Raw genomic sequence first — 57,671 nt, 5'->3', positions numbered from 1 at the left:
CACAATCCGCCGGACGACGGCGGGTTCAAGTACAACCCGACCCACGGCGGTCCGGCGGACTCGGACGTGACCCGGTGGATCCAGGACCGCGCGAACGCGATCCTCGCCGCCGGGCTCAAGGAGGTGCGGCGCATCCCGTACGCGCGGGCCCGCGCCGTCGACACCACCGGCACGTACGACTTCCTCGGCGCGTACGTGGACGACCTGCCGGCGGTGATCGACGTGGACGCGATCCGCGACGCCGGGGTGCGCATCGGTGCCGATCCGCTCGGCGGGGCCAGTGTCGACTACTGGGGCGAGATCGCCCAGCGGCACCGGCTGGAGTTGACCGTGGTCAACCCGACGGTGGACCCGACCTGGCGGTTCATGACGCTGGACGGTGACGGCAAGATCCGGATGGACTGTTCGTCGCCGAACGCGATGGCCTCGCTGATCGCGATGCGCGCCGACTACCAGGTGGCCACCGGCAACGACGCGGACGCCGACCGGCACGGCATCGTCACGCCGGACGCCGGTCTGATGAACCCGAACCACTACCTGGCGGTGGCGATCGCCCACCTGTTCCGGACCCGGGAGCAGTGGGGTCCGGACGCCGCCGTCGGCAAGACGCTGGTCTCCTCCTCGATGATCGACCGGGTCGCCGCCGACCTCGGGCGTCCGCTGCTGGAGGTGCCGGTCGGCTTCAAGTGGTTCGTGCCCGGGCTGCTCGACGGCGCGGTGGGCTTCGGCGGTGAGGAGAGCGCGGGCGCCTCGTTCCTGCGCCGCGACGGCGGGACGTGGACCACCGACAAGGATGGTCTCCTGCTCTGTCTGCTCGCCGCCGAGATCATCGCGACCACCGGCCGGACGCCCAGCCAGCACTGGGCCGAGTTGGCCGACCGGTTCGGCGCGCCCGCGTACGCCCGGATCGACGCGCCGGCCACCCGGGAGCAGAAGGCCGTGCTCGGCAAGCTCTCCCCGGAGCAGGTCCGCGCCACCGAGTTGGCCGGCGAGCCGATCACCGCCACGCTCACCGCCGCGCCCGGTAACGGCGCGCCGATCGGTGGGCTCAAGGTGACGACGGCCTCCGGCTGGTTCGCCGCCCGCCCGTCGGGCACCGAGGACGTCTACAAGATCTACGCCGAGTCCTTCCAGGGGCCCGAGCACCTGGCCCGGGTCCAGCAGGAGGCGCAGGAACTGGTCACCGAGGTGCTGTCCGGCGCCTGACCGGCCCGGCTTCGGCCCGGCGTCGGACAGCGGCTGGCGCTTGACCGGTCCGGCGGCGTCGGACAGTCGTGGACGCGTACGCCCGCGTGCCGTCACCCGGTCCGGGTGACGGCACGACGGTGGCGTGTCAGCGGGCCAGTGGGATGCCGGGCTGGCGTTCCCGGGGCGTACCCGGCAGGACGCCGCAGAGCGCGGCGAGCTGGTCGACGATCAGGCCCGGGTCACCGAACGGGTCGAGGGCGCTGACCTCAAGCGGGTCCAGGGCCGGCACGCTCACGTGCGAGATCAGCGGGTGCAGCGGACGGTGGTCGGCCTCGCCGTGGCCGAGCAGGTCCTCGTGCAGCTTCTCGCCGGGGCGTAGTCCGGTGTAGACGATCTGCACCGGGCTGGCCGCCTGGCCGACCATCCGGCGGGCCAGGTCGTCGATGCGGACCGGCTCGCCCATGTCGAGCACCAGTGCCTCGCCGTCGCGCCCGATGCTGGCCGCCTGGAGGACCAGGTGCACCGCCTCCTGCACGGTCATCAGGTACCGCGTCACGTCGGGATGCGTGACGGTCAACGGCTGCCCGGCCTCGATCTGCCGCTGGAAGGCGGTCACCACCGAGCCTCGGCTGCTGAGCACGTTGCCGAACCGGACACTGAGGAAGGTGCCCGGGTGGGTCGCCGCGGCGTGGGCGGTGAGCATCTCGGTGAGGCGCTTGGAGTAGCCGAGCACGCTGATCGGGTTGGCGGCCTTGTCGGTGGAGATGTTGACGAAGCGGGCGACGTCCCGGCAGGCGTCCAGGACGGTGAGCGTGCCCCAGACGTTGGTCTTGATCGCCTCGCCGGGGTGCCGTTCCAGCAGGGTCAGGTGCTTGAGCGCGGCGGCGTGGAAGACGATCTCGGGGCGGCGGTCCCGCATGATCCGCCGGATTCCCTCGTCGTCGCGGAGGTCGGCGAGGATGAGTTCGGGGCCGTCGAGCAGGGCCCGCCCGGTGAGTGACATCTGGAGGCTGTGCAGTGCGGACTCGTCCCGGTCGAGCATCATCAGCTCGCCCGGGTTGGCGCGCATGATCTGCCGGCACAGTTCCGCGCCGATCGAGCCTCCGGCGCCGGTGACCAGGACCCGCCGACCGGCGAGGCCGTTGTCGTCGAGCGTCAGGTCGCCGACCACCTGGCGGCGGCCGAGCAGGTCGCTGATCTGGACGTCGCGGACGTCGCTGACCCTGATCCGGTGGTCCACCAGCTCCCGGACCGGCGGAATGATCTTGAAGGCGGCGCCGGTCCGGAGAGTGATCTCCCGGATCTCCCGGATCAGCGTGGCGTCGGCGTTCGCCACCGAGAAGATCAGTGTGGTCGCGCCGGTGCGGCGGACCGCCTCGGCGAGCTGCGCCCGGCCACCGAGCACCGGGACCCCGGCGATGCGCAGGTCGCGCCGGTCCGGGTCGTCGTCCAGCGCACCGACCGGCAGGTAGCGCCCCTTCGGGTCGCCGAGCATGGCCCGGACCAGCCCCTGACCGGCCTCGCCGAGGCCGAACAGGAGCACCGGGGTGGCGGATCGGGCGTCCGGACGCATGGCGCGGTCGCGGCGGTGCCGGTGCAGCAGACGGGAGCAGAGCATGAACAGCAGCGCCAGCGCGCCGCCGACCACCGGGGTGCTGGCCGGGATCGGGCGCTCGCCGAAGGCGAGCAGGGCGAGCAGCACCAGGGCGGCCGTGGTGGCGGTCGTACCGGCGAGCCCGCGAACCTCCTCGATGGTGCCCAGCGGCTGCCGGCCGGAGTAGATCCGCCGTAGCGCGCTGATCCCGACGTGCAGCACGGCGGTGGCGGCACCGAGCAGCATCACGTCGGCGGCCTGGTCTGCGGTGGGTACCTGTTCGTATCGGGCCCAACCGGCCACGGTGAAGCCGCCGACCCAGGCGAGGGCGTCGGCGGCCAGGAAGACGGCGGTACGGCGTCGGTTCACTCTAATCCGGTCCTGGGGCGTCGGCGTTATCTCGGGTGGCATGACGATCTCCCCTGTCCTGTCCGTGGCCGGTGGCGACCTCCATCAGGTCAGGGCCACGCACGTCCCCTAACTGCTTAGCGGAATTAAGGTCGTGCGATTCCCTCTTTCACGTTTCTCTGGCCGGTCGTTCATTTCCGGAAGTGCGAACAACTGTCGCGTGCAGGGGAACGGGAGACATTCTCCGAATGCGGAGACGGCGAATTCAGGCCGGTGGTGGTACCCGACGGTCGAACCGGTGACGCAGCTCCTCGGGGAGGAGTTCCCGCAGTTGCTCGGGCAGCAGCGGCAGGTCCAGCAGGCTCAGCTTGAGTTGGCTGCGCTCCTGGAAGCGGCCCGGGTCGAGGCGTACCACCAGGCCCGCGTCGTGCCGGTAGCGGATGTCGACCGCGCCGGAGGTCGACCCCTCGCGGATCAGCAGCCCGTCGACCTCCACCGCCACCGGCCCGGACCCGGGCCGCAGCTCCAGCCGGACGTTCTCGTCGGGGGAGAGCACCACGGCCCGGGAGATGCCGGACATCGGCGCGCTCGGGGTCACCACCACCGCCCGCGTGGCCGGGGAGATCAACGGTCCGCCCGCCGCATAGCTGTAGGCCGTCGACCCGGCCGGCGTGCTGACCACCACCGCGTCGCAGCGGTAGTAGCCGTAGCGGCGCCCGTCGACGGCCAGGGTGGCGGTGACGAAACCCTGACCGGGCGCGCGGATCAGCGCGATGTCGTTGAAGGCCACCACGTCGTCGCCGCACACGTCGCAGGCCAGGCAACTGTGTGCCGCCACGGTGTAGTCCCGGGTCAGCAGCCGGTCCAGCGCCGCCGGCACCTCCGGCGGCTCCACCTCGACCAGGAACCCGACCTTGCCCAGGTGTACGCCGAGCACCGGCTTGGGGTCGTTCACGGCCATCCGGAGCGCGCCCAGCATGGTGCCGTCCCCGCCGATGCTGATCAGCACGTCGGAGCGGGCGACGAGGTCCGCCGTCGGCATCGCCTGGACCGACTCGGGGACCCGGTGGCGGTCCTCGACGCGTACCGCCAGGGTGGCGTCGTGCCGGACGGCCCAGGCCGCGATGGTGTCCACCACGGGCGAGGTGTCCCGGGTGGGATGGAGTACCAGCCCGAGCCGGATTCGGTCCATGGGCAAAGCTCACCACAGTCCGGTCGGCCGCACCGGGCTACCCGTCGGGACCCTTCCGCAAATTGTCAATGCGACGGGAATTCACGAAAGCGGCTCGCGTGTTCCGCTTGTTCGATAATTGCCGCCCCCGATGCTAGTTTGATTTGTCCGCCAAGAGCCGAACGGATATCGCGGAGGCTTGTACATGAGGAATGCGTCGAGCCGGGTTCGCATTCGAGAAGCGTCCCGCTCGCCACTCGATCGGCGGCCGGCGGATCCTGGTCGTGCGTGGGGTGCCGCCATGGCGGACCCGCGCCGTCGTACCGGAGCGCCGCGCAGGTGACGGAGTCGACGTCGTACCGGACCGTCGAGGCGCGGGTTCCGGCGCCGGCCGGGCGGCCCACCACGCCGCACGCGGCCCGTGGTCGGCGGCGCAAGCTGCCCCGGCTGACCTGGCTGCTGCAACTGTTCCCGGTGACCACCGTGGTGCTGGCCCCGTACGCGGTGCTCATCGTGCCGATGGCGATGTTCAACGACAACCCGGACGTCGGCTTCATCGTCATGCTGCTGGCCCTGGCCCTGCCGGGCTGCCTGGCGGTGGAGTTCGCCTTCCTCAAGCGGGTGGGCCCACGGGGGGAGTGGCAACGCGGTCTGGCCGAGGCCAACAGCGGCTACCCCCACCTGTTCACGATCGCCCGCGCGGTCGTGCTGGTCAGCGTCACCGCCGACCTGGTCGCCGCCTGGGCCGGCCAGGGCACCATCTTCACCCAGGTCACCGGGGAGGTCGTCTCCTCACCGGCGGCCGTGGTCAGCTCGCTGTTCATGGGCTGGCGGTACCTCGCGTTCGCCCTGCTGGTCGCGAGTCTGCTCGGCGGGCGGGCCAGCCGGCTGGCCTGCCTGCGCTGGACGCTCTGCCTGCTCGGGACGCAACTCGTGGTCGCGGTGGCGACGGCGATGACCGAGCCGATGATGGCCTACCTGTTCTTCCTGATGGCGGTCGCGGCCATCTGCGGGCTGCTCTACAGCCGCTTCGTGGTCGTCGCCGTCCTGGCACTCTTCCTGCTCTGGCCGACGGTCTACGCTGCCCGCAACGACCTTCGGGCCGACGGTGGCGTCAGGATCGACGAGGCGGTGACCTCCGCCGACCGGCTGCGGCTCGACCTCCAGGTGACCCAGGCCAGCGAGTACGACACCCCGGTCGACATCGAGCGGCCCGGCCTACCCCAGGTCGTCCGGTACGGTCTGGTGCCCCGGATGCTCGACCCGGACCGGCCGGCCCTGTCCACCGGCGCGCGGATCAACGAGTACATGGGCGGCACGTCCACCTCCGCGTACTCCTTCCTCGCCCTCGGCACGATCTACTTCCTGGACGGTGCGTGGGGAGTGGTCCTGTACTTCACCGGCTGGGCGTTCGTCGGTGTCCTGCTGCTGCGGGCGGGCGGTGCTCCCGGCCCGGTCCGCCTGGCGGTCTTCAGTTTCGTGGTGGCGGCTCCGCTGATGTGGTCGAAGGTCTATCCGGAGTCGATGATCTCGTTCGTGCAGTTCACCGTCGCCGCGCTGCCGGTGCTGCTGCTGGTGTCCCTGAATCGATCGCGGTCACGGACCGCGCCGCAGCGCGTCCGGGCCGGCACGTGACGACCCGGGTCTCGCCCCGGCCCGGTCCGGCCGCCACGGGTGCTGCCACCGGCTCGGGCGGGCGACGTGCGTTCGCCCGCCGGGCGGTCGCGGCGTTGTCGGTGAACGGGCTGTCGAGCGTGGGCAACCTGATGGTCTCGGTCTCCGTCGCGCGCGGCGAGTCGCTGTCGGGGCTGGGCCAGTTCGCCCTGGCCTTCTCCGTCTACGTGCTGGTCATCGGTCTGGTCCGGACGGCGGTCACCGAGGCGGTGCTGGCCGCGCGGACGGCTCCGGGACGGCGCACGATCGGGCGTGGTGCTCGCCGGGCCGCCGCCGTCGCCGTGGTGTCCGGGGTGGTCACGGCGGCCACCGGGATGGTGCTCGGCTCGCCGTACCTCACGGTCGTCGGCCTGGCCCTGCCCGGCCTGGTGGTCTACGACTACGTCAAGGCGATCAGCATCGGCGTCGGCGGGACCCGGGTGGCCTGGACGCAGGAGTGCGCCTGGCTGGGCTGCACCGCGCTGTCCGTCGGGGCGGTGCTGGTCGCCGGTGCGCCGACGGTCATGATCTTCGTCGGTTGGGCCGCGTCCGGTGCTGTCCTCGGCGTCGTGGTCGCCCTCTGGCAGCGGTACGGCGTGCTGCCCGGCTGGGGACTCGACCGCCGGGAGACCCGGGTCGCCGCCTCGTTCGCCGCGCAGTTCCTGGTCACCACCGGCTCGGCCCAACTGGCCCTGAGCGCGCTGGCCGCCACGGCCGGGGTGGCCGTGGTGGGCGCCCTCGGCGCGGCCCGGACGGTCTTCGGGCCGGTGACCCTGCTGACGACGACGCTCTCCTCGCTGATCGTGCCCTATCTGGCGCAGTCCCGCGCCGACACGCCCCGGGCCCGGGTACGGGCCGCCGGTGCGGTCGTCGCCCTGTCCGTGGGCGTACTCCTGCCGCTGGTCCTCGCGGTGTGCCTGCTGCCCGACGAGGTGGGCCGGGCGGTGCTCGGGGACAACTGGCACGCGGCCCGTCCGCTGTTGCCGCTGCTGTCGGTCGAGGCGGTGCTGGCGCCGATCGCGCTGGTCGCGTTCGCCGGGCACCGGGTGCAGTCGGCCGGCGCCCGGGCGCTGGCCATCGGAGTGGCCCTCGGACCGCTGCGGATCGCGACGATCGTGGCCGGCGGCGTCCTGTTCGGAGCCGGCGGTGCGGCCGGCGCGCTGGCGGCGCTCGCCCTGCTCAGCGCCGCCTGCTGGTGGTTCAGCTACCTGCGGCTGGACGCGACGCCGGTCGACCCGCGCTGACCGGCGTCGCGTCCGTCCGGTCAGCCGGTGACGCCGGCCAGGGCGGCGCGGACCCGTTCCACCACGGTCTTCACGTCCGCCTCGCCCAGCTCCGCGTGGGTGGGCAGGTTGATGCCCCGGCGGCTGAGGTCGGTGGTCACCGGGCAGTCCGCCGCCTCGTCGCGGTGCGCGGGCAGCTCGGTGATCGGCACGAAGAAGGGCCGGGTCTCCACGCCGTGCCGGTCCAGTGCCCGGGCCAGCGCGTCCCGGGAGGTGACGTCTCCCTCGTCGCCGACCAGGAACGCGGCCATCCACGGCCCCCGGCGTACCCCGGGCAGCACGGGTTGGCGGGTCAGCCCCGGTTCGTCGGCCAACTGCTCCTCGTAGCCGGCGATCACCCGGTCGCGGTGCGCGATGATCTCGTCGGCCCGGTCGAGCTGGGCACAGAGCAGCGCCGCGCTCAGGTTGGTCATCCGGTAGTTGTAACCCAGCACCGGGAAGTAGTAGCGGCGGTGCGGGTCCATGCCCTGGTTGCGCAGCAGCCGCATCCGGTCGGCCAGGGCACTGTCGGAGGTGGTCACACAGCCACCCTCGCCCGAGGTGATCACCTTGTTGCCGAAGAACGAGAACGTGGTGGCGTCGGCCAGCGACCCGGTGGGGTGCCCGTGGAGCGTGGCGCCGAACGACTCGGCCGCGTCGGCGACCAGCAGCAGTCCGTGCCGGTGGCAGAGATCGCGCAGGGCGGGATAGTCGGCCGGGTGGCCGTACAGGTCGACGGCGATGACCGCCCGGGTACGCGGACCGATCGCCGCGCGTACGGCGGCCGGGTTGACGCACCAACTCTGCGGCAGCACGTCCACGCAGACCGCGCGGGCACCGCAGTACGCGACCGCGTTCGCCGTCGCCACGTAGGTCAGCGCCGGGACGATCACCTCGTCGCCCGGCCCGATGCCGGCGGCGGCCAGCACGAGGTGCAGGGCCACCGTGCCGTTGCCGGTGGACACCGCGGCGTCCACGGCGCAGCGGCGCGCGAAGCGGTCCTCGAACTCCCGCAGGTAGGGACCGTGCGACGAGATCCAGCCGCTTCGGATCGCGTCGACGACGTAGCGCTCCTCCAGGTCGGTGATGCTGGGCCGGGCGACGGAAAAACGCTCCGGCGGGCTCACGACACCACCTCCGGATCGAGCGTGGTGGCGAACGCCGACCGGGGCACCGGGCCGGGCTGCCCGTCCGCAGCCCAGCGCAGCACGTCCAGGTAGTCCCGTCCGGTGGCCGCCCAGGTGCGGGAGGCCAGCCGGCCGTCGGCACGGCGGGACGCGGCGGCGAAGTGCGCGCGGTCGCCGGACAGTCGCCGGACCGCGTCGGCCAGGGCGGACGGGTCGGTGGCCCGGAACACCGCCGCCTGCGCCCCGGTGAACTCCAGTTGGGCCAGCAGCGGCTCCGAGTCGGCGCAGGCCACCGGGAGCCCCCAACTGAACGCCTCCAACATCGTCCCGCTGGCCGCCTCCCAGAGCGAGGGGACCACCACCGCGTCGGCGCGGGCGTACAGGGCGTTCAGTTCGTCCAGGCTGACGAAGCCGGGGAAGGACACCCGGCCGCGCAGGTCCGGCTGGGCGGCCCGGGCGAGCAGGCGGCTCGCCTCGGGTTCGACGAGCGGCCCCGGGCAGACCAGGCGGTACTCCGGCAGCAGCGCCATCGCCTCCAGCAGCGTCGCGTGGTTCTTGTGCGTCGCGGTCGACGACGGATAGACGAGCAGGTCCGGCTCGGGGCGGGCGTCGGCCCGGTCCGGCGCGGGCTGGAAGGTGGGGGTCGGGATGAGCACGATGCGCTGCGCCGCCTCGGGGAACAGGCGTAGCGCCTGCCGGTACGGGTGCGGCCAGGTCACCACGATGGCAGCGGCCCTGGCCACGTTCTCGCGGACCACGGCCGCGTACCCGGGGGAGTGGAAGTCGGCGTGCAGGTGCCGCAGGTCGTGCAGGACCACCACCGACCGGCCGGAGCCGGTGGGCGCACAGTGGAACGGGTACAACGTCACGTCGGCGCCCGACGACGGCGGTCCGGAGCGTTGGCGCAGCAGGTTGACCGTCCGCCGGACGGCCACCGAGTCGCGGACCCGGGGCGGGGTCCAGCGCCGCAGCAGTTGCCCGGTGGGATTGTCCGACCGCAGCGGCTGGGCCACCTCGGTCCAGCCGATCCGATCGGTGGGCAGGTATCCGCGCCACTGGTCCAGTGTGCCGCGTAGGACGTTGACCCGCAGGTCGCAGGAGTCGTCGGCGGACATCCCGGCCAGCAGGCCGTATGCGAAAGCCTCGACACCGGCCGCGTGACCGGGACGGATCGGGGTGGCGTCGACGGCGACCCTCATCGGTCCACCCGCACCAGGCGTCCCATCCGCTCGTCCTCGAGCAGTTGACGGTCGGCGTCGACCATCACCCGCACCAGGTCCCCGAAGAGGGTCTTGGGCGCCCAGCCGAGACGACGTCGGGCCTTGCCGTAGTCGCCGATCAGCGCGTCGACCTCGGCCGGCCGGTAGTAGGCCGGGTCGATCTGGACGTACTGCTCCCAGTCCAGTCCCACCTGGTCGAAGGCCGCCTCGACGAACTCGCGGACGGTGTGCCCCTCGCCGGTGGCGACCACGTAGTCGTCCGGGGTGTCCTGTTGCAGGGCCAGCCACATCGCCTCGACGTACTCCGGGGCGTAGCCCCAGTCCCGTACCGCGTCGAGGTTGCCCAGGTAGAGCCGGTCCTGTAGGCCCGCCTCGATGCGGGCCACCGCCCGGGTGACCTTGCGGGTGACGAAGTTCTCGCCGCGCCGGGGGCTCTCGTGGTTGAACAGGATGCCGTTGACGCAGAACATGTCCCACGACTCGCGGTAGTTCACCGCCGACCAGTACGCGTAGACCTTGGCGCACGCGTACGGGCTGCGCGGGTGGAACGGCGTCTCCTCGCGCTGCGGGGGCGGCGTCGAGCCGAACATCTCCGAGGACGACGCCTGGTAGTAGCGGCAGCCGATGCCGGCGGCGCGGGCGGCCTCCAGCATGTGCAGGGCGCCGAGCGCGGTGACGTCGGCGGTGTAGCCGGGGATGTCGAAGGAGACCCGGACGTGGCTCTGCGCGCCGAGGTTGTAGATCTCGTCGGGCCGGACGTCCCGGATCAGCGAGGTCAGCGAGGCCGGGTCGGAGAGGTCGCCGTAGTGCAGGAACAACCGGGCGTCCGAGTTGCGCGGGTGCACGTCGATGCGGTCGAGCCGATCGGTGTTGAACGACGACGAGCGTCGTTTGATCCCGTGCACCGTGTATCCCTTGTCGAGCAGGAGTTCGGCCAGGTAGCTGCCGTCCTGCCCGGTGATACCGGATATGAGTGCCACTCGTGACATTAAGTCCCCTAGCGCTGTATCGACGGTGGGTGTCGCCTGGTTTTTATAGCGGTTTCCAGGGTCCCGGTTTCCGTCTTTGCGCATACTGTTCGGAAGGTGTCGCCTACCGCGTCCGGCAGTCACCGCAGAAGCGCTCGATCGTTGGGCCAATCAGTCCTGTGCTGCCGGCGAGGAGCGAAGATGGTCAACGACACCACCCCCGTGTCGCAATTTCGAGAGGGAATCTCGGAATATGACGAGAAGCAATTCCGCGTTCTCGTGACGGCGGGGTACTTCGTTCCCGGTTGGCGGGCGGGCGGCCCGGTCCGCTCGATCTCGGACGTGCTCGCGAAAGCCAGTGACGACATCGAGACGACGATGTTGACCCGCGACCACGACCTCGGTTCCCGCGATCCCTATCCCGGTCTCTCCGGCCGGTGGGCGCGATTCGGCCGGACCAACGTCTTCTATCTCGGGGTACGCCGTCCGGCGCACTGGCGGCAACTCTGGCGGGCGCTGCGCACGGTCCGATTCGACCTGCTCTACGTCAACAGCGTCTGGTCGACCTTCTCCATCCTGCCCATCGTCGCGGCACGGCTCGGCCTGCTGCGGGTGCGGCGCGTGCTGGTGGCGCCCCGGGGCGAGTTCGGATCGGCCGCGCTGCGCTTGCACGGCCTGCGCAAGCGGATCTTCCTGGCCGGCTGGCGGTGGATGCTCGCCCAGCCCCGGGTGCTGTGGCACGCCACCACCCCGGCCGAGGCCGCCGACATCCGGCGGGTGCTGCCCCGGGCCCGGATCGGGGTGGTCGCCGTCGCCACCGGCCCCGAACCGGAGCCGGAGCCGGTCGCGCTGCCGCCGACCGCGCAGGCGCGACTGGTCTTCATCGGACGGATCTCCCCGATGAAGAACCTCGACCTGGTGCTCCGCGCGCTCGCCCACGTTCCGGTGCCGGTCCGGCTGGACGTCTACGGCCCGGTGGAGGACCCGGGGTACTGGCGACGGTGCCAGGAGCTGATCGCGGCCCTGCCCCACTCGGCCGCCGTGGCCTATCGCGGCGAGCTGCACCCCGACCACGTCCGCGAGACCTTCTCCCGGTACGAGGCGTTCGTGCTGCCGACCCGGGGCGAGAACTTCGGCAACGCCATCGCGGAGAGCCTGTCGGCGTGCTGCCCGGTGCTCTGCTCCGACCGCACCCCCTGGACCGACGTGCTGCGCGACGGTGGCGGGCTGGTGCTGACCGAACTGACCCCGGCGGCCCTGGGCGCCCTGGTCACGCAGGTCGCCACGGCCGCGCCGGAGCAGCGGCACGCGGCGCGGGTGGCCGCCGGGGCGGCGTACCGGCGCTGGCAGGCGAGCCTGACCCGGGTCAGCGTGCTCGACCAGGCGCGGCACGTGATCCGCGACCCGGCGTACCGGGTGCCCCCGCAGGGGCGTACGTCCTGAATCGGTGGGCGGTGCCGTCCACCGGAAGACCGTGGTGAGGAGAATGCCCGTGACCCGGGTGATGACCGTCGTCGGGACCCGGCCGGAGATCATCCGGTTGGCCCGGGTGATCGACGCGCTGGACCGGACCGTGGAGCACACGTTGGTGCACACGGGACAGAACTGGGACCCCGCCCTGTCCGACATCTTCTTCACCGAGCTGGGGGTCCGCGCGCCGGACCGGTTCCTGCGCGCGGACACCAGCTCGCTGGGCAGCCTGCTCGGTGCCGTCCTGGTCGGCACCGAGACCGCGATCGCCGAGACGCGTCCGGACGCGCTGCTGGTGCTCGGTGACACCAACAGCGCGATCTCGGCCCTGATGGCCCGCCGGATGAAGGTGCCGGTCTACCACATGGAGGCCGGCAACCGCTGCTTCGACCTGAACGTGCCGGAGGAGACCAACCGGCGGATGGTCGACCACGTCGCCGACTTCAACCTGGTCTACTCCGAGCACGCCCGGCGTAACCTGCTCGCCGAGGGACTGCACCCCCGGCGGATCCTGCACACCGGCTCGCCCATGCGCGAGGTGCTGGACCACTACCGGCCGCAGATCGACGCCTCGACCGTGCTGGCGCGGCTCGACCTGGAGCCCGGCGGCTACGTCGTGGTCAGCGCCCACCGGGAGGAGAACGTCGACCACCCGGACCGGCTCCGCCGGCTGCTGGACTGTCTCTGCGCCGTACGCGACGAGTGGGGCCTGCCGCTGCTGGTCTCCACCCACCCGCGTACCCGCAAGCGGTTGGAGTCCCTGGCCGTGGACGGGACCCGCCTGGAGGCCATCGCCTTCCACGAGCCGTTCGGCTTCTTCGACTACGTCACCCTGCAACGGCACGCGCGGTGCACGCTCTCCGACAGCGGCACGGTCAGCGAGGAGTCGGCGATCCTCGGCTTTCCGGCGGTGACCCTGCGCGAGTCCATCGAGCGCCCGGAGGCGCTGGACACCGGGTCGATCGTGATGACCGGCCTGGACCCGGCCGGGGTGGTGGAGGCGGTCCGGGTGGTGGTGGCGCAGGCGGCCGAAGGTGTCGCCGGCTGTCCGCTGGACTACCAGGTCCCGGACACGTCACGCCGGGTGGTCGACTTCATCCTGTCGACCGTGCGCCGCCATCACGACTGGGCGGGCATCCGGCACTGAGGACGGCGTCGGCCGGGCCGGTACCCCGGTGACCACGACCCCGGCCGGGACGTCACGGGTCACGCAGGCCCCGGCGCCGACGACGGCGTCCCGGCCGACCGCCAGCCGGGGCAGCACGGCGGCGGTGGTGCCGACCATCACGCCCTCGTCGAGCCGACAGTGGCCGGAGACGGCGGCCAGCGGGTTGACCGACACGTAGTCGCCCAGCACCGCGTCGTGCCCCACCGTGCAGTTCTGGTTGAGGTGTACGTGGCGGCCGAGGACCACGTTGGTCGTCACCCGCGCGCCCCCGGCGGCGAACAGTCCCTCGCCGACCACGCAGTCCGCGCCGATCTCGGCGTCCGGGTGGATCACCGTGGCGGCGGGCAGCCCGTGGTGGGCGATGGCCTCGGCGGTCTCCCGGCGCAGCCGTGGTCGGCCGACGCCGAGCGCCACCCGCGTGCCGGGCGGCAGCCCGCCCAGCCGGTGGGTCGGGCCGAGGAACGGCACCCCGAGGCGGTGCACCAGCGCGACGTCGGGCTCGGTGGGGTAGTCGTCGACGAATCCGAGCACCCGCCACCGGGGTACGTCGGACACCGGCATGTTGAGTAGACAAATTACCCGATACACCTCACGGCCCATCCCACCGACTCCTACGATCACTACGTCGGTCGTCACCCGTGGCTCCCTCGTCTGCGGAGAACGGCGGTCGTTCTCCGCCATCTGAACCGTCCCGGAGCGTCGATGGTGACGGCCGCGTCGGTACGCCTCGCCGGCAACCGGTCCCGGGCGGCGACCCGGACCGGACGCTGCGGCTGCCGCCTGCGGTGACGCCACCCGCTTCCTGAAGGTGAGCCACAGAGTGAACGAGTTGGTGAGGGCCCGTCCGCCCGACACCGCCGGTGCACGCCGGCCGGCGTCGCGGTCCGCCGACTATCGGGTCGTCGCGACCGCGGGTGTGTTCGAGCCCGGCTTCCGGGGCGGCGGGCCGATCCGTTCGCTGCGCTACATCCTGGACACCCTGCCGGACGACCTCGACGTCACCCTGGTCACCCGGGATCGTGACCTGCACTCACCGGCGTCCTACCCGGGGCTGTCCGGGCGGTTGCTGCGCCGCGACGCCCGCTCCGCCGTGTTCTACCTCGATCCGTTCGCCCTCCGGCACTGGGCGCGGCTGCTGCGGCACGTCCGCTCCCGACCGGTCGACCTGCTCTACGTCAACAGCCTCTGGTCGCTGTTCTCGGTGGTGTCGATCCTCGCGGTCGCCTCGGGCGTGCTGCGCGCCGGGGCGATCCTGCTCGCGCCGCGCGGGGAACTGGCACCGGCCGCCCTGGACATCAGGTCGCGCAAGAAGCGGCTGTTCCTGTCGGTGTGGGCACCGCTGCTGCGTCGGCTCGACGTGCGCTGGCAGGCGTGCAGCCGGCGGGAGGAGGAGCAGATCCGGGCGGCCGTGCCGTGGGCCCGGGTGATGGTCAACGGCAACGAGTGCGCCGTGCCGGAGGATCCCGCCCCGCCCGCCGAGCCGCGCGAGGGGCCGCTGCGGCTGGTCTTCGTCGGTCGGATCTCGCCGATGAAGAACCTGGTCACGGCGCTGGAGGCGGTGGCCGGCGCGACCCGGCCGATCGAGTTCGACATCTTCGGGCCGGTGGAGGACGAAGCGTACTGGGCGCGGTGTCGCGGGATCGTCGAGTCGATGCCCGACCACGTCCGGGTCGCCTACCGGGGCGAACTCCCGGCGGCGCAGGTGCTTGCGACCTTCGGCCGGTACGACGCGTTCCTCTTCCCGACGCTGGGCGAGAACTACGGTCACGTGATCGTCGAGAGCCTGGCCGCCGGCTGTCCGGTGATCTGCTCCGACGAGACACCGTTCAGCGAACTGATCACGCAGGCCGGGGGAGCGGTGGTCCGCCCCGCCACGGCCGCCGCGTTCAGCGCGGTGCTCGACCGGCTCGCCGACCGCCCGGTCACCGAACGCGCCGAGGCGAAACGGGTCGCCGCCGGGCGGTACCGGATCTGGCGGCAGCAGAGCCGGGAACTGAACGTGCTGGAGCACGCCCGCCGGTTCTGCCGCTGACCGTCGACCCGCCGGGGGTCCGTCACCCGTACCCGGTGCGGATCGTTGCGGGAGGTGTCCGGCGGTGCGGGCACGCCGGCCCGTCGCCGCGTACTTCGTCGAGTGAGGACGTCAGGTGTCTCGTCGCGTTCGTACGATGGTCAGGCGGGTGCGCGACCATCTCGCCGCCACCCGCGACCCGGAGGCGTTCGCCCGCTCGCTCGGGGTGAACCTGACCGGCCGGGTCCGGTTCTATGGGATCAGCCGGGCGATGTTCGGTTCGGAGCCCTGGCTGATCACCCTCGGCGACAACGTCTTCATCACCTCGGAGGTCCAGTTCGTCACGCACGACGGCGGCACGCTGATCCTCCGCAAGGAACACCCGGACCTGGACTGGACCGCGCCGATCGTCGTCGGCGACGACGTCTACATCGGGATGCGGTCGATGATCCTGGCGGGCGTCACCATCGGCAACCGGTGCGTGATCGGGGCGGGCTCGATCGTCACCCGGGACATTCCCGACAACACCGTGGCCGCCGGGGTACCGGCGCGACCGCTGCGCACCACCGACGAGTACCTCGCGCGGTTGCAGGCCAAGTCGTTGGGGATCGGCCACCTGCCGGTGCCGGCCAAGCACGAGGCGATGAAGCGGATCTACGGGGTGACCACGGCCTGAGACCGTCAGGCCCGCCGGTAGGCCAGGCGTGGTGGCGGGAACCGGTGTACGCCGTCGACCGTGATCGCCCCCAGGGCACCGGTCACGCCGGTCACCTGGTAGCCGTACCGGTCGCCGGACATCGCCTCCCGGTCGGTGCCGAGGTTCAGCGCCGTCCCGCCCGCAGCCGCGGCCAGCAGCGTCGGCGCGGTGGTGCCGGTGCCCTGCCAGACCAGCGCGTACCAGTGCCAGCCGTCGGGCAGTGTCACCGGCGTGCTCAGCACCGACTCCTTGATCCCGGTGGTGGTCACCGCCAGCGTGCCGAAGTCGGTGATCGGGCCGAGGAGCGCGGGCCGCCCGGTGGTCGGGTCGTGGGCGTACACGCCGTGACGCAGCACGCCGGTGCCGGGCGCGGTCACCTCGACGCAGGCCCGGTCGACCGGGGTCGCCTCGGCCAGGTAGACCGGGTGCAGCAGGAGCCGCTGGAACGCGCCGGTGTACGTGCAGGTCCGGGTCGGCCCGGCCAGCGGCAGGAAGTAGCTGCCGACGCCGAGCGTGGCGCCGGGCACCTGCGGCGGAGCCGGCGGGGCGGGCTGGGCACGCCACATGCCGTAGCCGGGCGAGACCGGCACCGCGTACGGGATGCCGTCGACGGCGACCCGGTCCGGCACCGTGAGGTTGGTCGGACCGTCCGCGACCAGCCGCCGGTGGAACAGCCGGGGCGCTGCCATCCGGGTCTGCGCGACCGGGTCGACCCGCTCGATCACCACGACGTCGTGGGTGCCGGTGGAGACGACGATCTCGGTGGCGGTCGAGGGGGGTGCCAGATAGCGGCGGTACGCCGTGCCGGTCACCGAGTCGTTGGGCTCCAGGACACGTCCCCACACCAGTTGCGGGTAGTTCTTCTTGAGGCTGGAGCTGATGAACCAGCACTTCGTCGTGGTGTGCCGGGCCCGCGTCGCCGGCCGTCCGTCGTCGATCGGCAGCAGCCCGACCGCGATGCCCCACTTCTGCGCCCCACCGGAGTCCACCGCCCACTGGGTCATGCTGGCGGCCGGCGTCAGCGGGTCCCGCAACGTGGCCGGGGTGATGTCGGTGAGGACGGTCAAGGTGTCGAGCTTCGCCCAGGTCGACCAGTTCAGCGAGCCGGCGACCCCGACGTTCGGCATGAACTGCCGGCGGCTGCCGCCGGTCGGCACGGTCAGCGCGGAACACTGGGTGACCCCGGCGTTCAGGGCGAAGCGGTCCAGCGCGGTGACCGTCTGCGAGATCAGCAGCCCGTCCGCGCTCCAGCGGTACAGGTTGTCGATCCGGCACAGTGACGGGATGCGCGGCATGATCGTGGCGATCGGCGTACCGATGTTCGCCTGGGCGGTGTCGATCATCCCCTGGTAGGAGGGGATCAGGTACGACTCCCGGATCCGCAGCTCCTGGCCGGTACGCCGACCGTCCGGCACCGGCCGTCCGTCGAGTTCCACGCTCACCACGTGGGTGTGGGTGGCCGGACGGATCTGCACGTCCGGCGTGAGACCCGTGATCGGCACGGTGGTGCGGTTCGTTGCGCCGGACAGGTGGGTCAGCGGTGCTGCCGGCCGGAGCCGCGCGCCCTGGGCGATGCCGTCCACGACCACGTACGGGTTGCCGAAGAGCAGGCTGTTGGCGTTGGTGACGGCGAGCAGCGTGAACACCCGGGTGCCGTCGGTCCACCGGGAACCCACGTCGGCGGTGGTCTTGCCGTGGTCGGTCACGACGATCTGGTTGCCCACGTTGTACCCGTGGTTGCCGCCCACGTACGACCAGCCGGTGTTGATCGGGCAGTTGTCGTCGGAGGTGTCGTGGATCGGTGTGCCCACGGCCGACGGTGAGGGCCACACCTGGGCGTCGGTGGCCGTCGACGGCACGAGCGTGACCTGCGGCAGGCTGGAGTGCCACATGCCGACCATGCCCTGGGGATAGGCGATGTTCGCCGGCATCAGCACGTCCCGGGTGGCGTCGAAACGCGACCGGACGGTCATCAGGGCGTTGGAACGGTAGACGATCAGTTCTCCCATGGCCTCGAACTCCTCCCGGCGCACCCGGCTCCTGCGCCGTGACGCCTACCGATGACGTCACTGTGCGCCATGTCGCCTCCGGTCGGCGGCGCACGGTCGGTTCCCGGACAGCAGCGCGGAATTCCCCGAACGCCGGACGGTGACCCAGATGAGTCGATATACATACCTTCGACATTCATTCGGGGGTTTTATCCATGCGCATTCTGGTCACCGGCGGGGCCGGTTTCATCGGATCCAATCTGGCTCGCGCCGCGTTGGCGGATCCCGCCGTCAAAGAGGTGACCGTTCTCGACGACCTCTCCGTCGGGCTACCCGGCAACCTGGACGGACTCGGCGTCGACCTGGTCGAGGGCTCCATCCTGGACCCGGTCGCCCTGGACGCGGCGATGGCGGGCCGGGACGCGGTGGTCCACCTGGCCGCCCTGCCGAGCGTGCCCCGCTCGCTGCGGGACCCGGTGGCCTCTCACCACGCGAACGCGACCGGCACGCTGATGGTGCTGGAGGCGGCCCGCCGGCACCACGTCGCACACGTCGTCGTCGCTTCGTCGTCCTCGGTGTACGGCACGAACCCCGCGCTGCCCAAGACGGAACTGACCTGGACCCGTCCGATGAGCCCCTACGCGGCGAGCAAGCTCTCCGCCGAGGCGTACGCGTTGGCGTACCAGGCGTCGTTCGGCCTGCCCACGCTGGCCTTCCGGTTCTTCAACGTGTTCGGGCCGGGGCAGCGGCACGACCACGCGTACGCGGCGGTGATCCCGCGCTTCGCGCACGCCGCTCTGCACGGCGAGCCGGTCGTGGTGCACGGTGACGGCACCCAGTCCCGCGACTTCACCTACGTCGGCACGGTCTGCGAGGTCATCCTGGACGCGCTGCGCCGCCGGGTGCAGCACCCGCACCCGGTCAACCTCGCCTTCGGTGCGCGGGCCACCCTGCTGGAGGTCGTCGGCGAGTTGGAGGGGTTGCTCGGGCGGCCGATCGCCCGCGAGCACGCGGCCCCGCGCGCCGGCGACGTGCCGCACTCGCTGGCCGACGACACCCTGCTGCGGGAGCTGTTCCCGGACGTGACCCCGGTCGACCGTCTCGACGGCCTGCGCGCCACCGTCGAGTGGATGTCCGGGCGGCGCGACCTCGCACCCGCCGGGACCCGGTGAACCGGGCGGCGAGCCAGACCGGACCGGGGCGGTCGACCGCCCCGAGCCCTCCCGTCGACCCTGCACAGACCTCGACGCCGCCCACCGCCGAGATGCCGCAGGCCGTCGACGCGCCCTCCGCCGTCGAGACCCTGACGGCGGCACCGGCCACCGACACGACACCGGCCGCCGCCGCGCCGACGCCGTCCGAGGTGGCGGGGGACCGGGACCGACGCGTCACGGTCGGCATCGCGGCCGCGATGGCGGCGAAGGGGATCGGCCTGGCCGCCCCGCTCGTCGTCACCCCGGCCTGCTTCGGCTACCTGGGCGACCAGCGGTACGGCCTGTGGATGGCGGTCACCGCGCTGACCGGCATGGCCTGGTTCGCCGACCTGGGGCTGGGCAACGGGCTGCTGACCCGGTTGAGCCACCACGTCACCGACGTGCGGGCACAGGCACGGGAGATCTCCAGCGCCTTCGCCACCCTCGGCGCAGTCGCCGTGGTGCTGGTCGTCGCGCTGGTGGCGGTCGTACCCACGGTGGGATGGGCCGGGCTGTTCGGGGTGACCGACGCACGGGTCGCCGCGGACGCGTCCACGATGGTGCTGCTCTGCTTCGGGGCCTTCGCCGTCAACATCCCGTTCTCGCTGATCCAGCGGATCCAGTACGCCCGGGGCCAGGTGGTGCAGAGCAACGTCTGGCAGTCGGCCGGCGCGTTGGTGGCGATGGGCGCGGTGCTCGGCGCCATCGCCGCCGGGTGGAGTCCACTGGTGGTGATCGGCTGCGCGGTGCTGGCCGTGCCGCTGACCAACCTGCTCAACACGGTGGCGTACTTCTGGTTCCAGGAGCCCGCGCTGCGGCCCGGTCCGGCCCGGGTGGACCGGGCCACCGCCGTCGGCCTGCTCCGGCTCGGCCTCCGGTTCTTCGTGCTCACCACCATGTCGTCGATCGCGCTCAACATGGACAGCCCGCTGGTCGCGTACCTGCTCGGGCCCGCGGTGGCGGCCCACTACGCGGTGGTCGGGAAGCTGTTCGGCGTACTGTCGATCTTCGTCGGGCTGGTCGGCATGACGATCTGGCCGGTCAACGGCGCCGCCCTGGCCCGGGGCGAGGTGGCCTGGGTACGCCGCAACACCCGACGGATGGTGCTCCTCTACGGGCTGATCGTCGGGGTGGTCGGTGGTGCGCTGGTCGGCGTCGGCCCCCGGCTGGTCGAGCTGTGGGTGGGCGGCATCGACCGCGCCTCGGTGCCGGTCGCGCTCCTGGCCGGGCTGGCCGGCTGGTCCTTCCTGGTCGCCGTCACCTCCCCGTTGATCATGGTGCAGAACAGCGTCGGCCTGCTCCGGCCGCAGTTCGTCGGCTGGGCGTCGTTCCTGGTGCTGGCGGCCGGGCTCAAGGTCTGGGGGCTGCGGCAGTTCGGGCTCGTCGGCCTGCCGGTCGCGGCCTGTCTCGCGTACGTGCTGACCATGTGGCCGGCGGTGTTCGTGGGCTACCGGCGGGCGCTGCGCGGCGATCGGACCCGACCGACCGAACGAGCGAAGGAGCGCGCAGATGTCCTGGGATGACCCGGCGACGCCGGGCACGCACCGGCCCGACCGTCCGTGCCGGGTGCTGCGGATCGTCGGCGAGCTGAACTTCGGCGGCACCGAGATGCGGACCGCCGAGCTGCTGCCCCGGCTGGCCGCCGCCGGTGTCGAGGTGCACCTGGTGACGCTCAGCGACCGGATCGGCCCCGGCCCGCTGGCCCAGGTGGTCACCCGGCACGGTGGCACGGTCACCCCGATCGCGCTGGACACGCACTTCGCCCCGCGCCTGCTCGGGCTGCTGCGGCGGTTGCGTCCGGACGTGGTGCACGTCGACTGCGCCAACTTCTCCGGCGTACCGCTGGCACTGGCCCGGCTGTGCGGCGTACCCGTCCGGGTGGCGCACTTCCGGGGCGACGACAACCTGCACCGCGACCTGCGGCGGCGCGTCTACCGCAGGCTCTGCGGTCGGCTGCTGCGGCGCAGCGCCACCGACATCCTCGGCGTCTCGCCCAGCGCGCTCACCTTCGGCTACGACCCGCAGTGGCAGCGCGACCGGCGCTGCCGGGTGGTGCTCAACGGCCTCGACCTCGACCGGCTGCGGGCACCCGGCCGCGACGACCTGCGCACGCTGGTCGGTGCCGAACCGGGCGCCCTCGTCTGCGTCAGCGTCGGGCGGGCCTCGCCGGAGAAGCGGCGCTGGCTGCTGCCGCCGATCCTGGCCGAGCTGCGGTCGCAGGGGGTGCCGGCACACGCGGTGCTGGTCGGCCCCGGCGACGACGCGGACGACGACGCACGGGTCCGCGCCGCGGCGCACGCCGCCGGACTCGCCGACCGGGTGCACCTGCTCGGTCCCCGCGACGACGTGGGTCACCTGCTGCGGCAGGCCGACGTGGTGGTGCACCCCTCCTGCCTGGAAGGGCTGCCCGGGGGAGTGCTGGAACCCGTCGCGCTGGGCGTCGGCACCGTCGCCGCCGACCTGCCCGGGGTGCGGTTCATCGAGGCGCACCTGCCCGGCGTGACGGTCGTCGACACCGACGCGCCGGCAAGGGTCTGGGCCGAGGCGGTGCGGACCGCTGCCGCGTACACCGCGACGACGACGCCGCAGAGGGCCGCCGTGCGCTTCGCCGACAGCGTCTTCGCCATCGACGCGGCGGTCGCCACCCACCTCGCCATCTACCGCCCACAGGAACACCCGACAGCGCAGCGGAGCCGGCAGACCGCCGGCTCGGAACGGTGACCGAGATGAACGACAGGACCCTGGTACGCGGCCCGGAGCAACGCCGCCGCTCGGCCCGGGTACGCCCGGCCCGACCGCTGCTCGTCGGTGCCTACGCCTTCCCGTACGGCGACGCCACCTCCAACCGGCTGCGGCAGCTCGCCCGCAGCGCCGCGCCCGAGGGGGAGCGGACCCTGGTGGTCAACGACTGGCCCTGCGAGGTCCCCTTCCCCGGTGAGTTCGGCGACCTCGCCGGCATCGACCTGGTCACGCTGCGCGTGCGGGGCGGCAACCGGCTCACCCGGATGGCGGCCCGCCTGGCCCGACCGGTACGCGTGCTGCGCGCCCTGCGCCGCCGGGGCGTGGACCGCGACGAGATCGGCGTGGTGCTGCTGCCGATGGCGATGATGACGCTCGGCAACTGGGCGGTGCTGCGGCTCGCGCTGCGCGCGCCGGTGGTGGTGGACGCCAGCGAACGCCACGACCGGCACCAGTTCGCGCACGGCTGGCTCACCCCGTACTTCGTGCGGCACCGCTGGTCCACCTTCCTGACCACCCGCTTGGTGCACCGGGCCACGGCGGTGACCGGCGCGCTCGCCGACCACCTCGCCGCGTACGGCCTCGACGTGCTGGTGGTGCCGCCGCAGGTGGACTGCGCCGAGTTCGCACCGCCCCGGACACCCTCGCTCGCCGACGGGCTGCGGCTGCTCTACGCCGGCACTCCGGGCCGCAAGGACATGCTCGACGTGATCGTGCGCGGCATCAGCCGGCTCGCTCCGGCGGACCAGCGGCGGGTCAGCCTGACCATCGCGGGCGTCACCCGCGAGCAGGCCGCCACCGGGTCGGACCTGGACCCGGCGCTGCTGGACGAGGTCGCGGCCGAGGTGACCTTCCTCGGCCGGGTGCCCCGCGACACCGTGCTGACGCTGCTCGGCGGCGCGCACTTCTCGATGCTGGTCCGACCCACCGGCGGGTATGCCGCGCACGGCTTCCCGTCCAAGGTGCCGGAGAGCCTCGCCGCCGGGTGCCCGGTGCTGCTCAACCACACCAGCGACCTGGCCGCCTACGTGCACGACGGCGCCGAGGGCCTGGTGCTCGACGGCAACGGCCCGGACGACGTGCGTCGCGGGATCGAGCGGGCGCTGCGCCTGCGGGACGAGGACTGGACGGCGATGAGCCGGGCCGCCCTGTCCCGGGCCCGCGAGTCGTTCGACCACCGGGCCTGGCAGGCCCGGGTCACCGCGTTCCTGACCGCCGAGCGCCGTCGCTGATCAGTGCGGCAGCACGGCGTGCGCGCGCCGGCCCGGCCGGGTTCGGCCGCCCTCGGTGGCACCGGGCTCGCCGTCCGGGTCGGCGGTGGGCCGGTGCAGCAGGGCGGCGACCGCGAGCCAGAACACGTACGGGTAGGGCTGCCCGGTACCGAAGATGGCCGACTCGGTCAACTGCACCATCACCCCGCTGACCACGAGCCACACCAGGCCCGAGTTGGCCCCGCGCACCGGTGCGCGCAGCGCGCCACGCCCGGCGGCCAGCAGCAGCGCCACCAGCGGGACGACGGCGGTGAGCCCCAGTTCCAGCAGTAGTTGCAGGTAGCTGTTGTGCACCACGCTGACGCTCGCGCCGAAGAACTCGTCGTAGCTGGCGAGTTCGAACAGGTGGTTGCGGGACGCGTACCCGAAGCCCAGCGTGGGTCGGTTCTGCCACCACAGGTCGACGGTGGCCTGCCACATCTCGGTGCGGCCGTTGGACAGGTCGGCGCCCTCCGGGTCGGTGAAGCGCAGCACGATCCGCTGCATCCACGGCGCCGAGAAGATCACCGGCAGCAGGTTGAACAGGTGCGCCACCAGCAGCGTCGCGGCCACCGCTGTCGCGGCCCGGACCACTGGCCCGAACCCGTGCCGCAGCAGGACCCAGGCGGCACCGACCAGCACGGCGACGATGCCGGTACGCGACTGCGACAGCAGCAGACAGACGCCGGCCGGCAGCAGGCCGAGCAGCAGTACGGGCCGACGGAACTGCTGGTAGACCGCCCAGCCCAGCGGGATGGCCAGGGCGCACACGATGCCGAGCATGTTCGGGTTGTTGAAGATGCCCTGGAAACGCTGGCTGCTGGCCAGCCCGGCGGTCAGCCCGCCGCCGGTGCCCGCGTATCCGAGGCTGACCAGGGCGGACACGCTGAGGACCAGGTACACCGTGCGCAGGTCGGCTAGCATCACCCCGCGCTCGGACCACCGCCTGCGCACCAGCACGTGCACCAGGGCGGCCAACAGCACCAGTGCCACCCCACGCTGGAAGGTCTCCATCGGGACCACCGACCAGACGGTGCTGAGCGTGGCGAGCCCGGCGACCGACCAGAGCGCGGCGACGAGGACGCCGGTCCACGGGGCGAGCCGGACCGGGGCCCGGACCGGCCGGCACAGCCCCCACACCACCAGGCCGGCGACCGCGGCGTAGCGCGGATAGAAGCTCAGCTCGACCAGGGCGGGCAGGCCCGACGAGGCACAGACCAGAAGTGCCGTGGTCAGCCCCAGCAACCACCGCCAGCCGTCCACCCGGCGGACCAGGGCGACCAGCAGGAGCAGCAGGGTCAGTCCGATCGCGACCAGCGGGGCGTCGACCGCGACGAGGGTCGTGACCACGACCAGTCCCGCCGCCCCCGCGACGACGCCCCACTCGGCCAAACGATTCATCACGTGCTGTCCTTCGCATCGCGGCCGCGCACCACGCGGCCGGCGGGTCGTCCCTCCGCCGTCAGACCCGGATGCCGGGCAGGTCCGCGTCGGTCCAGCGGGCCCGGGCCGCGTGCATGGCCCGGACCATCTCCGGCCAGTCCGGCGGCCGGTAGCCGGTGACCCGGGCGAGCGCGTCGGCCCGCATCGAGCGGTCGCAGACGAACCCGTCGTCCGGCACCAGCTCGCCCGGCCACCCGTACACCTCGGCGACCAGCCGCAGCAGGTCGTGCTTGGTGATCGGTTCGGCCGCGACGTGGTAGAGCCCGGTCAGGTCCTCGCGCGGCAGCACCACGGTGCGCAGCAGCCGGGCGAACTCGACGGTCGTCACACCGGTGTAGACGGCGCGGGTGAAACCGCGTACCTGGCCCCGCTGGGCGAGGAACCAGTCCACCAGGGAACGGTGCGTGGCCAACTCGTGCCCGACGATCGAGGTACGCAGGGTGAGCGCGGACGGCCCGGCCGCCTCACCGAGGAGTTTGGAGCGCCCGTACAGGTCGGGTGGATCGGGCAGGTCGTCCTCGGCGTAGTCGCCCCGTCGACCGGAGAAGACACAGTCGGTGCTGACGTGCACCAGCCGGGCGCCGAGGTCGGCGCAGGCGTCGGCGAGCAGGTGCGGCAGGAGCGCGTTGAGCGTGATGGTCGGCACCGCCTCCTGCACGTCCGGCCGCTGCTTGATGACACCCACGCAGTTAATCACCACGTCCGGCCGCAGCAGGTCGAGGAAGCGGCGGACCTCGTCGAACCGGGTGGCGTCGACGCCCGTGGTGATCCGGTCGCGCAGGTGCGTCGGGAACCACCCCGCCTCGTCGTCGACGCGTCGGGCCAGGCCGTGCACGTCCAGGTCGGGGTCCTCGCTCAGCTCGCGCAGGACGGCGTGGCCGAGCATGCCGGTGACCCCGACGACGAGGACCCGCCGGGCAGCCGGGCGCGACGCGGCGTCGGCCTGGTCGCGCCGCCGGGGCACCCGTTCCGTCGCGCCGCCGCCCACGCCCGGGGCGGCACCGCGCCGCTCGGTCACGCGGGCACGGCGGCGGCCGCCGCGGCCTCGAGCTGCGCCCGTACCTCGGGCAGGGTCCGCAACAGCGACTCGATCTCCGGTACGGAGAGCCGGCGGGCGTTGTGCGAGTGGAAGTCGGCCAGCGTGCCCCGCTCGACATTGCCCTCCTCGAAGTAGAGGGCGTAGTTCAGGTCGCGGCTGTCCACCGGCACCCGGAGGAACTCCCCCAGGTCCTCGGCGTGGGCGAGCTCCTCCCGGCTGGCCAGGGTCTCGTACAGCTTCTCGCCGTGCCGGATGCCGAGCACGTCAAACTTGGCGGGCACCCCGAACAGGTTGCACAGGGCGGTGGCCAGGTCGCCGATGGTGCAGGCGTCGGCCTTGCGGATGAAGACGTCGCCCGGCTGCCCGTGGCGGAAGGCGTGCTCGACCAGGTCGACCGACTGCGCCAGCGACATCAGGAAGCGGGTCATCGACGGTTCGGTGACGGTGGGCAGCGCACCCCGGCGGATCTGCTCGATGAACAGCGGGATCACCGAGCCGCGCGAATACATGACGTTGCCGTAGCGCACGCAGCAGACCCGGGTCCGGGCCTGCGGGTTGTTCCGGGCGTGCGCCTGGGCCACCTTCTCCATCAGGGCCTTGGTCATCCCCATCGCGTTCACCGGGTAGACCGCCTTGTCGGTGCTGAGCAGCACCAGCGTCTCGACGCCGACCCGCTCGCAGGCCTCGACCACGTTCGCGCTGCCGAGCACGTTCGTGCGCAGCGCCTCCAACGGGAAGAACTCGCAGGACGGGACCTGCTTGAGGGCGGCGGCGTGGAAGACGAACTCCATGCCCCGGGCGGCCTTGAACACGCTGTCGTAGTCGCGGACGTCACCCACGTAGTAGCGGACCCGGTCGTCGCGCAGGCGGTGCCGCATCGCGTCCTGCTTGGACTCGTCGCGGCTGAGGACCCGTATCTCGGTGGCACCGGCGTCGAGCAGCCGGGAAACCATCGTCTGGCCGAATGACCCGGTGCCGCCGGTAATCAGAAATCGCCGATCCGTTAGCGAGGAAATCACATCTGGCCCTGCCTGTTCCGAGTCGAGTGTTCCGCGATGCTGTCGGGACAGCATCCACCGGCGAACATACCGATTCACGAACTGGTCCGGGTCGGCTTTCCCGAATTTGAAAAGGAGTCTCATTCGGATTGTCGACGTAGGGGTGACAGGTGAGCGCTATTCATTCCACCGTATGGTCCGAACGGCGCGCCACGAAATGTGAAAGCGGGATCCGGTGCAGTGGAGAATGATATGCGTATCGCATGTCAAAAGTTGCTCTCCATGCGACGCACACGCGTGCCGGGTCTGCCGGCGAGGCGAGGGGTCCGCGCGGGATCGCCGAGGATCCGGACACCCCGCGACCGTACGATCGGTGGAAGCGGCTGCTCGACGTCGTGGGCGCCCTTCTCGTCCTGGTCCTGGGTGCACCGCTGATGGCCCTGGTGGCCCTGGTGGTGCTGATCGCGCACGGGCGGCCGGTGCTGTTCCGGCACAAGCGACCCGGCCTGCACGGCGAGCTGTTCGAGATGGTCAAGTTCCGGACCATGCGGCACCCCGACCCGGACCGGGGACTGGTGACCGACGCGCAGCGACTCACCCCGGTCGGCCGCTGGCTGCGGGCCAGCAGCCTGGACGAGCTGCCGGAGTTCTGGAACGTGCTGCGGGGCGAGATGAGCGTCGTCGGTCCCCGCCCGCACCTGGTGCAGTACCTCGACCTCTACAGCCCGGAACAGGCCCGCCGCCACGACGTCCGCCCCGGCATCACCGGGCTGGCGCAGGTCCGGGGCCGCAACGCGCTGGAGTGGCAGGCCAAGTTCGCCCACGACGTCGAGTACGTCGACCGGCGCTCCCTCCTGCTGGACCTGAAGATCGTGCTGGCCACCGTCTGGGTGGTGGTCAGTCGCCAGGGCATCTCCGCGCCCGGTGCGGCCACCTGGCACGAGTTCACCGGTAATCCACCGTCGGTCGCGGAGGCGGACCCCGCGTACCGCCGATGAGCCGGGTAATGCTGCTCGGTGCCGGTGGGTTTCTGGGACGGCACATCCGGTCCCTGCTCGCCGCGCACACCGACGTCCGGGCACCCGACCGGGTGGCCTGCGACCTGGTCCGGATCGAGCTGCCGGCGTTGATCGCGTTGCTGGCCCGGGAGCGGCCCGACGTGGTGGTGGCCGCCGCCGGCCGGATCGTCGGCTCCGGCTACGACTTCGTCCGCGCGCACGTGCTGGTCACCGCCAAGCTCGTCGAGGCGATGGCCGAGGCCGTGCCGGCGGCCCGACTGGTCCGGATCGGCTCGGCCGCCGAGTACGGACCCGTGCCGTACGGCCTCGCGGTGCCCGAGGAGCACCCGTGTGCGCCGGTCAACGAGTACGGGCTCAGTCACCTCACCGCGACCCGGCTGGCGGAGTTGGCCGGCGTGGCGGGGCGGCTCGACACGGTGGTGCTGCGGGTCTTCAACCCGGTCGGGCCGGGCATGCCACCGGGCAACGTGCTCGGTCGGGTCACCGCGCTGATCAGATCGGCCCGGGCCGCCGGGGACGACGGGATCGCGTTGGGACTGCACGACACGTACCGCGACTTCGTCGACGTGCGGGACGTGGCGTCGGCGGTCCTCGCGGCGACGCGCAGCGCGCCCACGACCGACCGCGTCGTCAACGTCGGCAGCGGCCGGGCGGTGGCCGTCCGCGACGTGGTCCGGCTGCTGGCCGAGGTGGCCGGGTTCGACGGTGACATCCGCGACGGAGGCTTCGCCGTCGACGCCGGGCGCTCCGCCACCGTGCCGTGGATGTGCGCGGACATCGGCCGCGCCGGGCGGGTGCTCGGCTGGGCACCCGCGTACGACCTGCGCGAGTCGCTGACCGCGCTCTGGCGTACCGACGGCGCCACGTCGCCGGTACGCCCGTTGGCCACACTGGAGACGGGATGAGGCGGATGCGCATCGGCCTGCTCACGCAATGGTTCGACCCGGAGCCCGGCCCGGCCGCCCTGCCCGGGATGCTCGCCACCGCCCTCGCCGGCCGAGGCCACGAGGTGCAGGTGCTCACCGGCTTTCCCAACTACCCGACCGGGCGGCTGGCCCCCGGTTACCGGATGGCCCGCCGCCGGGACGAGACCGTCGGCGCGACCCGGATCCGGCGGGTCGCGCTGTATCCCAGCCACGACCGGTCCGCGCTGCGTCGGGTGGCCAACTACGGCTCCTTCGCGGTCTCCGCACTGGCCTCCGGCACGCCGGTGCTGCGCGGTCTGGACGCGCTCTGGGTGGGCAACTCACCGATCAGCGTCGCCCTGCCGATGTGGTTCGCCCGGTACGCGCACCGGGTGCCGGTGCTGCTGCACGTCCTCGACCTCTGGCCGGACAGCGTGGTGGCCAGCGGCTTCCTCGGCACCGGGCGGCTGTCCCGGACCGTCGAGCGGGGCATGGCCGGCTGGTGCGGCGGGATGTACCGCAGCGCTGCCCGCGTCGCCTGCGTCTCGCCCGGCGCGGTCGACCTGCTCGCCGGGCGGGGCGTGCCCCGGGAGAAGCTGGTGCACATCCCGATGTGGGCGGACGAGACCCCCCGGCCCCGCGCCGGTGACCTGCGCGCGGAGCTGGGCCTGCGACCCGACCAGGTGGTCCTGGTGTACGCCGGTGCGCTCGGCGAGGCGCAGGGGCTCGACTCGCTCGTCGACGCCTGTGCCCGGGTGACCGATCCCCGGCTGGTCTGCCTGATCGCCGGCTCCGGCACCACCGAGGAACGGCTGCGCCACCGGGCCGACGAACTGGGCGCGGCCAACGTGCGCTTCCTCGGGCAACTGCCCCGGGAACGGATGCCCGCCCTGATGGCCACCGGCGACGCGCACTACGTCAGCCTGCGGCCCGGCGGCATGTCGGCGTACACCATGCCGAGCAAGGTGCAGGCCACGCTGGCAGCCGGACGGGCCCTGCTGGTCGCCGCCGAGGGGGACGCCGCCGACGTGGCCCGCGACAGCGGGGCCGGGATCACCGCCCGGCCCGGTGACCCCGACTCGATCGCCGCCGCGCTGCGCGAACTCTGCGACCTGGGCCGGGAGAAGCTCGACCTGCTCGGGCAGGCCGGTCGGCAGCACTACCAGCGGGTCTTCTCGGTGGCCGCCGGTGCGCAACGGGTGGAGCAGGCGCTCTCCGAGATGGTCGACGTCCACCGACGCTGAGGGGTCGTCGGCGCTGACACCCACGCTGACGGCCGCGCGGCGCCGAGCGGCCCGACTGCGGCGGCCGTCAGGGCCGACGTCGGCGGCGTCAGGGCCAGTCGTCACCGGCGGCGAGGCGTCGGTCCAGCAGCTCCGCCAGGGGCAGCGACTCGCCGTCCCGGCCGCCCCGGCCGACCACCAGCGGCGGCGGGACCGGCGGGCAGACCGCGCCGAACAGCAGCGCACGCAGACTGTTCGGCACGGTCAGCAGATAGAAGTTCCCCCGGGTGTCCACCGCCCGCGAGCGGCCCCGGTCGACGTACCAGCCGGTCAGCCCGGTGCGGTAGCGGTGCCGCCCGTCGTACGACGTCACCCGCAGCCGCTCCGGGCGCAGCCCGCGCGCGGTCGCGTCGGCGGCGAAGCGGTGTACCAGCTCCGCCGCCGCGGCCTGCTCCACGGCCCGGGCGCGGGACTCGGCCTCGGCGTGTGCGTGCACCGCCCGCCGCCGCTGCTCCCGCCAGTCGTCGTCGCCCGCCATGGCGCTCACCGTACGCCGCCCACCGGGGGAGGGCTCAGGCCAGTCCGGCCCGACGCAACGCCTCGGCCATCGCGTCGTTCGCCGGCCCGGCCGGACCCCGGCCCTGCCGCTGCTGCGGCCCGCCACGCTGCCCGCCCCGGTCACCGCGACCGCCGCCGCGTCCGCCCTGCCCGGCACCGCCCTGCCCACTGCCGCCCTGCCCGCGTCCGCTCTGTCCGCCGCCGTCCCGGCCGCCCCGGTTCTCCCGACCGGCCTGGTTCTCCCGACCGGCCTGGTTCTCCCGACCGGCCTGGTTCTCCCGACCGGCCTGGTTCTCCCGACCACCGCGCTCCCGCGCGCCGCCCCGGCCGGCCTCCGCGTCGTCGTCCAGCCGCAGCGTCAGCGAGATGCGCTTGCGCGGTACGTCCACGTCCAGCACCTTCACCTTGACCACGTCGCCGGACTTGACCACCTCGCGCGGGTCCTTGACGAAGGTGCGCGACATCGCCGACACGTGTACCAGGCCGTCCTGGTGCACCCCGACGTCGACGAAGGCACCGAAGGCGGCCACGTTGGTGACCACGCCCTCCAGCACCATCCCCGGGGTCAGGTCGCCGATCTTCTCGACGCCCTCGACGAAGGTGGCGGTCCTGAACTCCGGACGCGGGTCCCGCCCCGGCTTCTCCAACTCGGCGAGGATGTCGGTCACCGTCGGCAGACCGAACGTGTCGTCGACGAAGTCGGTGGCCCGCAGCCCGCGCAGGATGGTCGACCGGCCGATCAGCGTCCGCAGGTCCTGCCCGGTGCTGGCCAGGATCCGGCGCACCACCGGGTACGCCTCGGGGTGCACACTGGAGGAGTCCAGCGGGTCGTCGCCGTCGGGGATGCGCAGGAAGCCGGCGCACTGCTCGAACGCCTTCGGCCCGAGCCGGGGCACCTTGCGCAGGTCGGAGCGGCTGCGGAACGGCCCGTTGGCGTCCCGGTGCAGCACGATGTTCTCGGCCAGCCCGGCGCCGATCCCGGAGACCCGGGTCAGCAGCGGCGCGGACGCGGTGTTCACATCCACCCCGACGCCGTTGACGCAGTCCTCCACCACCGCGTCCAGCGACCGGGAGAGCTTCACCTCCGACAGGTCGTGCTGGTACTGCCCGACCCCGATGGACCTCGGGTCGATCTTCACCAGCTCGGCGAGCGGGTCCTGCAACCGGCGGGCGATGGAGACCGCGCCGCGCAGCGACACGTCCATCCCGGGCAGCTCCTGCGACGCGTACGCGGAGGCGGAGTAGACCGAGGCGCCCGCCTCGGAGACCACCACCTTGGTCAACCCGAGCTGCGGGAAGCGCTTGATCAGGTCACCGGCGAGCTTGTCGGTCTCCCGGCTGGCCGTACCGTTGCCGATCGCCACCAGCTCCACCCCGTGTGCCCCGGCGAGCCGGGCCAGCGTCTCGATCGAGGCGTCCCACTGCCGGCGCGGCTCGTGCGGATAGATCGTGTCGGTGGCGACCACCTTGCCGGTAGCGTCCACCACGGCCACCTTCACCCCGGTCCGCAGCCCCGGGTCCAGACCCATGGTGGGCCGGGCCCCGGCCGGCGCGGCCAGCAGCAGGTCACGGAGGTTGGTGGCGAAGACCCGGACGGCCTCCTCCTCGGCCGCCTGCCACAACCGCATCCGCAGGTCCGCGCCGAGGTGGATGAGGATCCGGGTACGCCACGCCCAGCGCACCGTGTCGGCCAGCCACCGGTCCGCCGGCCGCCCCTGGTCGGCGACCCCGAACCGGCCGGCGATCGCTGCCTCGTACCGGGTCGGTCCGGTGACCGTGTCGGCGTCGCCGTCGGTCTCCGGGTCCATGGTCAGGTCGAGCACGCCCTCCTTCTCGCCCCGGAACATCGCCAGGATGCGGTGCGAGGGCAGCTTCGGGTACGGCTCGGCGAAGTCGAAGTAGTCGGCGAACTTCGCCCCGGCCGACTCCTGTCCCTCGCGTACCCGGGCCACCAGCCGGCCCCGCGACCACATCTGCTCGCGCAGCGTGCCGATGAGGTCGGCGTCCTCGGCGAACCGCTCGATCAGGATGGCCCGCGCCCCGTCCAGCGCGGCGGCGGCGTCGGCCACCCCCTTGTCCGCGTCGACGTAGCCGGCGGCGGTCTCCCGGGGGTCCCGCGCCGGGTCGCCGAGCAGCGTGTCGGCCAGCGGCTCCAGCCCCGCCTCGCGGGCGATCTGCGCCCGGGTGCGCCGCTTGGGCTTGTAGGGCAGGTAGATGTCCTCCAGGCGGGACTTCGAGTCGGCCGCCATGATCTGCGCTTCCAGGGCCTCGTCCAGCTTGCCCTGGGAACGGATCGACTCCAGCACCGCCGCCCGCCGCTCGTCCAGCTCACGCAGGTAGCGCAGCCGCTCCTCAAGCGTACGGAGCTGGGTGTCGTCGAGCAGCCCGGTGGCCTCCTTGCGGTACCGCGCGATGAACGGCACGGTGGCACCGCCGTCGAGCAGCTCCACGGCCGCGTGTACCTGGCGCTCGGCGACGCCGAGTTCCTCGGCGATGCGCTGATGAACAGAGAGGGTCACGATGTCGCTCCGCCTTCGGGTGTGGGTTCCGTGGTGCATTCTGCCGGGCTACCGTGGCGATCATGGAACCACCTGTGGAGCCGCGCGCCCGACGCCTGTTCGGCGGCAGCGCCCGGACCCTCGGCGACCTCGCGACCAGCCCGTTCCGTGCGGACCGGGACCGCATCGTCGGCTCGCCGTTCTTCACCCGCCTGGGCGGCGTCACCCAGGTGATCAGTCCCGGCGGGTCCGGGCTGCTGGTGCACAACCGGCTCACGCACAGCCTCAAGGTCGCACAGGTGGCCCGCGCGATCGCGGAACGGCTCACCGCCGACGGGTGGCAACGTGACCTGGTGGAGAAGTTGGGCGGCTGCGACCCGGACGTGGTGGAGGCCGCCGCGCTCGCCCACGACCTCGGTCACCCGCCCTTCGGGCACCTGGGCGAACGGGTGCTGGACCGGCTGGCCCGGCACCGGCTCGGCCTCACCGACGGCTTCGAGGGCAACGCCCAGTCGTACCGGATCGTCACCTCGACCGAGATCCGCGGCGCGGCCACCACCGGTCTGGACCTGACCGCGGCGGTCCGGGCGGCGATGCTGAAGTACCCGTGGACCCGGCTCGACCACCCCGACCCGCACCCGCGCCTGATGGACCCGCCGCCGCGCGGCGCCACCCCGCCGCCGGACGACCCGGACAGCGGCTCGGCGAAGTTCGGGGCGTACCGCACCGAGCTGGAGGACCTGCGGCAGGCACGGGCGCCGTTCGCCGGGCGGATCGCCGACTGGCAGCAGACCGTCGAGGCATCGGTGATGGACACCGCCGACGACGTCGCGTACGCCATCCACGACGTGGAGGACTTCTATCGCGTCGGGGTGCTCCAGCAGGGCGCGGTCGCCGCCGAGCTGATGGCCTGGCAGCGGGAGAGCGGCAGCCTGCGAGCCATCACCGACGCGGCGTTGCAGACCTCGGCCCGCCGGCCCGGCGCGGCGATCGAGCGGCTGCGCCGCCAACTGCACCGCAAGGACGCCTGGATCGCCGACGACGACGCCTTCGCGGCGGCCGTCGAACACGTCCGGGAGGAGCTGGTCGAGGGCCTGCTGGCGGTACCCTTCGACGGCTCGATCGAGGCGGAACAGTACGTCGCCCGGTTCTCCGCCCGGTGGACCACCCGCTTCGTGGACGCGATCACGGTCGTCGAGCAGCCCGGCATGCGCTCCGGGCACGTGCTGCTGGCCCCGGCACAGTGGCACGAGGTGCAGGTGCTCAAGTTCGTCCACCACCGCTTCGTGCTGGCCCGTCCCGACCTGGCCCTGCACCAGCGGGGACAGGCCCGACTGCTCGGCACCCTGGTCGAGGCGCTGCTGGAGTGGCTGCTCGACCCGGAGGAGGAGTCCCGCCTGCCCCGGCGGCTGCACGACCTGGTCGAGTTGGCCGAGGCGGAGCTGCACCCGCGCACCCCGGACCGGCTCGGCAAGGCGCGGGGCCGTGCCATCGTGGACTTCGTGGCCCAGCTCACCGACGGGCAGGCGGTGGCGATGCTGGACGCCCTGTCCGGCCGCTCCGGCGCCCTCTGGACCGACGCCTTCGTCCTCTGAGCTGGGTGCAAGGAGGGGTCCCTTCCTAACGCCTGCGGCATAGGAAGGGACCCCTACTAACACAACGACGAGCTCAGGCGACCGCCTGCCACCAGCCGTCGACCGGCGGCGGGTCGTCCACCACGACGCGCTCGCCGGGCCGGGGCACGGCCAGCCGGACGTCGCGTGCCTTGGCCTCGGCCCAGAGCCGGTCCACCGGCTCGGACCAGTCGTGCAGGGCGAGGTTGAACGTCGCCCAGTGCACCGGGACGAACAGCCCGCCGCGCAGGTCCAGGTGGGCGGCGACGCCCTCCTCCGGGAACATGTGGATTCCCGGCCAGGCCCGGTCGTACGCGCCGATCTGCACCAGCGTCGCGTCGAACGGCCCGTAGGTCGACCCGATCTCGGCGTACCCGTCGAAGTAGCCGGAGTCCCCGGTGTAGTAGACCTTCCGCTGCCGACCAGCGACCACCCAGGAACTCCAGAGCGTGCCGTTGCGTCGCAGCCCCCGGCCGGAGAAGTGCTGGGCGGCGGTGCAGGTGATCTCCAGGTCGGCCACCCGGTGCGTCTGCGACCAGTCGAGCTCGATCACCCGGTGCGCCGGCACCCCCCACCGGTCGAGGTGCGCGCCGACGCCGAGCGGCACCAGGAACGGCGCCGACTGCCGGGCGGTCAGCTCCCGCACCGTGGCCATGTCGAGGTGGTCGTAGTGGTCGTGGGAGATCAGGATCGCGTCGAGCTGCGGCAGTTCGTCGAGGCGTACCGGCGGCTCGTGCAGGCGACGCGGGCCGACCGCGTCGGACGGCGAGCACCTGTCGCTCCAGACCGGGTCGACCAGCACCCGGCGGCCCTCGATCTCGATCAGCGTGGAGGCGTGGCCGTACCAGACGAGGTTCAGCTCGCGAGCCCGGTCGACGTCGGGCGCGGGCGTCGGCCGCACCAGCGGCACGGCGCGGGTCGGCCGACGCTGCTGCTTACCGAAGATCATCTCGCGGAAGAGGTTGCTGTCCGGGTTGGGTGCCGTCCGGGTGCTCGCCCGGTTGTGGAACGTCCCGTCGCGGAACTGCGGCGACCGCTCCGCTCGCTCGGCCCGCGCCCCGGTCAGCCGGCCACCGAGCGCGGCCGGTACGCCCCGGGCCGCCCAGGCCAACCCGGCCAGTCCGGCCAACGCGGCCACCCCGACCACCGATCCCGCGATCCGTCGGCCGGTGACTCGTCCCGTCGGCTCCTTCGGCGCTCGCATGGCTGACCCCCCTCTGCTGATCCCCGCAGTCCACGGTAGCCCTCGCCGCGCGGTTCAATCCTGGTTGCCGGGACCGTGCGGACGAGGCTCGCCGGTCGCCAGCCGGTCGGGCAGGTCGAGCAGCCGCCGGCCCAGCCGGGCCCGGGCCTGCACAGCGGGGTGGGTGGCGCCGAAGTCGTCCGCTCCCGGTTGACCGGCGGCGAAGAAGGCGTACGTCAGCCGGGGCGAGCCGCTCGTGTCGAAGATCACCCCGGCCTCGTGCCGGGCGTCGCGGAACCAGCCGGCCTTGGTGGCGATCCGGGCCCGCTCGGCCGACGACATGCTGCGCCGTATCCCGTCGGTGAACGCCACCGGCGAGCGCAGCAACCGCAGCACGAACTCCGTCGAGGCGGGGGAGAGCAGGGTACCGTCGACGAGCGCCCGGAGCAGGTCGTGCGTCTCGCGGGCCGTACTGGTCCCGAGGTGGTACCGGGGCGAGTCGGCCACCGGCTGCACCTGCGTGCGCGGGAAGCCCTTCGCCACCAGGATCCGGTTGACCTCGGCGCCCGGGCAGACCTGCGCGCACAGCCGCACCGCGACGTCGTCGGAGACGGTCAGCAGGTTCGCCAACGCGTGTCCCAGCGTCACCCGGCTGGGATAGGCGCCAGCCAACCCGAAGATGCCGTCGCTGTCCGGAGTGGCGAGCTCTGCGGTCACCTCGACCTGACGGTCGAGGGCGAGCCGCCCCCGATCGACCGTGTCCAGCACCGCCGTCGCCACCGCGATCTTGTTGATGCTGTACGCCTCGACCCGCCGGTCCGCCGACTCGTCGACCGCGACCAGCGGGCCGCCCGGTCCGGCGAGACTCACGTACGCCTGCCAGTCGCCGCCGGCCCGGGCACGCTCCCGCCGGTACGCCGCCCGGACCCGTGCCGCGATCCGGCTCAGGTCGTGCTGCGGTGCATCCGGTTCGCGAATGGTCCACTCCCGTCGGCCCGAAGTCCGTCCCGGACACCCTAGGCCGGTTCCGTCACGGACACCCTAAGCCGGTTCCGTCACAGACACCCTAAGCCGGTTCCGTCACAGACACCCTAGGCCGGGTCAATCACGGACGTCCGGTCCGACGGGACACCGGCGCATGGCGACCGCTCACGGAGTGAGGACCGCCCCGCAGGTACTCCGCCTGCCCACCGGGCACCGAGCCGCACAGGGAGGTGTAGCCGAACAGCGCGGCACCCTTGCCCTCGGCGGTCACCTGGGTGGTCTCACACTGGGCGTACAACACCCCTCGCGGATGATCATGATCCGCGCAACTTCATGGATACTGCTGCCTCAGACGCCCCCGGAGACAGCAACATCACTGAAGTTGCGCGGATCTTGCCTCCGTGCAGGCGTGAGCGGACCGCCCACACGCCGACGCCCACGCTGATCAAGGGACGCCGATCATGGAGTTGTGGCGCCGAAGAAGCCTCTCAATCGCCACAAAACCGCAGCCGCAACTCCATGATCGACGGAGCTGCGGCTGCGGCTGCGGTGGTGAGGCGGGCGGGGTGGGGCGAGTGCGGGCTGGGTTTGCGAACGGCCGCCGTGCCGGGGTGGCAGGGCGGCCGCTCGACGTGGCCAGGTGCGGGGCCGGGCCCCACGGGTCAGGTGCCGCAGGTCGGGTGCGGGGGCGGGTCCCACGGGACCAGGCCCCCGGTGGTCGGGTCCCGGGGTCTAGTGCCGGCGGTCAGGCCCCACGGGTCGGGCCCCGGGGGCCTGGTCCCGACGGTCGGGCCCCCATGGGTCCGGCCCCGACGCTCTGGTCCCGACGGTCGGGCCCCACGGTCGGGCCCCGACGCTCTGGTCCCGACGGTCGGGCCCCACGGGTCGGGCCCCGACGTTCTGGTCCCGGGGGTCGGGTGCCGGCGGTCGGGTGCCGGGGGTCAGGGGGTCGGGGGTCAGGTGCCGGGGGTGTCGCTCCGCTTGGTGGTAGCGGCCAGGTAGTCGCGGTTCAGGCGGCCGATGGTGGTCAGCGGGATGCCCTTCGGGCAGACCACGGTGCACTCGCCCGCGTTGGTGCAGCCGCCGAAGCCGGCCTCGTCGTGCGCGTCGACCATGCCGATGACCCGGGTGTACCGCTCGGGCTGGCCCTGGGGGAGCAGCGAGAGCTGGGTGACCTTGGCGGCGGTGAAGAGCATGCCGGAGCCGTTCGGGCAGGCGGCCACGCAGGCGCCGCAGCCGATGCATGCGGCCGACTCGAAGGCGGCGTCGGCGTCGGCCTTGGCCACCGGGACCGAGTGGGCCTCCGGCGCGCTGCCGGTGGGGGCGGTGATGTACCCGCCGGCAGCGATGATGTTGTCGAACGAGTTGCGGTTGACCACCAGGTCCTTGATGACCGGGAAGGCCCGGGCCCGCCACGGCTCGATGTCGATGGTCTCGCCGTCGGAGAACTGTCGCATGTGGAGCTGGCAGGCGGTGGTGCCGCGCTGCGGCCCGTGCGCGTCGCCGTTGATCATCAGGCCGCACATGCCGCAGATGCCCTCGCGGCAGTCGTGGTCGAAGGCGACCGGCTCCTCGCCGGAGAGGATGAGCCGCTCGTTGAGGACGTCGAGCATCTCCAGGAAGGACATGTCCGGGGAGACGTCCTCGACCTGGTAGGTCACCATCCGCCCCTTGTCCTGGGGGCTGGACTGACGCCAGATGCGCAGGGTCAGGTTCACTTGTAGCTCCGCTGCGTGGGGTGGACGTATTCGAAGTTCAGGTCTTCCTTGTGCAGCACCGAGGGCTGCCCGGTGGCGGTGAACTCCCAGGCGGCGACGTACGCGAAGTGCTCGTCGTCGCGCTGGGCCTCACCGTCGGGAGTCTGGTGCTCGGCACGGAAGTGACCGCCGCAGGACTCCTCCCGGTGCAGGGCGTCGATGCACATCAGCTCGGCCAGCTCGAAGAAGTCGGCGACGCGGCCGGCCTTCTCCAGCGACTGGTTCAGCCCCTCGCCGTCGCCGGGCACCCGTACCCGCTGCCAGAACTGGTCGCGCAGCGCGCGGATCTCGTCGATCGCCTTGCGCAGCCCGGCCTCGGAGCGCTCCATGCCGCAGTGCTCCCACATGATCTGGCCGAGCTCACGGTGGAACGAGTCCACCGTGCGGTCGCCGTCGATCGCGAGCAGCCGCTGGATCCGGTCCTCGACGTCGCGCCGCGCCTCGACGGCCGCCGGGTGGCTGCCGTCGACCTGCTCGAACGGGCCGGCGGCCAGGTAGTTGGCGACCGTGTTCGGCAGCACGAAGTAGCCGTCGGCCAGCCCCTGCATCAGCGCCGAGGCACCAAGCCGGTTCGCGCCGTGGTCGGAGAAGTTCGCCTCGCCGATCACGAACAGGCCGGGGATGGTCGACTGGAGGTCGTAGTCGACCCAGAGGCCGCCCATCGTGTAGTGCACGGCGGGGTAGATGCGCATCGGGACCTCGTACGGGTCCTCGCCGGTGATCCGCTCGTACATCTCGAAGAGGTTGCCGTACTTGGCCTCGATGGCCTTGCGGCCCAGACGCGTGATGGCGTCGGAGAAGTCCAGGTAGACGCCGAGCTTCGTCGGGCCCACCCCACGGCCGGAGTCACACACGTTCTTCGCGGCCCGGGAGGCGATGTCCCGGGGCACCAGGTTGCCGAAGCTGGGGTAGATCCGCTCCAGGTAGTAGTCCCGCTCGTCCTCCGGGATGTCCTGCGGGTTGCGGTCGTCGCCCTTGGTCTTGGGCACCCACACCCGGCCGTCGTTGCGCAGCGACTCGCTCATCAGGGTCAGCTTCGACTGGTGGTCGCCGGAGACCGGGATGCAGGTCGGGTGGATCTGGGTGTAGCAGGGGTTGGCGAAGTACGCGCCCTTGCGGTGCGCCCGCCAAGTGGCCGTGACGTTGCAGCCCTTGGCGTTGGTGGAGAGGTAGAAGACGTTGCCGTAGCCGCCGGAGGCGAGCACCACCGCGTCGGCGAACTCGGTGCTGATCTCGCCGGTGACCATGTCCCGGACGACGATGCCGCGCGCCTTGCCGTCGATGATGATCAGCTCCAGCATCTCGTGCCGGGCGTTCATCTCCACGTTGCCGAGGCCGATCTGCCGCTCCAACGCCTGGTACGCGCCGAGCAGCAACTGCTGGCCCGTCTGGCCCCGGGCGTAGAAGGTGCGCTGCACCTGGGCGCCACCGAAGGAGCGGGTGTCCAGCAGACCGCCGTACTCGCGGGCGAACGGGACGCCCTGGGCGACGCACTGGTCGATGATGTTCACCGACATCTCGGCCAGCCGGTGCACGTTCGACTCGCGGGAGCGGAAGTCACCGCCCTTGACGGTGTCGTAGAAGAGCCGGTGCACCGAGTCGCCGTCGTTGCGGTAGTTCTTGGCGGCGTTGATGCCACCCTGCGCGGCGATCGAGTGGGCCCGGCGCGGGCTGTCCTGGTAGCAGTACGACTTGACCCGGTAGCCCTGCTCGCCCAGCGTGGCGGCGGCGGCACCGCCGGCCAGGCCGGTGCCGACCACGATCACGGTCATCTTGCGCCGGTTGGCCGGGTTGACCAGCTTGGCCTCGAAGCGGCGGCGATCCCAGCGGGTCTCGATCGGCCCGTCGGGAGCCCGGGTGTCGGCGATCGGGTCGCCCTCGGTGAACAGATCCATGGTCAGGACACCAATCCGGTGAGTACGGCGAACGGGACCAGGAGGTAGCCGGCGCAGAGCACGACGGCGAAGGTCAACGCCACCAGGCGGGCCCGCTGCTCGCCCCGGGGGGTCTGCTGCCCGAGGCTGCGCAGCGCGCTGAAGATGCCGTGCCGCAGGTGGAAGCCGAGCGTGACGATCGCCAGCGTGTAGAAGAGCGTGACGTACCAGCGCGCGGGCGCGAAGTCGGCCACCACGTTGGCGTACGGCCGGGAGGGGTCACCGACCGGGTTCAGCGTGCCGGTGGTGAGGTCCAGGATGTGATAGATCACGAAGAGCAGGATGATCACGCCACCCCAGCGCATGGTGCGGGCGGCGTAGCTGCCCCGGACCTTCTTGCGGTGGGCGTAGCGCACCGGGCGGGCGGCGCGGGCGCGCAGCGCGAGGACGGTGGCCGCCCAGATGTGGCCGAGCACCGAGACCAGCAGGCCGATCCGCATGATCCAGAGGAACCAGACGTTCGGTAGCACCGGGCCGCCGATCTCGCGGAGCCAGTGCGCGTAGTCGTTGAACGACGTGTCGCCGGCGAAGACCTTGAGATTGCCCAGCATGTGCGCGATGAGGAAGAGCACCAGGAAGATGCCCGTCACCGCCATGACCGCCTTCAGTCCGACATTGGATCGGATGGGCGACCGCGTTCTCGTCGTGACTACCACGAGCCCGACGCTAGGAGCACTTTGATCAGTCGTCCAATGCATCGACACCGCAGTCTTGATAGCCATAAGCTATGTAGATGCAGCTCCATCAGCTGAAGTACTTCGTAGCGGTGGCAGAAGTACGACATTTCACCCAGGCAGCCGACATCGTCGGCATAACTCAGCCCTCGTTGAGTAAGCAAATTCACGCCCTGGAGGACAGCCTCGGTGCCCCGTTGTTCGAGCGGGTAAGGGGGAACATCACGCTCACCGCCGCCGGGGAGGTGCTGCTGCCGCTGGCCAAGCGCATCCTGGCCGACGTCGACACGGCCACCCGCGAGGTGCAGGAACTGGTCGGCCTGCGGCGCGGCCGGGTACGCCTCGGCGCCACCCCCAGCCTGGCCACCTCGCTGGCCCCGCCGGTGCTGCGGCTGTTCCGCGACGCGCACCCCACCATCGACCTGCGGGTCGAGGAGGGTGGCTCGCAGGACCTGGTCCGGGACCTGCTCCGCGGCGACCTCGACCTGGCGTTGATCATCATGCCGGCCCAGGGCACCGACCCCGGGCTGCGCGCCGACCCGATCCTGCGGGAGAGCCTGGTGGTCGCCTCCGTCGACCCGCTGCCGACCGCCTCGGCCAGCGGCGACCTGCGCATCACCGACCTGCGCGACCAACCGCTGGTGATGTTCCGCGAAGGCTACGACCTGCGCGACGCCACCCTCCAGGCGTGCCGCGCCGCCGGGTTCGAGCCGACGCTCTCCGTCGACGGCGGCGAGATGGACGCCGTCCTCAGCTTCGTCGAGGCCGGGCTGGGCGTCGCCCTCGTACCCGGCATCGTGGTGGCCCGGCGACCCGGCATCCGGGTCACCCGGCTGGCGCCCCCCGGGGTCCGCCGCACCATCGCGGTGGCCCGCCGCCGCGACGTGGTGCCCACCCACGCCGGCCGCGAACTCCGCCGCATCCTGCTGGAGTACGTGCACACCGCCACCGCCGACGCGCAGCTCCCGCCCGGCGTGGAACCGCTGGCCTAGCCGCTCTCCGCGTCGTCCATGGCGCGATAGATACGCTGCTCGGAGACCGGGTACGGGGTGCCCAGCGCTTGGGCGAAGACGTTCACCCGCAGCTCCTCGATCATCCAGCGGATCTGCCGCACCGCGGCCGAGTTCCGTCGGGCCGCCGGCAGCGCCGCGACCATCTCGTCGTACTCCCGCTGCACCACGGCGACCCGGTCCTGCTGCTGCTTGTCGCGCTGTGGGTTGGCCGCCAACCGGTCCATCCGCCGCTCGATCGCGGTCAGGTAACGCAGCAGGTCGGGCAGGCGGGCGTACCCGGCCTCGGTGATGAAACCGGCGTACACCAACCGGGTGAGCTGGGCGCGGATGTCGGCCAGGGCGGCCACCACGGCCAGGTTCCGGGTCGCGCCGAGCCGCTGCTGCACCGCGTACGCCGCGCCGAGCACCGCCCGGACCCGGTCCATCACCTCCACCACCGTGTCCACCAGCCCGGCCCGCACGGTGTCCCGCAGCGCGGCGAAACCCTCGGCGTCCCAGGCCGGTCCACCGGCGTCGCCGACCAGCTTGTCGATCGCCGCCCCGGCCGCGTCCTCGATCAACGCCTGCACCCCGCCGTGCGGGTTGCGGGACAGCGACAGCTTCGCCTCGTTGGAGAGCCGCCCCTGGAGGAACTTCGCCGGTGACGGCACGGTCAACCGCAGCAGCCGCCGGGTGCCGGCCCAGTGCGCGGCCTCCTGCTCACCGGCCGAGTCGAAGACGCGTACGCCCACCGTGGCGCCCTCGTCCACCAGCGCCGGGTACGCGGTCACCGCGTACCCGGCCCGGACCTGCTCGATGGTGCCCGGCAGGGTGCCGATCTCCCAGCCGGTCAGCCCGGTACGCGCCACGTCCGGCGCGGCGGCGGCCACCACCTGGCGTACCTCCGCCTTGAGTCGGCGTTGCAGGTCCGGCAGGTCCTTGCCTTCGGCGACCGGCTTGTCGTCGTCGCCGAGCACCCGGAAGGTGACCCGCAGGTGTGCCGGCAGCCGGCTCAGGTCCCAGGCGTCGCGGGGGACCGTCACCCCGGTCATCCGGCGCAACTGCCGGGTCAGCGCGTCCAGCAGCGGCTCCTCGCCGGGGGTGATCGCGGCCAGCGCGGCGCGGGCGTAGTCCGGCACCGGCACGAAGTTGCGGCGTACCGGCTTCGGCAGCGACCGGATCAGCGCGATCACCAACTCCTCGCGCAGCCCCGGCACCTGCCAGTCGAAGCTCTCCGCCGGCACCTGGTTGAGCAGCGGCAACGGGATGTCCACCGTCACCCCGTCGGTCGGGGTGCCCGGCTCGAAGGTGTACGTCACCGGCAGGCTGACCCCGTCGGCACTCCACGAGTCCGGGAAGTCGGCCTCGTCCACCCCGCCCCGACCGGCGTTGACCAGTAGCTCCCGGGTGAACGTGAGCAGATCGGGCCGCTCCCGGCGGGCCGTCTTCCACCAACTGTCGAAGTGCCGCCCGGAGACCACGTCGGCGGGAATCCGCTCGTCGTAGAACTGGAAGATCGTCTCGTCGTCGACCAGGATGTCCCGCCGCCGGGCCCGGTTCTCCAACTCCTCCACCTCGGCCAGCAGCCGCTGGTTGTCCCGCCAGAACTGGTGGTGGGTGGACCAGTCGCCCTCGACCAGCGCGTGCCGGATGAACAGCTCCCGGCTCAGCGCCGGGTCGATCCGGCCGAAGGTGATCTTCCGAGACGTGACCAGCGGTACGCCGTAGAGCGTCACCTTCTCGTACGCCATCACCGCCGCCTGCTTCTTCTCCCAGTGCGGCTCGCTGTAGCTGCGCTTCACCAGGTGCTGGGCGAGCGGCTCGACCCACTCCGGTTCGATCCGCCCGTTCACCCGCCCCCACAGCCGGGACGTCTCCACCAGCTCGGCCGCCATCACCCAGCGCGGCGGCTTGCGGAACAACGCCGATCCCGGGAACAGCCCGAACTTGGCTCCCCGGGCACCCAGGTACTCGTGCTTCTGGGCGTCCTTCAGACCGACGTGGGACAGCAGGCCGGGCAGCAGCGACTGGTGCACCCGGGGCGTGTCGATCTCCTCCGGCAGGTCCGCGTTCGGCGTACGCAACACCTGGCGCAACTGGCTGACGATGTCCTGCCACTCGCGTACCCGCAGGTAGTTGAGGTACTCGGCCTTGCACATCCGGCGGAACGCACTGGACGACAAGGCCCGTTGCTGCTCGCGCAGGTGACGCCAGAGATTGAGGTACGCGACGAAGTCCGACTCCTTGTCCGCGAACCGGGCGTGTGCCTGGTCCGCCTGGGCCTGCCGGTCGGCGGGCCGCTCCCGCGGATCCTGGATCGACAGCGCGGCGGCGATCACCATCACCTCGACGGCACACCCGTTGCGCTCGCCCTCCAACACCATCCGCGCCAGCCGGGGGTCGACGGGAAGTTGGGCGAGACGCCGCCCGAGCGAGGTCAGCCGCCGGGCCGGGTCGGTCTCCGTCGGGTCGAGGGCACCCAACTCGTGCAGCAGGTTGACGCCGTCGGCGATGTTGCGCCGGTCCGGCGGATCGATGAACGGGAACGCGGCGATGTCGCCAAGCCCGATGGCGGTCATCTGGAGGATGACCGAGGCCAGGTTGGTCCGCAGGATCTCCGGGTCGGTGAACTCGGGCCGGGCCAGGAAGTCCTGCTCGTCGTAGAGCCGGATGCAGATACCGTCCGAGGTACGCCCACAGCGACCCTTGCGCTGGTTGGCGCTGGCCTGCGAGACCGGCTCGATCGGCAGCCGCTGCACCTTGAGCCGCTGCGAGTAGCGGGAGATCCGCGCGGCCCCCGGATCCACCACGTACTTGATGCCCGGGACGGTCAGCGAGGTCTCCGCCACGTTGGTGGCCAGCACCACCCGACGCCCACCGTGCGGGGCGAACACGCGGTGCTGCTCGGCGACGCTGAGCCGGGCGTACAGCGGCAGGATCTCGGTGTGGCGCAGCGCCGGCCGGTGCTCGACGAGCTTGCCCAGCGCGTCGGCGGTGTCCCGGATCTCTCGCTCGCCGCTAAGGAACACCAGGACGTCGCCGGGCCCCTCGGCGGCCAGCTCCTGCACCGCGTCACCGATGGCCTGGACCTGGTCGCGGACGTTCTCCTCGTCCGTGTCGTCGGCGTCCTCGTCGACCTCGATCAGCGGCCTGTACCGCACCTCGACCGGGTACGTCCGGCCGGACACCTCGACCACCGGCGCCGGCACCCCGTCCGGGTGCTCGGCGGTGGGTGGGCCGGCGAAGTGCCGGGCGAACCGGTCGGTCTCGATGGTCGCCGAGGTGATGATCACCTTCAGGTCGGGGCGGCGGGGCAGGAGCTGCCGGAGGTAGCCGAGGATGAAGTCGATGTTGAGGCTGCGTTCGTGCGCCTCGTCGATGATCAACGTGTCGTACTGGCGCAGCATCCGGTCGGTCTGCAACTCGGCCAGCAGAATGCCGTCGGTCATCAGCTTGACCAGGCTGTTCTCGCCCACCTGATCGGTGAAACGCACCTTGTAGCCGACCACGTCACCGAGCTGCGTGCCCAACTCCTCGGCGATCCGGTCCGCCACCGTACGCGCCGCCAACCGCCTCGGCTGGGTGTGCCCGATCAGCCCGTGCACCCCACGGCCCAACTCCAGGCAGATCTTCGGCAACTGGGTGGTCTTGCCCGAGCCGGTCTCGCCGGCCACGATCACCACCTGGTGGTCCCGGATCGCCGCCGCGATGTCGGCCGCGCGCTCGCTGACCGGCAACTGCGCCGGGTACGTCACCGTCGGCACCGCCGCCCGCCGGGCCGCCAGCCGCGCCTCCGCCTCGGCCACCTCGACCACGATCTCGGCGAGCGCCGCCTCCCGCCGCTGCGGATCGTGTACCTTCCGCAACCCGTCCAGCCGCCGACGCAGCCGACGCTGGTCGCGGAACATCAACGGGGAGAGACGACGGTGCACCTCGCGAACCGGATCGGTCGCGGCGGTGGTGGCTGGATTCTGCATGTCGTGGCCAAGGATAGGCAGCGAGTCGCCGACCCGCCTCCTGGTTACCCTGCCGACCCAGGGGAACGGATGTAAGGAAGGGTCCCCTGCTAACGCCTCAGGTATAGGAAGGGTCCCTTCCTAACACTGTGCGCGCCTGCGTCGTGCGCGCCTGCGTCGTGCGCGCCTGCGTCGTGCGCGCCTGCGCCGTGCGCGTGCCTGTCTCGTGTGTCGTGCGTGCCTGCACCGCGTGGGCGTAAGCAGAGCGGCGGTCTATCGTTGACCGCCGAGCCGGAGCGAGCACGGGAACGCCGATGACGATGCGTGACACCGACCGGGCGCTGGTGCAGGCCGCCAGCGCCGTGGCCAAGCTGCGCTGTCGCAGCGCCGCCCACACCCTTGCGGCGGCGGCCCGCACCGTCGACGGGCGGATAGTCTCCGGCGTGAACGTCGTACACCCCACCGGGGGTGCCTGCGCCGAGGTGGTCGTGGTCGGCACCGCGGCGACCCAGCACGCGGGCGAACTGGAGACGATCGTCACCGTGGGCGATCGCGGTCGGAGCCTGGTAACCCCCTGCGACCCGTGCCGACGGCTGCTGGCCGATCATTTCCCGGCGCTCCGGGTGATCACCGGCACGGTTGAGGACCCCCAGGTGAACCAGGTAACCGATCCACCCACCACGCCCGAGTAACCAACCTGGCCTCGCGCAGTGCGCGTCCTCATGATCCGCGCCACTTCATTGATACTGCTGCCTCCAGGGGTGTCTGAGTCAGCAACATCAATGAAGTTGCGCGGATCTTGCCTCGTGCCGTGTCGGTGCGCGGGCACTCGATCGCGCCGCAGGCCAGGCCGGGCTGCCTCGGCAGGAGGGTCGAGGCTGGCGGCGGGTGGCCCACCTTCTCGGCTGGAGAAGGCGGGCGGTCTGGGGCTGCGGTCGGTCGGGGACGGCGGGCGGTCTGGGGCTGCGGTCGGTCGGGGACGGCGGGCGGTCAGGGATGACGGTCGGTCAAGGGCAGCGGCGGTCGGGGACAGCGGTCGGTCAGCGGCAGCGGTCGGTCAGGGGTGGCGGTCGGTCAGGGGTGACCGGTGGTCAGACGCGGCGGGTTAGGGGTGACCGGTGGTCGTAGGCGGCGGGTGAGGGGTGGCGGCGGGCAGGGGTGGCGGCCGGTCAGAGACGGCGGGTCAGGGGTGGCGACGGGCAAGGGCGGCGGCCGGTCAAAGGCGGCGGGTCAGGGGCGGCGGGTGGCCAGTGCGTGGCGGAGTTCGACGAGGAAGCCGTCGACATCGTCGCGGAGACGCTTGGCGGTGACGTGGAGTACCAGCCAGTCGGTGCCGAGCAGGCGGTTGAGGCGGCGTCGGTCGCGGTGGAACTGCTCCGGGTCGTGGTGCCAGAGTCCGTCGTACTCGACGGCCACCCGATGCTCGGGCCAGGCGAGGTCGACCCGGGCGATGAACCTGCCCGCACGCTCCACGACGAACTGGGTGACGGGTCTCGGCAGTCCGGCCTGCACGATGCGGACCCGAAGGCGTGACTCGGGCATCGACTCGGCCCCGGGGTCGGCGAACTTGATCACCCGCAGCAGTCGTTTCCCGCCACGGATACCGAGGCGGGCGCGGGCCAGGTCCGCCACGTCGTCGAGTCGGACGACACCTGCGGAGGCCAGCCGGTCGACCACCGCGACCGCGTCTTCGAGGGGGTGCCACTGGGCGAGGTCCCAGCAGGTGCGTCGGGGGGTGGTGACCGGAATGCTGGCGTGCGAGCCGATCTCGTCCACGGTCACGTCGGCGCGGTGCACGGTCAGACCCGCCACCGGCCCGAGTCGCAGGGCGGTGGGGACCAGGACGTCTATCGGCTCGTCGACGCGGACCTCGCCGACGCCGAACAACGCGGCGGCACTGCGGCCCGCGACCGCCGCGCCGGGTGGGAGCACCAGCCGCGCCGCGCGACAGCGGGTACGGTGCGTCACCGCGAGTTGGGCGTCGACGTAGACGTCCCGGAAGAGCCGTCGCCAGGCTTTGCTGCGCAGCTGGGTACGGGTGAGTAACCCACGGGCCACCACCTCGGAGCCTCGGAAGAAGCGCCCGCGTAGTTCCGGGGGCCGTCTGGGAGATACCGGCATGGGCCCACCCTGGACGAGCGCGCTGCTTCTCCGCTGCCCTTGTGGACAACCGTCGCCCGCCGACAGTCCAGGCCTGTGGACAACGGGATCCGACGTCGGAGCAACGTGGTGGGACCGACAGCCCGGTGCGCTCGGCGGCCAGGGAATTGCTGACAGCCCGGTGCCCTGCCTCGACAGCCCGGTGCGCTCCCTCGACAGCCGGGGGCCTGCCGGACAGCCAGGTGCCCTCGGCCGCCAGGTGATCTGCCGGCGGCCAGCGCGCCGCCGTCGGGCCCGATCAACGCCGACCGGGCAGCCAGGTGCCCTCGGCCGCCAGGGGATCTGCCGGCGGCCACCGCGTCGCCGTCGGGCCCGATCAACGCCGGCCGGATAGCCAGGTGCCCTCGGCCGCCAGGGGATCTGCCGGCGGCCACCGCGTCGCCGTCGGGCCCGATCGACGCCGAGCTGAATCCGGGTGGGCCGTGGCAGCCGGGTCACCCGACTCAGCGGGTGGGTGGTCCGGCACCGGCTGGCGCCGGACCACCACCAAGTCCGGAAGGAAACGGAGAGCCGATGAGCCCGGAGGGAAACGGAGAGCCGACCGACAACGGGATGATCGGTTGCGGACGTGCGGACGTGCGGACGTGCGGACGTGCGGACGTGCGGTCGTGCGGTCGTGTGAACGTGCGGTCGTGCGGGGGAGAGAGGCGTCAGGCGGCGGCGGACCAGATGGCGCGGAAGGCGGCGGCCTCGCCGGCCAGCCAGCGTTCGATCTCCTGGGGCTTGGCGTTGTCGGGCATCCGGTGGGTGGTGCCGCGCCGTACGTCGACCAGGACCGGCTCGGCGTGCGGCAGGACGGCGTCCATGTGACGGGCGGTCAGGTGCAGGGCGGCCAGGGTGGCCTCCTCGCTGGGTGGCGCCTCGTCGAAGTGCAGGCGGACCGCCTCGGCGCGGCCGTCGGCGTACCGGATGCCGAAGTGTGGGTTGATCTTGATAGGGAGGTCGCCGAGCATGGCCAGGGCGTCGCGGGTCTGCGCCAGGTCGACGGTGGCCGGCTCGCCGAGCGAGTGCAGCCAGGTGGTCGCGCCGGGCACCAGGGTCTGGTAGAGCGGTCGCCAGCGGGGCTTGACCACGTCGACCACCTGCGTCAGGTGGGTGCCGCCGGTGTGGAAGGCGATGTCGGCCTTGAGTGCCTTGACGAACTGGCCGTGCGGGTTGAACCCGGAGCGGCTGGCCCGCTGCCGACGCAGTCCGCCGACGAAGCTGGCCTTGGTGGGCCCGGTGCGGCCGACGTACCGGGTGAAGCCGAGAAGGGTGGCGTACGGCGTGAGGGGGGCGGAGGTGGGCGCGGTCACGAGCATCCTCCCAGGTCAGGAACTCGATTAGTACACACATTCTAATCGACGGGTCTGGCATCGCCCAGGGGAGATAAGGGGCTGATCGGACCGCGCTGACGCCGACGTGCCGACCATTCTCGGGACGCCGCTCCGAGCGGGACCAGCGCGCGGATCGGCGTCGTCGGCCGGCGGGGTGGGGGCACCAGTCGCCGCGTGATGGGCGGGGTCCGGTGCGGATCCGCCACCGTCACTGCCGGGACGGACGGCCGTGTCACGAGCAGCAGCGCCACCAGCAGCCACACCACCGTCGCCACCCGGTTGACCGTGGTGGTGGGCAGTCCCAGCGAACCGCCGACCACCACGACCAGCAGCCCGGCGCCGAACCGCACCACGGCGCGGTCGGTCCGGCGGCGGGACCGCCACCAGAGCACGACCAGCATGGTCAGGATCGCGGTCTGCGCCACCACGCCGAGGACGCCGGCCATCACCAACGCCTCCACCCACGCCGAGTCGTACGCGACCCGCAGCCCGTCCATGCCGAAGCCGGTCCACGGCGAGTGGGTGAACACGATCCCGGCCGCGTCGGCGAGCGTCGAGTTCTCGCCGAAGCGGCGGGCCGAGTACAGCGACAGGAGGCTGCCGGACTGTTCGCCGGGGGTGAGCCAGGCGTCGAGGAGCATGCCGCCGATCGGCGAGTCGGGCCGCCGCGCCTGATGGTCGAAGACGGCCAGCACGCCGCTGACGGCCAGGGCGGCGCCGACGCGGGTACGCCACGGCGAGCCGGCCCAGGTCTGCCAGATCGCCACCGGCAGCCCGACCAGCAGGAAGATCTTGGATGCGGTGAGGAGGCCGCCGATGGCGAGGAGCACTCCGGCGACGGCCAGCGGGACGGGCCGGCGGCGCAGCAGGAACACGGCGGCGACCAGCCCGAGGCTGTACATGACACCGGCCTCGGCGGGCTGGTTGAAGACGCCCGAGTAGCGGCCCATCGTGGCGGCCCGCTCGGCGGTCGTCACCGTGCCGGTGTCGCCACTCCACCAGGCGGTCAGGATGTGGTCGTACGCGCCGGGGTCCATCAGCATCGCGTACGCCAGGACCGCGTTGGCGGCGAGGATCGTGACGAGCGTCCCGGCGGCGAAGCGCAGCAGCCGCAGCCGGTCGACGTCGCCCGAGACGATCAGGTAGCCGGCGGCCAGGACGATCGCCGGCAGGAGCAGGTTGTCCAGCCCGGCCCAGAAGCCGACGGTGCGCATCCCGGTGGGGAGGTGGGCGTCGCCGATCGACGCCACGGCGGCGACTGTCGGATAGGCGACGAGCAGGGCGGCGAGCGCCACGACCGGCCCGGGAGTGGTCGGCAGGCGTCGGGCGCGGGCCAGGAACGCCAGCACGGCGACGGCGCAGACGGCAAGCTGCTCGGTGCGGACACCGGACACCACGTACGGGCCGAACGACGCCGCCACGAGCACCACGACGGCGCTGTCGGCGGAACGCTGCCCGGAATGGATGTATCGCCTATGTGCTGGCATGTGAGCGTCGGCCCCCAGTGTCAGGTAACGCCCAATTTTGTGCCGACAGCCCCCAGGCACGGCGAAGCCCCGGCCCGCTCGGCGCGTCGCGCTGCCGGTGGTCCGTCGGGTCGAGTGGCCGGGGTGCGCCTAGAGTTGGCCGACGTCGGTGACGCGCACGACCGCCGCCCCTGCCTCGTCGGAGGCGGCCAGGTCGACCTCGGCGCTGATGCCCCAGTCGTGGTCGCCGTCCGGGTCGTCGAGGATCTGCCGGACGGTCCAGCGCTCGCGACCCTGCTCGATCATGAGCAACGCGGGGCCACGGGCGTCCGGCCCGGTGCCGATCTCCGGGTACGCCTCGAAGTACGGCTCCAGGGCGTCCGCCCAGGCGTCGGCGTTCCAGCCGAACTCGGCGTCCAGTTCGCCGAGGGCGTCCCAGTGTCGCAACGCCGCCAGTTCCACTCGCCGGAACAGGGCGTTGCGCACCAGCACCCGGAACGCCCGCGCGTTGCGGGTCACCGCGGCCGGTCGGTCGTCCAGTGCGGCGGCGACGTCGGGCAGGTCGCCCGGGTTGCGCAGCCGCTCCCACTCGTCGATCAGGCTGGAGTCGACCTGCCGGACCAACTCGCCGAGCCACTCGATCAGGTCGACGAGTTCCTCGGTCTTGGCCTCCCCGGGCACCGTCTGCCGCAGCGTCTTGTACGCGTCCGCGAGGTACCGCAGCACCAGCCCCTCGGACCGGGACAGCCCGTAGAACTGCACGAACTCGGTGAACGTCATCGCCCGCTCGTACATGTCCCGGACGACCGACTTGGGGGAGAGCTGGTGGTCGGCCACCCACGGATGCCCCTGCCGGTACATCTCGTACGCGTTGTCCAGCAGCTCGGCCAACGGCTTCGGCCAGGTCACCTCGTCGAGCAGTTCGAGGCGGGCCTCGTACTCGATGCCCTCGGCCTTCATCGCGGCGACCGCCTCGCCGCGCGCCTTGAACTGCTGCGCGGAGAGCACCTGGCGGGGGTCGTCGAGGATCGACTCGATCACCGACAGCACGTCGAGCGCGTACGACGGGGACTCGGTGTCCAGCAACTCGATGGTGGCCAGCGCCAGGGGCGACAGCGGCTGGTTGAGCGCGAAGTCCAGTTGCAGGTCGACGGTGAGCCGCACCCGCCGCCCGGTCTCGTCCGGCTCGGGCAGTTCCTCGACCACACCACCGGCCCGCAGCGCGCGGTAGATGGCGATCGCCCGGCGGATGTGCCGGCGCTGCGCCGCCGCGTCCTCGTGGTTGTCGGTGAGCAGGTGTCGCATCGCGGCGAACGCGTCGCCGGGGCGGCCGATGACGTTGAGCAGCATCGAGTGGCTGACCTGGAAGCTGGAGGTCAGCGGCTCCGGCTCGGCGGACACCAGGCGGTCGAAGGTGGGCTGGCCCCACCCGATGGAGCCCTCCGGCGGCTTCTTCTTGACCACCTTGCGCCGCTTCTTCGGGTCGTCACCGGCCTTGGCGAGCGCCTTCTCGTTCTCGATCACGTGCTCGGGGGCCTGCACGACCACCCGACCGAGGGTGTCGAAGCCGGCCCGACCGGCCCGGCCGGCGATCTGGTGGAACTCGCGCGCCTTGAGCAGTCGGGTACGCACGCCGTCGTACTTGGACAGGCCGGTGAACAGCACGGTGCGGATCGGCACGTTGATGCCGACGCCGAGGGTGTCCGTACCGCAGATGACCTTGAGCAGGCCCGCCTGGGCGAGCGTCTCCACCAGCCGGCGGTACTTGGGCAGCATGCCGGCGTGGTGTACACCGATGCCGTGGCGGACCAGGCGGGACAGCGTCTTGCCGAAGCCGGAGGTGAACCGGAAGCCGCCGATGGCCTGGGCGATCATGTCCTTCTCGGCGCGGGTGCAGACGTTGACGCTCATCAGCGCCTGTGCCCGCTCCAGCGCGGCGGCCTGGGTGAAGTGCACGACGTACACCGGGGCCTGCTTGGTCTGCAGCAACTCTTCGAGCGTTTCGTGCAGCGGCGTCATCGCGTACGAGAAGATCAGCGGGACCGGCCGCTCGGCCGAGCGGACGACGGCGGTCGGCCGACCGGTACGCCGGGTCAGGTCGTCCACGAACCGGGTGGTGTCGCCCAGGGTGGCCGACATCAGTACGAGCTGCGCCTGCGGCAGTTCGATCAGCGGCACCTGCCAGGCCCAGCCCCGGTCGGGCTCGGCATAGAAGTGGAACTCGTCCATGACGACCTGCCCGACGTCGGCGCGGCTGCCCTCGCGCAGCGCCAGGTTGGCCAGGATCTCCGCCGTGCAGCAGATGATCGGCGCGTCGGCGTTGACGCTGGCGTCGCCGGTGAGCATGCCGACGTTCTCCGCGCCGAACACCTCGCAGAGCGCGAAGAACTTCTCCGACACCAGGGCCTTGATCGGCGCGGTGTAGAACGTCGTCCGGTTGTCGGCGAGCGCGGCGAAGTGCGCGGCGATCGCCACCAGGCTCTTGCCGGAGCCGGTCGGCGTATTCATGATCACGTTCGCGCCGGAGACGATCTCGATGACCGCCTCCTCCTGGTGGGGATAGAGGTCCAGACCGCGCTCGGACGCCCAGCCGGCGAACGCGTCGTAGAGGGTGTCGGGGTCGGTGGACTTGGGCAGCGCGGCGGTGAGTGTCATGGCCGGTCCATGGTGCCTGTCCCCGCCCCGCCAACGCCAACCGGGGATGCCGCCGCCCGGCGCACCCCCGCCGCCGCGCGCGCCGCACCCCGCCGCGCGCGCCGCACCCCGTTGCCGGGCCGCAGGCCGTCGGGCTGAGGTGTTAGAAGGGGTCCCCTGCTATGCACGAGGCGTTAGCAGGGGACCCCTCCTTACACCCGGCTTACACCCGAGAGCGAGCGCCTCACCGGCGGCGGTACATCAGGTCGGCGATCGGCCGTCCCACCCGCAACGCCCGCCGCTCGAACCGGGTGACCGGCCGGTGAGCGGGTCGGGGCGCGACCCCGTCGTAGAGGTTGACCAGGCCTGGGTCGGCGTCCAGCGTCACCCGCATCGACGCCGCGTACTCCGCCCAGTCGGTCGCGCAGTGCAGCGTGCCGCCCGGCGCCAGCCGGGACCGCAGCAGCGCCACGTGCGCCGGCTGGATCAGTCGCCGCTTGTGGTGCCGGGACTTCGGCCACGGATCCGGGAAGAACACGTGCACCGCGTCCAGCGAGTCGGGCGGCAGCAGGCGTACCAGGTCCAGCGCGTCACCCTCGGCGATCCGGAGATTGCCCAGCTCACGCTGGTGCACGAGGTCCAGGAGGTTCGCGATTCCCGGCGTGTGCACCTCGACCGCCAGATAGTCTCGATCCGGGTCGGCGGCGGCCATTTCGGCGGTCGTGTCGCCCATGCCGGACCCGATCTCGACCACCAGTGGTGCCCGCCGGCCGAAGAGGTCGACCGGGTCGAGTCGGTCGACGTCGGCCACCCGCAGGGCGTACATCGGCCACAGGCGCGTCAACGCCGCCGTCTGACGGTCGCTCATCCGGCCGCCACGCGGGTGGAAGGTGCGGATCGGCCGCGCCGGGTGCGGCGGCGCGGACACGGTGGGAAGCGGGTCGGTGGAGGTCACAGCGAACCGAGCCTACGCGAGCATCGCGCCGGATCGGATGTGAGGTACGACCGGGAGTGAGACCATCATCCCGTACGGCAGACCGGGTGTCCGCATCGGCGCCCGGCGACTGCTCCGGCGCGCCGGGAGGGGGCATCGTGTCAGTGACCCGTACTCGTCGGGCGCCCTCGGTCGCCACCTCGTTGCTGCTCGCCGCCGCCCTGCCACTGCTCGCGGCCGTCCTGGTCGCACCGGCGCTGCCGGCCGGTCCCGCCCGGGCCGCCGTACCCGTCGCTCCGCGATCCGGCCCGACGGCCGTACCCGCCTCGCCGCAACCCGATCCGACGGCCGTACTCGCCGCCGCCCCGCATCCCGGTCCGAACGTCTTCGTCGAGGTCATGCCGAGCACCGTCGAACCGGGGCACCTGGTCGGCCTCCGGGCGAGCTGCCAGGACAACTCGGTCGGCGCGATCGTCGTCTCGGACGCCTTCGGCCGGGTCGCGGTGCAGCCGCAACGCGGCCTGCTCCACGGGACGGCCATGGTCAAGGACCGGGTGCTCCCCGGCAACTACCGGGTCAAGCTGGAGTGCCGGGGCGGCGAGAGCGCGTCCACGATGCTCCAGGTGGTACGCCAGATGAAGCCGAGCCGGGGCCCGGCGACCGGCTTCGGCGGCGGTTCCGGTGGCGTCGCCTCGGGCCTGCTGCTGCCCGGCGGGCTCGCGCTGACCGTCGCCGGCATGGTCGTCTGGGTCGCCGCCACCCGGCGGCGCGGCACGGGCGGGTGAGTCCGCCGTGCCCGCCCCTCGCGCGCCCCGACCCACCGGCTCCGGTGGTACGCCCCGTACCGGTCGCCCGTCGCCCGTCCCCGGTGCCTCGCGTGGCCGCCCGGTAGGCGGCCCGCCCCGCCCCGACCTCTTCGTGCCCGATCCGCCGCCTCGCGGCCCCCACCCACCCGCAGCCGCCTTCCCGGGCACCTCTCGTCCATCCGCAGCCGCCTTCCCGGGCACCTCTCGTCCACCCGTGGCCGCCTCGCCGGGTCCATCGCGCCCGCCGAGCGCCACACCGCGCGGGCCGCGTCCGTGGGCACACCTACCCGTCGACACCCCGCCGCCCGGGCCGGGTGCGCCGCCGCTGGGCCGGGCGTACCCCACCGACCTGGACGGGCCGATCCCGCCGGACGTGGAGGGCCGGGCCCCGATCGGCGCTGGTGCCCGGGTCCGCGCCCGCCGCGTGGAACGCGTCGAGCGCTCCGGCCGTCGCCCGTGGTCGATGCCGCTGGCCGTGGTGCTGGTGCTGGTCGGTGTCTTCGCCACCGGAGCCGGGCTGGGGCGTACCGCCGGTTCCCCGCTGGGCTGGGCCGCGACCGGAGGCGAAGCGGCGTCGACCTCGGCACCCGTGGCGCGGACCACGGCCCGACCGGTGAGCCTGTCGGTGCCCTCGATCGCCGTCGCCGCCCCGGTGAAGCCAGTCGGCGACGCACCGGACGGCACGATCGGGGTGCCGCCGCTGAGCCGACACGAGGAGACCGGCTGGTACGACCGCGGGCCGGTCCCCGGAGACCCCGGCCCGGCGGTGATCGTCGGGCACGTGGACACCAAGAGCGGCCCGTCGGTCTTCTACGACCTGGCCAAGCTCCGGGTGGGCGACACGGTCGAGGTGGGCCGCGAGGACGGTTCGGTGGCGGTGTTCACCGTGAACTCCGTCGAGCACTTCCCGAAGGACCAGTTGCCGGCCGACCGCGTCTACGGTCACGACGGCCCACCGACCCTGCGCCTGATCACCTGCGGCGGTCAGTGGCTCGGTGGCCCGGACGGCTACGCCGACAACGTCATCGCCTTCGCCAGCCTGACCGGCACCCGCCCCGCCTGACCACCCGTCGCCGAGGGAGAGGGCGGCTGCGGTCAGGGGACCTGCTGGACGACCTCGAACTCCAGGAGGGTGGCGCCGGAGGCGACCGGGGGACGCTGCTCGGCGCCGGGCGGGGCGGCGTGGGCGGCGCGGGCGGGACCGTTTGCCCAGTCCTGGTACGCCTGCTCGGTCTCCCACCGCGTGTACACGAAGTAGCGGTTCTCGCCGGCCACCGGCCGCAGCAGCTCGAAGCCGAGGAAACCGGGGGAGTTCTCCACGGCGCGGGCGCGGGCGGCGAACCGCTTCTCCAACTCCTCGCCGGCACCGGGCGGGACGTCGATCGCGTTGATCTTCACAACTGCCATGTCTTCACCCTAGACCCGGACGAGCGGAACAGATCTTGGTACGCCGATGCCCCGCCCCAGGGGCCGTTTCGCAGCAAGATCGGCGGGAGAGGTCAGCGGGAGTGGGCGGGGGAGGTCAGAAGGACTCGACCGTCGGTACGAGGTCGACGTCGACCACGATCGGCGCGTGGTCGGAGGGGCCCTTGCCCTTGCGGGCCTCCCGGTCCACGTACGCGGAGCGGACCGCGCGGGCCACCGGCGCCGAGGCGTACACCAGGTCGATTCTCATGCCCTTGTTCTGGTGGAACATTCCGGCCCGGTAGTCCCAATAGGTGTACGGGTGCGGCCCCTTCATCGGGGTGGGCACCACGTCGGTGAGGCCCAGGTCGCGCAGCGCCGCCAGGGCGGCCCGCTCAGCCGGCGTGACGTGGGTGGAGGTCGCGAACAGCGCCGGCTCCCACACGTCCTCGTCGGTCGGGGCCACGTTGAAGTCGCCGCAGACCGCCAGCGCCGGCCCGCCGGTGAGTTCCGTGTCCAGCGCGTCCCGCAGCGCCGCCAGCCAGGCCAGCTTGTACGCGTAGTGCGGATCGTCGGGGGCGCGGCCGTTCGGCACGTACACCGACCAGACCCGCAGCCCGTCGCAGGTGGCCGCGATGGCGCGGGCCTCCGGCTCGGGGAACCCGGGTTCGCCGGGGAACCCGACCGTGACGTCGGCGAGCCCGACCCGGGACAGCACGGCCACACCGTTCCACCGGCCGTCGCTGTGGCTGGCCACGGTGTAGCCGAGTTCGCCCACCTCGGCGACCGGGAACGCGCCGTCGGGGCACTTGGTCTCCTGGAGGCAGACCACGTCCGGCCCGGTGCCGGCCAGCCAGTCCAGGAGCCGGGGCAGGCGGGCCTTCACCGAGTTGACGTTCCAGGTGGCCAGGCGCATGGTGCCAGCCTGCCGTATCGCGGCCCGTCCCGCCCGACGTCGCACGAGCCCGGCGGTTCGCGGCGGCCGACGGTGCGCTGGGGCTCATCGCGCGCTGGCAGTGCGCGGTGCGCGGTGGTGCGCGGTGCGCGGTGGTGCGCGGTGCGCGGTGGTGCGCGGTGCGCGGTGGTGCGCGGTGCGCGGTGGTGCGCGGTGCGCGGTGGTGCGCGGTG

At 72.4% G+C, this 57,671-nt stretch carries 45 protein-coding genes and 1 pseudogene (1 of these 46 only partly in view); 20 read left to right on the top strand and 26 right to left on the bottom strand.

From position 1 onward, the window contains the following. Positions 1 to 1,206: the 3' portion of a phosphoglucomutase (alpha-D-glucose-1,6-bisphosphate-dependent) gene (pgm, locus tag ABT008_RS10000; RefSeq protein ID WP_350695254.1), read on the top strand. Its footprint begins 441 nt before the window's first position; only the last 1,206 of its 1,647 coding nucleotides appear in the window; its start codon lies beyond the left edge, outside the window; its stop codon occupies positions 1,204 to 1,206. A gap of 127 nt (positions 1,207 to 1,333) precedes the next feature. Here pgm and ABT008_RS09995 read toward each other — a convergent pair whose 3' ends face one another. Both ABT008_RS09995 and ABT008_RS09990 read right to left on the bottom strand, forming a co-directional pair. Continuing rightward, positions 1,334 to 3,151 carry a polysaccharide biosynthesis protein gene (locus ABT008_RS09995; protein WP_502890384.1) on the bottom strand — a complete coding sequence of 606 codons (1,818 nt, stop codon included), beginning with the start codon at positions 3,149 to 3,151 and terminating at the stop codon, positions 1,334 to 1,336. Positions 3,152 to 3,395: 244 nt separating this feature from the next. After that, positions 3,396 to 4,322, bottom strand: a complete 927-nt coding sequence (locus ABT008_RS09990; RefSeq protein WP_350695252.1) for an NAD(+)/NADH kinase — start codon at positions 4,320 to 4,322, stop codon at positions 3,396 to 3,398. Between the two features lie 318 nt (positions 4,323 to 4,640). On the opposite strand from ABT008_RS09990, the gene ABT008_RS09985 reads away from it, so the two are divergent. Then, complete coding sequence (locus ABT008_RS09985) at positions 4,641 to 5,936, top strand: hypothetical protein (RefSeq protein ID WP_350695251.1); 1,296 nt, start codon at positions 4,641 to 4,643, stop codon at positions 5,934 to 5,936. Beyond that, entirely contained in the window at positions 5,933 to 7,198 is a 1,266-nt protein-coding gene (locus ABT008_RS09980; protein ID WP_350695250.1) for an MATE family efflux transporter, read from the top strand. Before ABT008_RS09985 ends, ABT008_RS09980 begins: the two co-directional genes overlap by 4 nt. A 20-nt stretch (positions 7,199 to 7,218) precedes the next feature. Here the strand turns inward: ABT008_RS09980 and ABT008_RS09975 are convergent, their stop codons facing one another. Genes ABT008_RS09975 through gmd form a run of 3 tightly spaced genes read right to left on the bottom strand, consistent with a single transcriptional unit; the run spans position 7,219 to position 10,552 of the window. Next, positions 7,219 to 8,343 (bottom strand): DegT/DnrJ/EryC1/StrS family aminotransferase, encoded by a 1,125-nt coding sequence (locus ABT008_RS09975; RefSeq protein WP_350695249.1) that lies wholly within the window; start codon positions 8,341 to 8,343, stop codon positions 7,219 to 7,221. Then, entirely contained in the window at positions 8,340 to 9,542 is a 1,203-nt protein-coding gene (locus tag ABT008_RS09970; RefSeq protein WP_350695248.1) for a glycosyltransferase, read from the bottom strand. The genes ABT008_RS09975 and ABT008_RS09970 overlap by 4 nt, the downstream gene beginning before the upstream one ends. After that, positions 9,539 to 10,552 (bottom strand): GDP-mannose 4,6-dehydratase, encoded by a 1,014-nt coding sequence (gene gmd / locus ABT008_RS09965; RefSeq protein ID WP_350695247.1) that lies wholly within the window; start codon positions 10,550 to 10,552, stop codon positions 9,539 to 9,541. The genes ABT008_RS09970 and gmd overlap by 4 nt, the downstream gene beginning before the upstream one ends. A 321-nt stretch (positions 10,553 to 10,873) precedes the next feature. Between gmd and ABT008_RS09960 the strand changes: the two genes are divergently transcribed. After that, complete coding sequence (locus ABT008_RS09960; protein WP_350695246.1) at positions 10,874 to 11,974, top strand: glycosyltransferase; 1,101 nt, start codon at positions 10,874 to 10,876, stop codon at positions 11,972 to 11,974. Between the two features lie 49 nt (positions 11,975 to 12,023). Continuing rightward, positions 12,024 to 13,148, top strand: a complete 1,125-nt coding sequence (gene wecB / locus ABT008_RS09955) for a non-hydrolyzing UDP-N-acetylglucosamine 2-epimerase (protein WP_350695244.1) — start codon at positions 12,024 to 12,026, stop codon at positions 13,146 to 13,148. On the opposite strand, the gene ABT008_RS09950 is transcribed toward wecB, so the two are convergent. Continuing rightward, on the bottom strand, positions 13,077 to 13,850 hold the full coding sequence (locus tag ABT008_RS09950; RefSeq protein WP_350695242.1) for a NeuD/PglB/VioB family sugar acetyltransferase: 774 nt from the start codon (positions 13,848 to 13,850) through the stop codon (positions 13,077 to 13,079). The two genes, wecB and ABT008_RS09950, sit on opposite strands and share 72 nt — an antisense overlap. A gap of 139 nt (positions 13,851 to 13,989) precedes the next feature. On the opposite strand from ABT008_RS09950, the gene ABT008_RS09945 reads away from it, so the two are divergent. Both ABT008_RS09945 and ABT008_RS09940 read left to right on the top strand, forming a co-directional pair. Beyond that, positions 13,990 to 15,201 (top strand): glycosyltransferase family 4 protein, encoded by a 1,212-nt coding sequence (locus ABT008_RS09945; protein WP_350695241.1) that lies wholly within the window; start codon positions 13,990 to 13,992, stop codon positions 15,199 to 15,201. Positions 15,202 to 15,349: 148 nt separating this feature from the next. Next, on the top strand, positions 15,350 to 15,856 hold the full coding sequence (locus tag ABT008_RS09940; RefSeq protein ID WP_350695239.1) for an acyltransferase: 507 nt from the start codon (positions 15,350 to 15,352) through the stop codon (positions 15,854 to 15,856). Positions 15,857 to 15,861: 5 nt separating this feature from the next. Here ABT008_RS09940 and ABT008_RS09935 read toward each other — a convergent pair whose 3' ends face one another. Then, complete coding sequence (locus ABT008_RS09935) at positions 15,862 to 17,886, bottom strand: hypothetical protein (RefSeq protein WP_350695238.1); 2,025 nt, start codon at positions 17,884 to 17,886, stop codon at positions 15,862 to 15,864. 194 nt (positions 17,887 to 18,080) lie between these two features. On the opposite strand from ABT008_RS09935, the gene ABT008_RS09930 reads away from it, so the two are divergent. From ABT008_RS09930 to ABT008_RS09915, 4 genes are read left to right on the top strand one after another with little or no spacing between them, the layout of a single operon-like run. Next, entirely contained in the window at positions 18,081 to 19,037 is a 957-nt protein-coding gene (locus ABT008_RS09930) for an NAD-dependent epimerase/dehydratase family protein (RefSeq protein WP_350695236.1), read from the top strand. Continuing rightward, positions 19,034 to 20,581, top strand: a complete 1,548-nt coding sequence (locus tag ABT008_RS09925; protein WP_350695234.1) for a lipopolysaccharide biosynthesis protein — start codon at positions 19,034 to 19,036, stop codon at positions 20,579 to 20,581. The genes ABT008_RS09930 and ABT008_RS09925 overlap by 4 nt, the downstream gene beginning before the upstream one ends. After that, entirely contained in the window at positions 20,568 to 21,779 is a 1,212-nt protein-coding gene (locus ABT008_RS09920) for a glycosyltransferase family 4 protein (protein WP_350695233.1), read from the top strand. The genes ABT008_RS09925 and ABT008_RS09920 overlap by 14 nt, the downstream gene beginning before the upstream one ends. A gap of 5 nt (positions 21,780 to 21,784) precedes the next feature. Continuing rightward, positions 21,785 to 23,029 (top strand): glycosyltransferase, encoded by a 1,245-nt coding sequence (locus tag ABT008_RS09915; RefSeq protein ID WP_350695232.1) that lies wholly within the window; start codon positions 21,785 to 21,787, stop codon positions 23,027 to 23,029. Here ABT008_RS09915 and ABT008_RS09910 read toward each other — a convergent pair whose 3' ends face one another. The 3 genes from ABT008_RS09910 to ABT008_RS09900 all read right to left on the bottom strand — a co-directional run bounded on the left by ABT008_RS09910 (position 23,030) and on the right by ABT008_RS09900 (position 26,548). Then, positions 23,030 to 24,448 (bottom strand): O-antigen ligase family protein, encoded by a 1,419-nt coding sequence (locus tag ABT008_RS09910; protein ID WP_350695603.1) that lies wholly within the window; start codon positions 24,446 to 24,448, stop codon positions 23,030 to 23,032. A 61-nt stretch (positions 24,449 to 24,509) separates the two neighbouring features. Then, positions 24,510 to 25,508 (bottom strand): dTDP-4-dehydrorhamnose reductase family protein, encoded by a 999-nt coding sequence (locus tag ABT008_RS09905; RefSeq protein ID WP_350695230.1) that lies wholly within the window; start codon positions 25,506 to 25,508, stop codon positions 24,510 to 24,512. Beyond that, positions 25,505 to 26,548 (bottom strand): polysaccharide biosynthesis protein, encoded by a 1,044-nt coding sequence (locus ABT008_RS09900; RefSeq protein ID WP_502890383.1) that lies wholly within the window; start codon positions 26,546 to 26,548, stop codon positions 25,505 to 25,507. Before ABT008_RS09900 ends, ABT008_RS09905 begins: the two co-directional genes overlap by 4 nt. A 314-nt stretch (positions 26,549 to 26,862) precedes the next feature. Between ABT008_RS09900 and ABT008_RS09895 the strand changes: the two genes are divergently transcribed. The 3 genes from ABT008_RS09895 to ABT008_RS09885 are packed head-to-tail and all read left to right on the top strand — an operon-like array spanning position 26,863 to position 29,695. Continuing rightward, positions 26,863 to 27,525, top strand: coding sequence for a sugar transferase (locus tag ABT008_RS09895; protein ID WP_350695601.1), 663 nt, complete (start codon positions 26,863 to 26,865; stop codon positions 27,523 to 27,525). Next, positions 27,522 to 28,451: an NAD-dependent epimerase/dehydratase family protein gene (locus ABT008_RS09890; RefSeq protein WP_350695227.1), complete on the top strand. Its 930-nt coding sequence runs from the start codon at positions 27,522 to 27,524 to the stop codon at positions 28,449 to 28,451. Before ABT008_RS09895 ends, ABT008_RS09890 begins: the two co-directional genes overlap by 4 nt. Next, on the top strand, positions 28,448 to 29,695 hold the full coding sequence (locus ABT008_RS09885) for a glycosyltransferase family 4 protein (RefSeq protein ID WP_350695225.1): 1,248 nt from the start codon (positions 28,448 to 28,450) through the stop codon (positions 29,693 to 29,695). Before ABT008_RS09890 ends, ABT008_RS09885 begins: the two co-directional genes overlap by 4 nt. Before the next feature lie 88 nt (positions 29,696 to 29,783). On the opposite strand, the gene ABT008_RS09880 is transcribed toward ABT008_RS09885, so the two are convergent. Then, positions 29,784 to 30,212 carry a hypothetical protein gene (locus ABT008_RS09880; RefSeq protein ID WP_350695223.1) on the bottom strand — a complete coding sequence of 143 codons (429 nt, stop codon included), beginning with the start codon at positions 30,210 to 30,212 and terminating at the stop codon, positions 29,784 to 29,786. A gap of 34 nt (positions 30,213 to 30,246) precedes the next feature. Continuing rightward, the gene (locus ABT008_RS09875) at positions 30,247 to 32,751 is read right to left on the bottom strand and encodes a Tex family protein (RefSeq protein ID WP_350695221.1); all 2,505 of its coding nucleotides are present in this window, start codon (positions 32,749 to 32,751) and stop codon (positions 30,247 to 30,249) included. A 62-nt stretch (positions 32,752 to 32,813) separates the two neighbouring features. Between ABT008_RS09875 and ABT008_RS09870 the strand changes: the two genes are divergently transcribed. Beyond that, complete coding sequence (locus ABT008_RS09870) at positions 32,814 to 34,325, top strand: deoxyguanosinetriphosphate triphosphohydrolase family protein (RefSeq protein ID WP_350695220.1); 1,512 nt, start codon at positions 32,814 to 32,816, stop codon at positions 34,323 to 34,325. 73 nt (positions 34,326 to 34,398) lie between these two features. Here the strand turns inward: ABT008_RS09870 and ABT008_RS09865 are convergent, their stop codons facing one another. The 6 genes from ABT008_RS09865 to ABT008_RS09840 form a co-directional block, all read right to left on the bottom strand. After that, a complete protein-coding gene (locus tag ABT008_RS09865; protein WP_350695219.1) occupies positions 34,399 to 35,547 on the bottom strand; it encodes an MBL fold metallo-hydrolase in 1,149 nt (382 codons plus the stop codon). Positions 35,548 to 35,601: 54 nt separating this feature from the next. Next, positions 35,602 to 36,396 carry a serine hydrolase gene (locus tag ABT008_RS09860; RefSeq protein ID WP_350695217.1) on the bottom strand — a complete coding sequence of 265 codons (795 nt, stop codon included), beginning with the start codon at positions 36,394 to 36,396 and terminating at the stop codon, positions 35,602 to 35,604. 235 nt (positions 36,397 to 36,631) lie between these two features. Next, positions 36,632 to 36,811, bottom strand: coding sequence for a hypothetical protein (locus tag ABT008_RS09855; protein ID WP_350695624.1), 180 nt, complete (start codon positions 36,809 to 36,811; stop codon positions 36,632 to 36,634). Positions 36,812 to 37,466: 655 nt separating this feature from the next. Continuing rightward, on the bottom strand, positions 37,467 to 38,228 hold the full coding sequence (locus ABT008_RS09850; protein WP_350695215.1) for a succinate dehydrogenase/fumarate reductase iron-sulfur subunit: 762 nt from the start codon (positions 38,226 to 38,228) through the stop codon (positions 37,467 to 37,469). Next, entirely contained in the window at positions 38,225 to 40,162 is a 1,938-nt protein-coding gene (locus ABT008_RS09845; RefSeq protein ID WP_350695214.1) for a fumarate reductase/succinate dehydrogenase flavoprotein subunit, read from the bottom strand. The genes ABT008_RS09850 and ABT008_RS09845 overlap by 4 nt, the downstream gene beginning before the upstream one ends. Positions 40,163 to 40,164: 2 nt before the next feature. Then, the gene (locus ABT008_RS09840) at positions 40,165 to 40,857 is read right to left on the bottom strand and encodes a succinate dehydrogenase cytochrome b subunit (protein ID WP_350695213.1); all 693 of its coding nucleotides are present in this window, start codon (positions 40,855 to 40,857) and stop codon (positions 40,165 to 40,167) included. Positions 40,858 to 40,934: 77 nt separating this feature from the next. Here ABT008_RS09840 and ABT008_RS09835 point away from each other — a divergent pair, with 77 nt between their 5' ends. Next, on the top strand, positions 40,935 to 41,867 hold the full coding sequence (locus ABT008_RS09835) for a LysR family transcriptional regulator (protein ID WP_350695211.1): 933 nt from the start codon (positions 40,935 to 40,937) through the stop codon (positions 41,865 to 41,867). Here ABT008_RS09835 and hrpA read toward each other — a convergent pair. Beyond that, positions 41,864 to 45,844, bottom strand: coding sequence for an ATP-dependent RNA helicase HrpA (gene hrpA, locus ABT008_RS09830; protein WP_350695209.1), 3,981 nt, complete (start codon positions 45,842 to 45,844; stop codon positions 41,864 to 41,866). The genes ABT008_RS09835 and hrpA overlap by 4 nt on opposite strands. A gap of 133 nt (positions 45,845 to 45,977) precedes the next feature. On the opposite strand from hrpA, the pseudogene ABT008_RS09825 reads away from it, so the two are divergent. Both ABT008_RS09825 and ABT008_RS09820 read left to right on the top strand, forming a co-directional pair. Beyond that, positions 45,978 to 46,106, top strand: a pseudogene (locus ABT008_RS09825) (hypothetical protein); the annotation flags it as partial. A 31-nt stretch (positions 46,107 to 46,137) separates the two neighbouring features. After that, on the top strand, positions 46,138 to 46,515 hold the full coding sequence (locus ABT008_RS09820) for a cytidine/deoxycytidylate deaminase family protein (RefSeq protein ID WP_350695207.1): 378 nt from the start codon (positions 46,138 to 46,140) through the stop codon (positions 46,513 to 46,515). Positions 46,516 to 47,053: 538 nt separating this feature from the next. On the opposite strand, the gene ABT008_RS09815 is transcribed toward ABT008_RS09820, so the two are convergent. From ABT008_RS09815 to trmB, 5 genes are all read right to left on the bottom strand, one after another. Beyond that, on the bottom strand, positions 47,054 to 47,944 hold the full coding sequence (locus tag ABT008_RS09815; protein ID WP_350695205.1) for a putative endonuclease domain-containing protein: 891 nt from the start codon (positions 47,942 to 47,944) through the stop codon (positions 47,054 to 47,056). A gap of 689 nt (positions 47,945 to 48,633) precedes the next feature. Then, positions 48,634 to 49,278 carry a hypothetical protein gene (locus ABT008_RS09810; protein WP_350695203.1) on the bottom strand — a complete coding sequence of 215 codons (645 nt, stop codon included), beginning with the start codon at positions 49,276 to 49,278 and terminating at the stop codon, positions 48,634 to 48,636. A 41-nt stretch (positions 49,279 to 49,319) separates the two neighbouring features. Then, on the bottom strand, positions 49,320 to 50,786 hold the full coding sequence (locus tag ABT008_RS09805; RefSeq protein ID WP_350695201.1) for an O-antigen ligase family protein: 1,467 nt from the start codon (positions 50,784 to 50,786) through the stop codon (positions 49,320 to 49,322). A 129-nt stretch (positions 50,787 to 50,915) separates the two neighbouring features. Further along, positions 50,916 to 53,420 carry a DEAD/DEAH box helicase gene (locus tag ABT008_RS09800; protein ID WP_350695200.1) on the bottom strand — a complete coding sequence of 835 codons (2,505 nt, stop codon included), beginning with the start codon at positions 53,418 to 53,420 and terminating at the stop codon, positions 50,916 to 50,918. Positions 53,421 to 53,643: 223 nt separating this feature from the next. Continuing rightward, positions 53,644 to 54,354, bottom strand: coding sequence for a tRNA (guanosine(46)-N7)-methyltransferase TrmB (gene trmB, locus ABT008_RS09795; RefSeq protein ID WP_502890382.1), 711 nt, complete (start codon positions 54,352 to 54,354; stop codon positions 53,644 to 53,646). A gap of 134 nt (positions 54,355 to 54,488) precedes the next feature. Here trmB and ABT008_RS09790 point away from each other — a divergent pair, with 134 nt between their 5' ends. Both ABT008_RS09790 and ABT008_RS09785 read left to right on the top strand, forming a co-directional pair. Then, the gene (locus ABT008_RS09790) at positions 54,489 to 55,118 is read left to right on the top strand and encodes a hypothetical protein (RefSeq protein WP_502890395.1); all 630 of its coding nucleotides are present in this window, start codon (positions 54,489 to 54,491) and stop codon (positions 55,116 to 55,118) included. 484 nt (positions 55,119 to 55,602) lie between these two features. Continuing rightward, complete coding sequence (locus ABT008_RS09785; RefSeq protein WP_350695596.1) at positions 55,603 to 56,202, top strand: class F sortase; 600 nt, start codon at positions 55,603 to 55,605, stop codon at positions 56,200 to 56,202. A gap of 32 nt (positions 56,203 to 56,234) precedes the next feature. Here the strand turns inward: ABT008_RS09785 and ABT008_RS09780 are convergent, their stop codons facing one another. Further along, positions 56,235 to 56,546 (bottom strand): antibiotic biosynthesis monooxygenase family protein, encoded by a 312-nt coding sequence (locus tag ABT008_RS09780; RefSeq protein WP_350695198.1) that lies wholly within the window; start codon positions 56,544 to 56,546, stop codon positions 56,235 to 56,237. A 115-nt stretch (positions 56,547 to 56,661) separates the two neighbouring features. Further along, entirely contained in the window at positions 56,662 to 57,459 is a 798-nt protein-coding gene (locus ABT008_RS09775; RefSeq protein WP_350695197.1) for an exodeoxyribonuclease III, read from the bottom strand. Between the last annotated feature and the right edge of the window lie 212 nt (positions 57,460 to 57,671).

The sequence above is a fragment of the Micromonospora sp. NPDC002389 genome (genome assembly GCF_040296095.1).
Taxonomy (GTDB): domain Bacteria; phylum Actinomycetota; class Actinomycetes; order Mycobacteriales; family Micromonosporaceae; genus Micromonospora.
Note: the sequence above shows the minus strand (reverse complement) of the source record. Positions and strands in the feature narration are given on the sequence as shown.

Coding starts and splice junctions, on each gene's coding strand:
- ABT008_RS09990 (WP_350695252.1), bottom strand. CDS start 4,322: ATGGACCGAATCCGGCTCGGGCTGGTACTCCATCCCACCCGGGACACC.
- ABT008_RS09970 (WP_350695248.1), bottom strand. CDS start 9,542: ATGAGGGTCGCCGTCGACGCCACCCCGATCCGTCCCGGTCACGCGGCC.
- gmd (WP_350695247.1), bottom strand. CDS start 10,552: ATGTCACGAGTGGCACTCATATCCGGTATCACCGGGCAGGACGGCAGC.
- ABT008_RS09950 (WP_350695242.1), bottom strand. CDS start 13,850: ATGGCGGAGAACGACCGCCGTTCTCCGCAGACGAGGGAGCCACGGGTG.
- ABT008_RS09935 (WP_350695238.1), bottom strand. CDS start 17,886: ATGGGAGAACTGATCGTCTACCGTTCCAACGCCCTGATGACCGTCCGG.
- ABT008_RS09930 (WP_350695236.1), top strand. CDS start 18,081: ATGCGCATTCTGGTCACCGGCGGGGCCGGTTTCATCGGATCCAATCTG.
- ABT008_RS09920 (WP_350695233.1), top strand. CDS start 20,568: ATGTCCTGGGATGACCCGGCGACGCCGGGCACGCACCGGCCCGACCGT.
- ABT008_RS09915 (WP_350695232.1), top strand. CDS start 21,785: ATGAACGACAGGACCCTGGTACGCGGCCCGGAGCAACGCCGCCGCTCG.
- ABT008_RS09910 (WP_350695603.1), bottom strand. CDS start 24,448: ATGAATCGTTTGGCCGAGTGGGGCGTCGTCGCGGGGGCGGCGGGACTG.
- ABT008_RS09890 (WP_350695227.1), top strand. CDS start 27,522: ATGAGCCGGGTAATGCTGCTCGGTGCCGGTGGGTTTCTGGGACGGCAC.
- ABT008_RS09885 (WP_350695225.1), top strand. CDS start 28,448: ATGAGGCGGATGCGCATCGGCCTGCTCACGCAATGGTTCGACCCGGAG.
- ABT008_RS09880 (WP_350695223.1), bottom strand. CDS start 30,212: ATGGCGGGCGACGACGACTGGCGGGAGCAGCGGCGGCGGGCGGTGCAC.
- ABT008_RS09870 (WP_350695220.1), top strand. CDS start 32,814: ATGGAACCACCTGTGGAGCCGCGCGCCCGACGCCTGTTCGGCGGCAGC.
- ABT008_RS09865 (WP_350695219.1), bottom strand. CDS start 35,547: ATGCGAGCGCCGAAGGAGCCGACGGGACGAGTCACCGGCCGACGGATC.
- ABT008_RS09845 (WP_350695214.1), bottom strand. CDS start 40,162: ATGGATCTGTTCACCGAGGGCGACCCGATCGCCGACACCCGGGCTCCC.
- ABT008_RS09835 (WP_350695211.1), top strand. CDS start 40,935: ATGCAGCTCCATCAGCTGAAGTACTTCGTAGCGGTGGCAGAAGTACGA.
- hrpA (WP_350695209.1), bottom strand. CDS start 45,844: ATGCAGAATCCAGCCACCACCGCCGCGACCGATCCGGTTCGCGAGGTG.
- ABT008_RS09820 (WP_350695207.1), top strand. CDS start 46,138: ATGACGATGCGTGACACCGACCGGGCGCTGGTGCAGGCCGCCAGCGCC.
- ABT008_RS09815 (WP_350695205.1), bottom strand. CDS start 47,944: ATGCCGGTATCTCCCAGACGGCCCCCGGAACTACGCGGGCGCTTCTTC.
- ABT008_RS09805 (WP_350695201.1), bottom strand. CDS start 50,786: ATGCCAGCACATAGGCGATACATCCATTCCGGGCAGCGTTCCGCCGAC.
- ABT008_RS09800 (WP_350695200.1), bottom strand. CDS start 53,420: ATGACACTCACCGCCGCGCTGCCCAAGTCCACCGACCCCGACACCCTC.
- ABT008_RS09785 (WP_350695596.1), top strand. CDS start 55,603: ATGCCGCTGGCCGTGGTGCTGGTGCTGGTCGGTGTCTTCGCCACCGGA.
- ABT008_RS09780 (WP_350695198.1), bottom strand. CDS start 56,546: ATGGCAGTTGTGAAGATCAACGCGATCGACGTCCCGCCCGGTGCCGGC.
- ABT008_RS09775 (WP_350695197.1), bottom strand. CDS start 57,459: ATGCGCCTGGCCACCTGGAACGTCAACTCGGTGAAGGCCCGCCTGCCC.